We start from the raw sequence: 57671 nt of genomic DNA on the forward strand, positions 1-57671 counted from the left end.
ATGACGGGGCGGAATGTCAATCCTGGTCTAACAGAGCCTTATTTAATCCCCGTCCCAGAAAAATCATTTCCAAATTAGCTACCCCTTGCGCCATCATTCTCCAGGATTGATATTCGCGTAGAACTCAGCCCCATCATCGAGCCGCAGGATACCTACGCGGCCAAACTCCGACCCAGTGGCGGCGGCGCAGTCGATGTCGATGCGATCGGGCACGCCGGCGGTATCCTCGCCGCCCAGGCGCACGATCTGCCCGCGGCCCGACTCCTCATCGAGCCCCGCCAGGCCGCCGACCTCGCAATAACGCCCGAGCGACACCGTGGGCGTGTGGCCGCTCACCACGACCGGGCCCTTGCCCTCGACAGAAAGCAGCCCCGTCGGCGCATCCCAATAGCCATGGCGAATCCACAGCAGGTCATCGGACGACTGCACCGCAAGCATCTGCTGCAGCAACTCGGCATCGGCATCGACCGCTCCCCTGCCGTTGCCACAATCGACACCGTGCTCAAGCAAAAACGCGCGAGCAGCCTCGGTCTGGATGCCGGCATGCACCAGCAAATACGGGCGCTCGGCAGTCTGGGCCACTGCATAGAGCGGCAGGGCGGCAGCCCAGCGGATCAGCTCCTCGTACGCCTCAAATTCCATGTCGTTGAGCTGCTGACGGGTAGTCCAACCGCCGTTGATATCCCAGGTCTCGGCATCGAGCGGATCCTGGCCAATGATGGCGTCGAGCATGATCTGCTCGTGATTGCCCTTGAGCACGCGAGCGTTGGGCAGCGAGCGCACAAGCTTAATAACGCCGACCGGATCGGGCCCGCGATCGATCATGTCGCCCAGCACATACAGCGTATCGTCGGACGCCAGCGAAATCTTGGACAGGGCCTCGTCAAGCGCACGCACGTGCCCGTGAGCATCGGATGTCACATAGATCGCCATGGAACGCCTTTCCCTGCATTGCGGCCGAAGCCCGATGCCACGACTAAAACTTCAAGTTGAACTTAAACGTTATCCATTGTACTCCGTTGCAATAAAGCTGGAAAGGGTTTCCGAGCAGAGGCAAAGACGGCAGCCGTCTATGACGATATCGCGCACGCCCGCAATCCAGTCCCATAAACCCACCATCTTTGGGTGCAAATACCGCAGACAATTGACCGTGCCACGCCAACCACCCAGGAGCGGACACCGTCCATGAACCAGATCCTTCTCTTTATCTCCTCGTCATCATTTTGTGCCTGACCATCAAACCCGTCGGCAAAAAGCTCCCCTTCCCCACCCTGCTCATCTTTATCGCGCTGGGTATGCTGCTGGGCGTCAACGGGCCGGCGCACATCGACTTTAGCGACTACGCGCTTACCGAGACCGTCTGCAGCACAGCGCTGCTGTTCATCATGTTCTACGGCGGTTTTAACACCAACATCGACCGCGCCAAACCCGTCGCCGCGCCTGCAGTGCTGCTGAGCACACTCGGCGTGGTCATCACCGCCGGCATCACCGGCGTGTTTGCGCACCTGGTTCTGGGCTTCGACTGGATCGGCGGCCTGTTGCTGGGCTCGGTTGTGGCGTCCACCGACGCGGCCAGCGTCTTTAGCGTTCTGCGCGAGCACAACCTGTCGCTAAAGGGCGGCACCGACTCGCTGCTCGAGGTCGAATCGGGCTCCAACGACCCCGTCGCCTACATGCTCACCGCGGTGCTCGCGACCCTCGCGGCCGGCGGCAATATCGACATCCCCATGCTGCTGGCCAAGCAGATTATCCTAGGCGTGGGGCTGGGCCTTGCCATCGGCTGGGCATCCAGCCGCCTGATTGAGCGCGCGCATGCAACAGCCGAGGGCGCGCAGATCATCTTTTTGTTTGCCGTGGCCATCGTGGCCTACGCACTGCCGAGCTACCTGGGTGGCAACGGCTTTTTGGCCGTGTACCTTGCCGGCATTGTGCTGGGGGCCAGCGACATCACCGGCAAGGTCGAGATGGCGCACTTCTTTGATACCCTCACCGAGATGGCCGAGATGACGATCTTCTTCTTGCTCGGCCTGCTCGTGACGCCCGCCCGCCTGCCGCAAATGCTGCTGCCGGGCCTGGCGCTCATGGCGTTTATGCTCTTCGTGAGCCGCCCCATCGCCGTCAGCGTGCTCCTAGCGTCCTTTAAGACGAACCCCGCCAGGTCGCACTCGTAAGCTGGGCGGGCCTGCGCGGAGCAGCTTCGGTCGTCTTTAGTCTCTTTGCCGTGGTTGCCGGCGTTCCCGGTGGGCACGACCTATTTGACCTGGTCTTTGTGATTGCCGTGTCGAGCATTGTGGTACAGGGTTCGCTGCTGCCGGCGGTGGCGAAAAAGCTCAATATGATCGATGCGGCAGGCGATGTGCGCCGCACCTTTAACGATTACCGCGATGAGAACGGCATGTCGTTCGTCAAGCTCAAGGTAGGCGCGGGGCATCCGTTTGCCGGGCGCTCGCTCGCGGATATTGGCAGCGCGACGGACATGCTCGTGGTCCTGGTGCTGCGCGACGGGGCGCACCCGGTGCTGCCCAATGGCAATACCGTGATTGAGGAAGGCGACCTGCTGGTGATGGCCGCGCCGACGTTTGAAGAGCGTGCCGAGGTTACACTGCGCGAGGTCACCGTAACGCCCCACGGTCGGCTGGCCGGTCAGCGCCTGCGTGACGTGCCGCAGGGCAAGCACCCATTTATCGTGGTGATGCTCAAACGCGAAGGCCAAACGATCATCCCCGACGGCAACACCCTTATATACGCCGGCGACGAAGCCGTCATCGCTACACTGGCGTCGTAGTGGCCATGGGGTAGCTAATTTGCGACGAAGAGATCAAGCGCCTAGAGAACCCCATGCCTTCGCTCGCAGATTTGGATTTGCCTGAGAAGTAAAGCACCCCTCCCCCATGTAACCATCCTGTAAATCATAGCGGCGCAGTCGAGTTTTACCGAGATGCGGTCGCGCCTGGCGCTCCACTGTGCTAAAGTATCCCGAACGTTCAAACAACAACGAGGGGAACTAGAAGATGGCACGTGTGCACAACTTCTCAGCTGGCCCGGCCGCGCTGCCCACCAGCGTGCTCGCCGAGATCGCCGACGAGATGATGGACTACCGCGGTTGCGGCATGTCCGTGCTCGAGATGAGCCATCGATCTAGCATGTACCAGCAGATTATCGACGACGCCGAGGCAACCCTGCGCCGCCTGCTGAGCATCCCCAACAACTACCGCGTCCTGTTTTTGCAGGGCGGCGCCACGCTGCAGTTTGCGGGCATCCCCATGAACCTCATGCGCCGCGGCCGCGCCGGCTACGTCGTGACCGGCAACTTTGCCAACAAGGCATACAAAGAGGCCTCCAAGTACGGCGAGGCCGTGTTGCTCGCTAGCTCCGAGGACACCGATTTCGACCGCATACCCACCATGGCCAATATCAACGCGCGCATTGCCGCCGAGGCCGCGGGCGAAGGGCTCGACTACGTCTACATCTGCCAGAACAACACCATCTTTGGCACCATGTACCACGAGCTGCCCGATTGCGGCGATGTGCCGCTGGTCGCCGATGTCTCGAGCTGCTTTCTGTCGCAGCCGCTCGACGTTGAGCGCTACGGACTCATCTACGCCGGCGCGCAGAAAAACGCCGGCGCCGCGGGCGTGACCGTGGTCATCGTGCGCGACGACCTCATCGCCAAAGGCCCTGCCTTTGCGCAGACGCCGCAGTACATGGACCTTAAAACCCAGGCTGCCAAGGGCTCCATGCTCAACACGCCTAACACCTTTGGCATCTACGTATGCGGCAAGGTATTCCGCTGGGTCGAGGAGACCGGCGGACTTACCGCCATGGCCGAGCGCAACTGGGCCAAGGCCAACCTGCTCTACGACCTGCTCGAGCACAGCGAGCTGTTCCATGGCACCACGCAAGCCGACAGCCGCTCCATCGCCAACGTCACCTTCCGCACCGGCGACGCCGACCTCGACGCTGCCTTTGTCGCGGGAGCGGCCGAGTACCAGATTCAAAACGTCAAGGGCCATCGCATGGTAGGCGGCATGCGCGCCAGCGTCTACAACGCCGTAACCATGGAAGACGTGCAGGCACTGGCCACGTACATGAAGGACTTCGAAGCGCAGCATAGTTTGAGTCCGCGATCTAACTAGCCCGCAATACGCGGGCCGACCAGGCACCTCAGACCACCCTGTTTAGATCAAAACCTGCTAAGGAGTTTTCCATGCGCAAGATTAAGACCATCGACGACATCACCAAAGACGGCAAAGTCGAGTTTGGCGAGGGCTACGAGTTTGTAAGCAGCGCCGAGGAGGCCGACGCCATCCTGATGCGCTCGACCGACCTGCACGGCTACGAGCTGCCCGAGGGCATCCGCGCCATCGCCCGCTGCGGCGCCGGCGTCAACAACATCCCCGTCGAGGAGTACGCCAAAAAGGGCGTCGTCGTCTTTAACTCCCCCGGCGCCAACAGCAACGCCGTCAAAGAGCTCGTCCTGGGCATGCTGGTGCTTTCGAGCCGCGGCGTGGTGCAATCGATGAACTGGGTACGTGACAACGCCGACGACCCCGAGATTCAGGTCGATGCCGAAAAGGCCAAGAAGGCCTTTGTGGGCCGCGAGCTTAAAGGCAAGCGCATCGGCGTCATCGGTCTGGGCAACGTAGGCTCCAAGGTCGCCAACGCCTGCGTCGACCTGGGCATGGACGTCTACGGCTACGATCCGTTCATTTCCGTCGAGCACGCGTGGGTGCTGAGCCGCGAGGTGCAGCGCGTGGGCACGCTCGAAGATCTCTGCCGCGGCTGCGACTACCTCACCGTACACGTGCCCAGCAAGGCCGACACCATCGGCATGATCAGCACCGAGCAGATCGACCTGCTGGCCCCGGGCGCCGTGCTCATCAACTATGCGCGCGAGACCATCATTGACGAGGACGCCGTTGACGCCGCCCTGCGCGCGGGCAAGTTGAGCTGGTTTAGCTGCGACTTTGCCACGCCCAAGACGGTCAAGATGCCCAATACGTTTATCACCACGCACTCGGGCGCCGGCACCGGCGAGGCCGAGGCCAACTGCGCCGATATGGCCATCAGCGAGCTCAAGGACTACCTGGAGAACGGCAACATCGCGCACAGCGTCAACTACCCCGCCTGCAGCATGGGCAAGGCGCGCGCCGCAAGCCGCATCGCCTGCCTGCATGCCAACGTACCCAACATGATCGGCCAGATCACGGCAATCCTCGCCAAGGACAACGCCAACGTGCAGCGCATGACCAACGAGTCCGCCGGCGAGAACGCCTACACCATGTTCGACACCGACGAGCACCTGGACAGCAGCACCATCGAGGCGCTCAAGCAGATTCCGTCGATGCATCGCGTGCGCGTGATCAAATAGCGCCGGCGCCAAGCCTGCCAGGCAGGCCATGAAGCCCCATTCGGCCCCCGTTTTCGCGAAACGGGGGCCGATTTCGTTGCTCCGGACGACTTTAAAATGATACCCAGAACAAGTTTTTTCGGATAATCGACAGTAAGACCCAAATCACCAAGCACACCCGCTTTGATAAACAGCTTTATCAGGGACTTTAGTAGGTAAAAATCAATCTCTATATACCACATTCAAGTTGACTGTCGATTTTCCGAAACAACTGTTTATGGATAGCATTTTTAAAGCCCTTCCAAGGCAAAATTGAAGCCTTTTTGCGACCAAAACTCTAGCTCGCGCGAGCGTTTTCTGCCTGCGCGACTATATTCCCGCCCAATCGATAAAAATTTCCTCACGAAGCCGCCGTTCGAGCTCCTGCTGCCGCGACGTCTTGTCTTTCAGCGGCACATCGAGATAGGACATGATGAGTTCCATCACTACGCGGAAGGCATCGGAGTCAACCAGCTGGCCATAGGTCATCAGAACGACGGGATATCCCATCGCTTGCAAGGCCGTCGTTCGATCGGAGTCCGAGATCTTGGATTCTATGGATCCATGAATGGCTTTACCTTGACATTCAACCAGGCACTCTCGGCTGCCGTCCTTATTTGCCAGCAGGATATCGGCATAGCGCCTATCAAGCCCCGAAATCAGACGGGCACTGCGCGTCATACGAATCTCAACGTTATTGGTAAGGCGCAGCCCTTCACCGCCACGCAACCTCGAAAGACCAAACAGCATCGAAGCCTGGACCTCGAGCGGCGATGCCGCCACCCCCGTAACGCATTTTGCGGCACGTGTGAACGATTTAGCACCGCGAAGCCCCCGGATCTTATCGACGTACTCTGCAAGTTCAGAGAGCTCAATCAAGGGAGGTCGTTTCCACAAGTCCGTTGGATTCCCCGAGGCATCCTTTACGTTTTCCCAGCCCAGCCGGGCATCGCCCCACCGGTCCCCGTATGCCTGTTCAAGCGCCGACTTTACCTGAGACGCAATCTTGCACAAGGCAAAGGTGCCGCACATCTCATACATGCACATGATCAGTCGCTCGTTTGAGACCGAGGAGGCCAGTGTCAGCAAGGTAAAGAGCGGGGACGCGATATCGAGACCAAACTCTGTCGGCCGCACGGAGCCAAACGGCCTCTCCCCGTTCCAAACATGCCTGACGATGCGATCGCCCTTACGTCCGCAGCTGCCCTGTGCCAACACATGTAACGGGGTGCCCAGGAAATGCGTGACGAGCGGATGCTCGCATAGGTGCTCCCTGCGCGGATCGTCCGCAGAATCGGGCAGGTCTGGCATTATTGCCAAGACCTGTGGAGGTATCCGGTGATACCGAAAGGCAGATATGTCGCACAGCATGTCGTCCATGAAGGGTACGTACCCACTACGTCGTTTGTGAGCCCGCTCGGACGGCAAACGCGATGGCTCCGCCTGCGAACGGTAAATACCGCCACGCGCGCGCCGCGGATCTCTCAGGAGGCTCACAATCAGTTTGGAAAGCAGACTAATTGTGAGGTTGCATATGGTTGATGAGGACTTTGCCCGGCGGCTTGCGCAGGACCTTGTGAAGGTTGACAGCTCAGACCCGGGCGCATATGAGGACGAGATTGAGCGCTTCATTAAGAGGCTCATTGAGCAGCAGCTGGCACAACTTGATAGTTCTACGCTCGAGGCCGTGCAGATTGAGGAGCTCGAAGTGCTCCCCGGACGCCGCAACCTCATGGTCACCGCGCCCGGTTTGAGCGACGAGCCGCGGCTGGTCTATATCTGCCATATGGATACCCTTACGCTTGGCTATGGCTGGGACGCGGACATTCCGCCGCTCGGAGCGATCGTGCGGGACGATAAGCTCTATGGCCGCGGTGCCTGCGACATGAAGGGTGGCCTGGCCTGCGCCATTGCCGTGATTGTCCACGTACTCGAGCGCATAGCGACAAGCGGCGAGCTGCCCCGCCGTGGCTTCTCACTCATCTGCTCGGTAGACGAGGAGGACTTTATGCCGGCTCCGAGGCCGCCATCGGTTCCGGCTGGATCGGCTCGCACGAATGGGTGCTGGACACCGAGCCCACCGACGGGCAGATTCAGGTGGCGCACAAGGGGCGCACGTGGTTCGAAATTGAGATGGCCGGCGGCACGGCGCATGCGAGTCAGCCTTGGAAGGGTGCAGACGCCGTCGCCGCCATGGCCGAGGTCGTGTGTTCGCTTCGCCATGCGTTCGCGGCGCTGCCCGTGCATGATGAGCTGGGGCCTTCGACCATTACGTTTGGACAAATCGAGGGCGGCTATCGCCCCTACGTCGCGCCCGACCACGCCAAGGTCTGGGTCGACATGCGCCTGACGCCGCCGACCGATACGGCCGCCGCAATCAATATGGTCAAGCAGGCCATTATCGCTGCCGAGGCCGCGGTTCCCGGCTGCCATGGCAGCTACGCTGTGACGGGCGATCGCCCCGCCATTGAGCGCGACACGAGCTCTCCCCTTCTAGCCGCACTCAAGCGTGCCGCCGATGACGTGACGGACGTGGACACGACCGTCGGCTTCTTTGCCGGCTACACCGACACCGCCGTCATTGCCGGCAAGACAGGCAACCGCAATTGCATGAGCTACGGCCCCGGGTCGCTCGCGCACAAGCCCAACGAGTATGTGCCCCACGCCGATATCGTTCGTTGCCAGCAGGTGCTCATCGCGCTCGCCGATAACGTGCTCTGGGACGCGAGCGGCCAAGTTGGGGCATAATAAGCCGCGAACAAACCGACTCGCGCGTTAGGACCGCCCATGAAAGCACTTCCGTTTCCCTGCATCCGCCCGGCTCAGGACCGCGTGCTCGAGGCGCTGCCGCAGATGGACGCCATCTTGGGCGGCAACGATGCCCTGTGCGACGCCATTGCCGACGGGCTCATGCTCAAAGATCCGGGCTCGGCATATTACGTGTACGAATGCTCCGGAGAGCCAGGGCGCGTGACGGGCGTTGTGGCGATTTGCCCGGTCAGCGTGCTGGCGGGCGACGACGCGGCCTCCGCAGATGCGGCCACAGCCGCCCGTGCAATCACCGAGTTTAAGGTGCAGCCCCGCCCTGTAACGCTTGCTTACGAAGCCTCGCCCGTCATGGATATCATCCTCGGCGCCGCCAAAGAGGGCGCGTCGCTCTATGCCGTCACCGACCCCGCCGGCATTACGCATCGCGTGTGGGAGGTCAAACGCAATGACGCCGTTGCCGCCATCCACGCTATGCTCGACCAGGCACCGGAGCCTGCCCCCGCAGACGATCCGGCCTATGTCGCCGCGCTGGCAGGGGCGGCACAGCTCTTGGCAGACGAGGCCCGCGCTGCCGGCACCTACACGGGCAAGGAGCCGTTCAACTTTGTCATTTCCGCGCTGTTCCCTACCGCGCAGGTCGCAGGTGGCGCGCCGCAGGTTCCAACGGGTCTGCTCACTCACCAGATCGCACGATACTAGCAGGACTTAAACGCTTAGCGCAAAGACTCGGCAGTCCAACAAACGAAGGGCGGAGATGCAATGCCAGCGCATGCATCTCCGCCCCTTTTGCATCGAGCAAGTATGTCGGCGACCCGTATCGTCACGCCTGCGTTACCCGCGCTGTGGACCCGCTGCCGCCGTCAACGGCTCAAGACCCAGCTCACGCGCATAATCTTCCTGCGTAAAGACTTCAACCAGCTCAAACGTTTCGGTCGCATCGTCAAACGCAAAGTGCAGCACCGAACAGTTGCCCGGCACGCGCTCGCGCTCGTCGGCCGCCGCTCCCCTCACATGATCCAAAAACTCCTTGATGGCCGAGGCGTGGCTCACCGCGAGCACGCACGAATGGTCCGGGCGTCGCATCAGATCGGTCAACGTCGCCACCATGCGCTCACGCACCCGCATCTGCCCCTCGCCGCCAAACTGGCGATAGAAGTCACGCCACGGACGCTCGGGCATGAGCATCACGCGTTCGGCCTCAAAGTCGCCAAAGAACCACTCGCACAGGCCATCCAGGCGCTCGTAGGCAAGGCCCGGCCACAGGCTGGCGATGGTCTGCTCCGTGCGATGCAGCGTCGAGGTGTAGGCATGATCGGGCTCAATGCCGCGCGCTCGCAAGAACATGCCGGCGCGCGCCGCCTGGTCGCAGCCCAACTGCGTAAGCGGCGAATCGCTCCACCCCTGAATGATGCGCTTAAGGTTAAATATTGTCTGTCCATGACGGACCAGATACAAGTCTTTATTCATAGGGGATCCTTCCGTTCGTTACCAATCAAGGAGCGAAAACGCCCCGTCGCAATAGCCAAAATGGAGCACGGCACCGTTGTCGGGCTGCTCTCCCCCGCCAGTCACATACTCAAGAAACTCCTGGCAGGCTGAGCCGTGGGAGACTGCCAACACGCAGTTGTGCTGCGGTCGGGCCATAATGCGGGACAGCGCCGCGACCATACGCGCCCGGAATTGCGCTTCCGACTCACCGCCAAACGCGACCGGATAATCGCCCCATGGCTGAGGCGGCATCTCGCGGTTTGATGTGCCCTCCAGCGATCCCAAATGCCACTCGCGCAGGTCATCGACCAGCTCTATGGAGCGGCCCTCACCAGCAATTAGCCCAGCCGTACGCCGCGCCCGGCCCAACGGAGAAGAATACACATGGTCAAAGGTCACGCCACGGTCCGCAAACGCTGCACGCGTCGCCAGCGCCTGCTCGCGCCCGCGCGCCGTAAGCGGCGAATCATGCCAGCCCTGCAAAATGTTCTGCACATTGAGCTCGGTCTGCCCATGCCGCACCAAAAACAGATCGGCCACATGCCCTCCCCTCGCACCACCACAAAGGTGCCTGTCCCCTTTGTGGTGGTTTTGCCGCCGGATTGCACCGCAACGACGCAACTACACCAGCACGTCGGCAAGCGGACGCTTGGGCACGTGATGCACCTGCGCCTCGTCGCGCCAGTAATTAATAGAACCGTCGGGGTTGGAATCGATCGCGTCGATAACCTGGGTCTCGGCCGGCACGCCAAAAGCCATGATCAGCTTGAGCTCATACTTGTCGCCGTCGAGCCCCATGGCGTCGATCGCGCGGGGCGTAAAGGCCTTGAACATGCAGGCCGCCACCTCGGGCGTGGCGCTGCGAGCGGCGAGCATCATCGTCTGAGCCGCTATGCCCGTGTCGACCTCGGTGATAGGCGCGGCGGGCTTGCCGGGAACGGGGCGCTCGGCAAGAATCGCGATGTAGCCGGTCGGGCGCTCGCCCTCATCGGGACCCGGCCAATCCTTGAGCGCGCCGGCCCACGCGAGCTCATCAAATACGCGCGCGCAGTCCTCTGCACCGCTCACCACACGAAAACGCAGAGGCTGAGCGTTGGCGCCGCAAGGGGCCAGGTGCGCCAGCTCCGCCAGCTCGAGCAAAAACTCGCGCGGCACGCGCATGGACTCGTCAAAGCGGCGGCACGTACGGGCGCGGCGGACCAGCGCGTCAAACGTGTCCAGGCCAAGCTTTTCGCAACCTTGCTTTGCCATCGACTCCACGCTCGACGGCACCACGGGAACTGCTTCGTTCATAGGGACCCCCCAATAAAAGCCAATTGTTCTTAAGAAAATCTAACCTAAAACGTAGGCAATTACACTCAACGGCATAATGTTCTACACCTGTTGAATAGCCCACATCCAAACGGGAACAAAGGTAACAATTCGGGAAGATGAGGCTCCCAATCGCCCTTCCCACCCCACGCGACGGCGCCCTTGGGCGATACTTGATGCAGCACTTTTGGCACACGCCGCACGGAGAGCAATGAACGCGACGTGCACCACACGGAAAGGAGACCTTATGGGCATCTTTAAGAACGATGGCCAGCAGTCGAACCTGTTTGGATTTGACGAGAAAAGCATGGCAGGTAAGGCAATCAAGGCTGTGCGCTGGATCTACGCCATCACGGGTGTCATCGCGCTCATCGCCGGCATCGCGCTGCTGTTTGCGCCCGCCAAGTCCCTCATCTTCCTGACGACCGTCCTGGGTTTTTACTTTGTAATCACCGCTGCCATTAGGCTGTTCACCGCCATTTTTGAGCCGCTGCTGCCCGCCGGCTGGCGCGTGACGAGCATCATCTCCAACCTGCTCATCATTCTGGGCGGCGTCATAATCCTGCGCAATCAGGCCTTCTCGACCGCGACGCTCACCACGCTTGTAGTGGTCGTCGCCGGCTTTGGCTGGATCGTCGAGGGCGTCATGTCGATTCTGGAATCCGAACTTTCCGCCAACCGCGCCCTCGCCATCCTGAGCGGCGCACTCTCCATCATTGCGGGCATGTTCGTGTTTATCTATCCGCTGTGGTCGGCCAAGATGCTCGTCATCTTTAGCGGCGCCGCGCTGCTGGTGTTTGGCGTGACACTGATTGTTCGCGCTATTCAATTTGGCAAACTGGTGCGCTAGATGCCAAAGACGCTTTTTATTGATGCCGACGCCTGCCCGGTCACGCGCGAGTCGATCGACTGCGCGCGGAGGGCGGGCGTTGCCGTCGTTATCGTCGGCAACAGCACGCAAAACCTGGAACGCCACATTCGCCGCGACGATCCGCGCGACGCCGAGCATGCGCGTCGGGGCTTTTGGGTCACGACGCTCGATGTGAGTGTGGGAGCCGATAGCGCCGACTTTGCCATTATTGAGCGCCTGCAGACTGGCGACGTGGTCGTGACGCAGGACATAGGTCTGGCGAGCATGGTGCTCGGACGCGATGCCGCCGCCATCGGCGTGCGCGGGCGCGTCTACGACAAAGCGACCATCGATATGCAGCTGTTTATTCGTCACGAAGAAAAGAAGGTGCGCCGCGCTGGCGGTCGCACCCGCGGGCCGGCAGCCTTCACCAGCGAAGATCGCGCCCGCTTTAAGCGCAACCTCACCGAGCTGCTACGCTGACCAAGGTAGAATTTTGAGCTTAGAGACCAAAGGCGGAGAGAACGAGTCCCCAGCCGGCACCGATAACGTACATCATGATCAGGAACAGGACGTTTTCGCGGGCGCTGCGATTGGTGCGGAACAGCACCAGGTAGCCCACGCCGGCAGAGATGAGCGTGCCGGCGAGCATCGGGGCCAGCTGCAGCGCGCCTTCCAGGTACAGTTGCGTGATGACCACACTCGCAGAACAGTTGGGGATCAGGCCGACAAGCGCCGAACCCAGGACGGCGAGCGTCTCGTTGCCGCGCAGGAACTGCTCGATTGCGGACTCGCCGAAGGTCTCGAGCACGGCGACCAGAATCAGCGTCACCAGGAAAATGAATACCGATACCTGCACGGTATGCGAGATGGCGCTGCGGATAATCGACACGGCGGGCGCACCTTCGTGTGAGTGGGAGCGACCGTGGCCATCATGATGTTCATGCTCGCCCTCATGACCGTGATCGTGGCCATGTCCGTGTTCGTGCTCGTCCTCGTCTTCATCACAGCCGCAATGGTCGCGCTCGCACAACTCGTGGATGTGGTCGGCGCTCACGCCCGCCTCGGCCACCTCGTCGATGATGTCACCGCCAGTGTGGTCATCGTGCGCGCAGTTCACGTGGGCCGGGTTGGCCGCGGTTCCCAGCACGGTACGGCGAATCGCCGCATGCGCGCGAGCGTTACGACGCAGGCCGCGAATGGCGGCATCCACGATAAAGCCCGTGACCAGCGCGATCAGCGCCTTCGAAGCCAAAAGCATCGCCATGGTCTGCACGGGAACTTGCTCGGCTAGCAACAGCGGCAGCATCTCGTCTGAGGTCGAGAGGAACACCGCAACCAGCGTGCCCAGCGTCACGACGCGACCGGCGTACAGCGTGGCCGCCATGGCCGAAAAGCCGCACTGCGGCACCATGCCCAACAACGAGCCAACCACGGGGCCCGCAGCGCCAGCGCGCTTGATGGCGCCGTTAACGCGGTCGCCCGCAACATGCTCGAGCGTCTCGAGCGCAAGGTACGTCACCAACAAAAACGGCACCAGCGAGAGCGTGTCTTTGCCGGCATCGAGCAGAATATCTATCAGTAAATCCATGACGGATGGAACCTTTCGTGTCTTTCGGCAGCATTGTAAAAGTCCTAGCGGTCAACTAGGGTATTGTAGTAGTCCCGGGCGCGGTGCCAATAGTTGCCCATGGTAAACTATCATCTCGCCACAACTCAGTAACCCCGAGCCGCGCGACGCGGCCCGTCCAAGGAGCAGCCTATGAACGTTTCGCAAGCACTCGAATACGAGCGCCAGCCGTTTATTCCCATGTTTATCTATGGCGATCACGGCGCCATGGAGTCCGAGCGCCAGAAGGGCGAGGGGGCCCTTAAGGCGCTCGAAACCGAGTACTTTACCGCCGAGGGCGACCCCGGTTTCGACTTTGCCACCGTGCGCGACCTGGCCGACCGCAACCGCGACCTGTGCGATCAGATCGGCGAGGCGCGCCTGCGCAACGTGACGCCCGCGACGCTTTCGCGCGGCCTGTCCGATGCCGACACCTGCGCCGCCATCGGCAAGATGCAAAAGCGCACCGCCGCGTCCGTTATGCGCGAGATCCGCGGCGACCGCGACGCGCTCGGCGTGGCCTACGCCCGTAAGCCCATCCAGGGCACCGTGCTCGGTATCGACATCGAGACCACCGGCCGTGCACCCGAACGCGGTTATATCATCAACGTCGGCTGGGAGATCATGGAACTCACTAGCGACGCCGTCCCGCATGACGCCGAGGCGCACTACTGTGGCCTGCCCGACATCTACCGCGGCGAAGATGTGCCGCTGTCGAATATCCACCACATCACCTGGGACGACATCGACGGCAAAAAGCCGTTCCGCGAGAACAAGGAACTGCAGAAGCAGCTGCTCAAGCTTATGAAGAAGTACCCGTACATGGCGCATAACGCCGCGTTCGAGGACAGCTGGTTCAAAATTCACCTGGACGGTTACGCCGAGGCGCGCCGTGCCGGCAAGATTATCGTCATCGATTCGCGCCAGATCTGCCGCAGCCTGGATGCCGACGTCCGCTCGCTCCCCCGCGAGTCCGCCCCCGCCGCGCTCGAGAACTGGGCACGCCGTCGCGGCACCCTCGCGCCCGACGCCAACGAGCAGCACCTGGGCCTCGACGACACCGACCTCATGCTCCGCACGGTGCAGGCCGAGTTCAACCTCAAGAACCTGTTTGCCAAGTAGATTGCCAAGCAGAGGCGCCATTCGCGAGCAATACTTGCCGGACCATAGCGCCCCGCGCAAAAGCGACACGCCGAGGCGCTCCTCTCAAGCGACGCAATACGGGCCGATGTCCAAGCGGATATCGGCCTGTTTTTCGCGCCGTACAACGCGGCCCTCCAGCCTCCGATGTCTAGCCGCCGCATAACCAAGAACTTCATCTGCGCATGTTCAAGCCAAATTGCACATTTTTGTTGACGCCGTCTTTGCATCAAAACGATGCTGACCAGCATCAGTTGTGGAGGTCTGCGTAGTCAGCGAGCTGCGACAATGCTCCAAATAGCATCTTTCTCCATCATTGACGTCAAGTGCTTGGACAGCTTTTGTTATGCCGCGACATTTTACCTTGGCGTTCATTGCGAAACCCGCTGCCTGGTCTGCCATGCTATCTGTATGAGTATCGTGCTTTCACATAACACGGCAAAAGCGGTCTACCAAGCCGCATACTCGGTATCCGCAATTGGCACCGAGCCCTGCAGCCCTGCCAAGATCTACGGGGCGCGCCCCAGCAAGGAGCTGCTCGACTCTGCCGCCGACTGGCTCGCCAGGCACAACGTCGCTCTGGATAACGATGCCCCGCTCGATACAACGGTGTTCGAGCGCGCAAACGTGCGCAGCATGACGGGCTGCAAGTGCCACGTATCATCCAAGCGATTCGCGGGCTCGCGCTTTATCAAGCTTGCCGACGACATCTATATTGTCGGCGTCGAACTCTGTGCGCTTCAGGCCGCAACCTATCTTCCCTTTCGCGAACTTGTGGAGTACTACTTCGAACTGTGTGGCGCCTATTCCCTTGGGCACGATGCCTCGACATCCTATACCGAGCGCTTCGCGCTCACCTCGACTTCGAGCCTTAAACATTTCTTTAACTCCCTCATCGACTGCAAGGGCCTCGAACTTGCCCGAAAAGCCATCCAATGCGTGCGGGACGGATGCCGATCGCCGATGGAAACGGCGTTTGTCATGATGCTCACGCTACCCAGGCGCGAGGGCGGTCTTGGCATTAGCGAGATCGAGACCGACTACGAAGTAAAGGTCACAGCTGCCGCAAAGAATCTCACGCGGCGCGAAAAGTTCTATATGGATGCATATCTCAAGCGGTCCCGAACCGACATCGAATACAACGGATTTCAGCACGATGCCGAAGAAGACCGCGCCATTGACGAAGAGCGCAAGAACGCGCTGGCGTCCATGGGCTACGGAATCATTACCGTCAGTCGCTATTCCTTTATGCACGCCAGCGCCTTCGCCAGGGTTATGGAGGCAATCCAGCGAAAGGAGGGCATTCGCCCATCGCGCCTGCCCAAAGATTTCGCAATCAAGCAAGAAGAGCTGCGACAATTTGTGCTCAGGAGATTTATCGAGGAAAAGAAGCGTATTGAGGAGCTCCTCCGTCAAGACGCAGCGCAGGGTAATGCACTTGAGCTCGAGCGCGCAGTGCTCGAGGGCATCTCGCTGGACGACCCGACGATCAACAATGTCCCGGCCATCGACGACATGCAAGTCATCGAGCTGGATTGCCCGGAGTTCGCCCAAACAAGCACCTCCACACCCGAAGGCAGGGTGTACGGGGCCAGAACAGAGGCGGACTGACAGGGTGGGTACCCCGGCGACGTGCAAAAACGGGAGTTTTCAGCAGAGCCGAGTATCCGAGGGCGGCCGAATTGCCCCATTTTGCACCGAAGCCGCTGTATTCGATGTAATTTAGGCAACAGCTGGGGAATATCTGTTGCCATTTGCACTCCAGTAAAGCCCTGTGGCGGCAAACGACGCCGTATCATGCAATAAATAACCCCTCGTCGATGCTGAAAACTCCCGATTTTGCACGTCGCCGGGATACCCACGTTGGCATCGGCGGCCTTAACCACGTCCACAATGCCCTTAGCCGCCTCTGGGGCCAATCGACAGCAAAAAATTTCGCAAATTATATTGACATATGAACATGCGCTCATATACTCGGAAGTAAGTTATATGAGCACATGTTCATATGAAAGGATATTGTAATGAGCGAACACGCCGATGAAATAAGGACCGACATCGACACCACCATCGTGCCCGACATCCCCACCACTTGCTCGCCCGAGGACCTTCCCGACGAGGAGCTGCTGTACGACCTTGCCGACTTGTTCAAGGTTTTCAGCGACACCACGCGTATCAAGATCCTCTACGCTCTCATGGGCCGCGAACTCTGCGTGGCCGACATCGCCGAGGCGACTGCGACCTCGCAGTCCGCGGTGTCGCACCAGCTGCGCACGCTCAAACAGTCGCACCTGGTTAAATTCCGGCGCGACGGGCGCAACATCCTCTACTCGCTCGCCGACGATCATGTCTACACCATGCTCAACCAAGGCATGAGCCACATCTGCGAATAACGACCAACCACGGTACCAGCGCGGTCTGCACCCAAGCCGCAAATACAGGGAAAGGAACCCATCATGAAAAAGCAGTTCAAGCTCGACGAGATCGACTGCGCCAACTGCGCGCGCGAGCTTCAGGACGAGCTGGCCAAGCTCGAGGGTGTCAAATCCGTGTCCGTCAACTTTATGACCCAGAAGCTGACGCTCGAGGCCGACGACGCTGAGTTCGACGAGGTGCTCGACCGTGTCGTGGAGTTCACCGCCGACGCCGAGCCTGACTGCGAGATCATTCTCTAGTCCGCGTATACGCTGATTGGCAAGGCCGCGGTCGCCGCGGCCTTTGCCCGCGATGTAATATGAGCGAGTGTTCATACATTCAAATGGGAGGTTTGAATCATGGCAACCGCCGACTCCAAGAAGAAAAAGAAGAAACGTAAGAAGAAAGAGTCGCTTGAACACAAGCGCAATCGCATCTTGATAGCACTGGGTATTTTTGTCGTAGTCTATGCCCTCGACGAGCTCGGCGCCCTCACGGCCACATTTGGCGAACCCGCCGACGTCTATGCCAGCTTCGTGCTGTTCCTCGTGCCGTTTTTGATCGCCGGCCATGACGTGCTGCAAAAGGCATTCAACAACATCCGCCGCGGCAAGGCGTTTGACGAGAGCTTTCTCATGGCCGTCGCGACCATCGGCGCGTTTGCCATGGTGCTCTTCCCCGACACCGATCCGCACATGGCTGAAGGCGCCGCCGTCATGCTGTTCTACCAGGTTGGCGAACTGTTCCAGGCATACGCCGTGGGCAAGAGCCGCAAGTCGATCAGCGCCATGATGGACATCGCCCCCGACTACGCCAACGTTGAGCAGGCTAACGGCATGCTCGAGCAGGTCTTCCCCGATGACATCGCCGTCGGCACCGTGATCGTCGTCAAGCCCGGCGAACGCGTGCCTATCGACGGCGTCCTCGTCGAGGGCGAAACCCAGCTCGACACCGCCGCGCTCACGGGCGAGTCAGTCCCCCGCCCCGCCAAGTCCGGAGACGATATCATCAGTGGCTGCATCAACATGACGGGCCTCATCCGCGTGCGCACCACCAAGCCATTTGGCGAGTCCACCGTCGCGCGCGTCCTGGAGCTCGTAGAAAACGCCAGCGAAAAGAAGGCGCGCACCGAGAACTTCATCACGCGCTTCGCCCGCGTCTACACGCCCGCCGTCACCGGCGCCGCCGCGGTACTCGCGCTCGGCGGCGGCCTGGTCACCGGCGCCTGGCCCGACTGGATTCTGCGCGGTCTGACCTTCCTCGTCGTCAGCTGCCCGTGCGCACTGGTGATTAGCGTGCCGTTGAGCTTCTTTGGCGGCATCGGCGGTGCGTCCAAGCTGGGCGTCCTCATCAAAGGCTCCAACTACCTCGAGGCGCTCGCCGATGTTGACACCGTCGTCTTCGACAAGACCGGCACGCTCACCAACGGCACGTTCTCGGTTGTCGCGGTACACCCCGAGGCAGGCTACACCGAGCAATCGCTGCTCGAGGTTGCAGCCCTTGCCGAGTCGTTCTCCGACCACCCCATCGCGCAGTCGGTACGCGCTGCCTTCCAGGGCGAGCTCGATCCCAAGCGCGTCAGCGACTCCACCAACGACGCGGGCCATGGCGTGACGGCGACCGTCGACGGCAAGCCCGTCGTCGTCGGCAACGCCAAGATGCTCGCTGCGGCCGGCATCGAAGCGCCCGATTGTGAGGTCGTCGGCACAATTCTTCACGTGCTGGTCGATGGCATCTATGCCGGCCATATCGTCATCTCTGACACCGTCAAGGCCGATGCCGAGCAAACGATTTGCGACCTGCACACCGCCGGCGTCAAGCGCACCGTCATGCTCACGGGCGACCGCGAGGAAGTGGCTGCTGCGGTGGCCAAGCAGCTCTGCCTCGACGAGTTCCACGCGCAGCTGCTGCCGGGCGACAAGGTCGAGCGCGTTGAAGCGCTGATCGCGGCCGAAAGCGGCAAGTGCAAGCTCGCCTTTGTCGGCGACGGTATCAACGACGCGCCTGTGCTTACGCGAGCCGACGTCGGAATCGCCATGGGCGCCATGGGCTCCGACGCTGCGATCGAGGCGGCGGATGTCGTGCTGATGGATGACAAGCCGTCCAACATCGCCCGCGCGATCCGCGTGGCTCGCAAGACCATGTCGATTGTTTGGCAGAACATCATCTTTGCGCTGGGTATTAAGCTGCTGATCCTTGTGCTCGCGGCGCTCGGCATCGCCAACATGTGGCTCGCTGTCTTTGGCGACGTGGGCGTGGCGATCATCGCTATCCTGAACGCCATGCGCGCGATGGGTGTCAAGAACCTGTAGCATACGTGGCTGTCCGGCCGGGGCCGCCTTTCGCGATGGCTTCTAATTAGACTTTGGATACTTTTACCTGATTTACTTTACCGCAAAAGTTGCCAGTGTCTTACTAGTTGGTTAAAAAGTTAACCCTGTTTCACAAAATGCGTGGGACAAGCAGGGCGACACGGCACACCACGCGCAAGGAGTGTCCCCAGCTGCCGGCAGAAAAGGACCGTCCCCAAGTGCCGAGCCGCAGCTATAACAGTCCAAAGTGCTTCGCGGCGTTGTAGATGCCGTCGTCATCCACGGCGGTCGTCACATAGGTCGCCGCAGCCTTCACCGTGTCCTGTGCGTTGCCCATGGCCACGCTCGTGCCCACGGCGGCAAACATCGACAGGTCGTTCTCGCCGTCGCCAAAGGCAATCGCCTCGCTCGCGTCGATACCAAGCCGCTCGAGCGTCGCCGCCACGCCCAGGTCCTTGCCGCCGTTAGCGGGAATAATGTCGCAGAACAGGTCGCACCAGCGCGTGGTGAGCGAATGCGACACGGCGTCGGTCACGATATGTTCGTCGGCCGGGTCCACAAAGGCGCAGAACTGGTAGACCGGTGCGTCAAAGGCGTGCTCAAACGGCTCCTCGTGGTAGACGATTCCCGCGTTGCTGCCAGCCGTCACCACGCGCTCGGACAGGCGGTTCACAAACGAGTTCTCGCCCTGCATGCACAGCGAGTCGTAGCGCCCCTGCGCCACCTGGTCCACAATCACCGCGACGTCGTCCGGATCGATCGGGCAGCTGCGGTAAACTCCCTCGGCATCAAAGCAGTGCTGGCCCGAAAGCGTAATGTACGCATCCCAGCCCAGGTCGAACAGCCAGTCCGGCATCTGGTAGGTCGGACGGCCCGTGGCGATCACGCACGCAATCCCCTGCTCGCGAAAGCTGTCGAGCACCTGCTGCGCCGACGCCGGAATCCGGTGGGTCTTAAAGCTCAGCAGCGTACCGTCGATATCGAAAAACGCGGCTTTGATCATTCTCGCTTACTCCTCGCCCTCGAGCTTTTCGCTCGCCTCGAGCCACGCCATCTCCAGCTCGTCCATGGCGGCGTGAGCCTCGTCGATCTTTGCCTGCTGCTCGCCGAGCGCCGTGTAGTTGGTGGGATCGACCTGGGCCATCGCGGCCTCGGCCTCCTCAACGCGAGCGCGCTGCGTCTCCATCTTGCGCTCGAGCGAGCTCACCTCGCGGCGGAGCTTCTGACGTTCGGCGTTGGAAAGGCCATTGGGCTGCCCGCTCGTCTTGGGCTTTTCGGCCGCAGCTGCCGCGGCACCGGTGTCAAACGTGCAGGTCTTGGCGCTCGGCGCGCCCACGGGCTCGCCCTCGGCGGTAGCGTTGCACAGGCGCAGGTACTGGTCCACGCCACCGGGCATATGCGTCAGGTGGCCGTCGAGCAGCGCCCACTGTTGGTCGGTCACGCGCTCCATCAAAAAGCGGTCGTGCGTCACCAGGATCAACGTGCCGGGCCAGCCGTCGAGCAGGTCCTCGACAATCGCGAGCATGTCGGTATCCAGGTCGTTGCCGGGCTCGTCCAGGATGAGCACGTTGGGTTCGTCCAGGATTGTCAGCAGCAGCGACAGGCGACGGCGCTGGCCGCCCGAAAGATCGCCGATGCGGCTCCAGAGCTGCTGCGTCGTAAAGCCCAGACGCTCGCAGAGCTTCTCGGGCGAAGTCTCCTTGCCGTCGATGACGTAGTACTTCTTATAGTTGCTGAGCACCTCGCGAATCGTGTCGCCCATGAAGGGCTCGAGCTCCTCGAGCTGCTGCGACAGCACGCCAAAGCGCACTGTCTGGCCAATCTTCACGCGGCCGCGCGTGGGCGCAATTTTGCCCTGGATCACATCAAGCAGCGTCGACTTGCCAGCGCCATTCTCGCCCAAAAGACCATAGCGGTCGCCCGCACCAATGAACCAGGTCACGTCGGAGAGTACCTGCTTGGGCGCGCCATCGACATCCGCATAGCCGGCGTCCACGTCGACCACATCGATAACCTGCTTGCCTAGGCGGCTCACGGCGAGGCGCTTGAGCTCCAGCTCGTCACGCACGGGCGGCACGTCGGCGATCAGCTCGCGAGCGGCATCCACGCGAAACTTGGGCTTGGTGGAACGAGCCTGGGCACCGCGGCTCAGCCACGCGAGCTCCTTGCGCGCCATGTTGCGACGGCGCTCCTCGGTAACGGCGGCCATGCGGTCGCGCTCCACGCGCTGCAGGATATATGCCGAATAGCCGCCCTCGAAGGGATCGACCTGGCCGTCGTGGACCTCCCACATGCTGGTGCAGACCTCGTCCAAGAACCAGCGGTCGTGCGTGACCACGAGCATGGCACCCTGGCCGCGCTGCCAGCGGGCCTTTAAGTGACGCGCGAGCCAGTTGATGGTGCGCATATCCAGGTGGTTGGTGGGCTCGTCGAGCATGAGCACGTCGTAATCGCCGATCAGCAAGCGCGCGAGGTCCACGCGACGGCGCTGACCGCCCGAAAGCTCGCCCACCGTGCCCTCCCAGGGCACATCGCTGATGAGGCCGGCGAGGATCTGGCGCGTGCGGGGGCTCGACGCCCACTCGTACTCGGGGGCGTCGCCCACAACGGCATGGTGCACGGTATCAGTATCGACCAGGTTGTCCTTTTGGCCGAGCAGACCGATCGTCGTGCCGCGGCGGTGCGTCACGCGTCCGTCGTTGGGCTCCAGCGTGCCAGCGAGCACGCTCAGCAGCGTCGACTTGCCGTCGCCGTTTTTACCGACAATACCAATGCGGTCGCCCTCGCCCACGCCGAGCGTCACGCTATCGAAAATATGCTTGGTGGGAAACTCTAGGCTGACGGAATCGCATCCCAAAAGAATCGCCATATGCCCTGCTCCTTCGTAGAAATTCAACGTTGTCCATGATAGCAGCGAGCCCCACCCCAAACCACCACGAAGGTGCCTGTCCCCTTTGTGGTGGTCGATTCGGTCGCAGAGCAAAAAGGCGGGCCATCTCGCAAAAGAGATGACCCGCCTCTCCAATCAGTCCCACGGCAACCATGGCCGCCACGGGCCTCAAGCATGTCCCGGACTAGGAGAACATGCCGGTGAGGTAATCATTCAGCCGCTTATCCTTGGGCCGTTGGAAAATCTCGTCGGTCTCGTCGTACTCAACCATATCGCCCATGTAGAAGAACGCCGTGCGATTGGACACGCGCGACGCCTGCTCCATGTTGTGCGTCACGATGACGATGGCGCGGTCGGCAACGATCGAAGACATCAGGTCCTCGATCGCCAGCGTCGAGATGGGGTCGAGCGCCGAACAGGGCTCATCAAACAGAATCACGTCTGGGTTGAGCGCCAGCGTGCGCGCGATGCACAGACGCTGCTGCTGGCCGCCCGAAAGCGCGCAGGCGCTCTTGTCGAGCTTGTCCTTGACCTCGTCCCACAGCGCCGCACCGCGCAGGCTTTCCTCGACCATGCGATCAAGCTCGTCGCGGTCGGTAATGCCGTGACGCTTTGGCGCAAACGTGATGTTGTCGCGAATGGACTTGCGGAAAGGGTTGGGCTGCTGGAACACCATGCCAATGGAGCGACGCAGCTCGTACGTGTTCTCGGTCCTGGTGTTCACATTGCGTCCGCGGTAGTTAATCTCGCCCTCCACGCGGCAGCCGCGAATCTCGCGGTTCATAAGGTTGAGGCTGCGCAAAAAGGTCGACTTACCGCAGCCCGAAGGCCCGATGAGCGCCGTAATCTCGCCCTTGTGGAAGTCGAGCGACGTGTCGTACAGCGCATGGTGGTCGCCATAGTACACGTTGACGTCCTTGGTAGAGAGCACGACCTCGTCGCTCGCGGCCTTGCCGCTCACGCGCACGCGCTTCTCGCTCTCCCCCACACTCGACAGGAAGTCCCGGGTCTCGGACGATGCTGCTTCGGTTGCGGGCGTTGTGCTCATCTCGCTCATTCGGCCGTCATCCTCCTTGCCAGTTGCTTGCCCACGATACGGGCGACTACGTTAAACAGCAGCACGCAAATCATCAGCAGCGCCGCGGTGCCCCAGACGATCTGCTGGGCCTCGGGGCTGCCCTCGCCATAGATCTTGTAGATATGCACGGCGAGCGACTCGCCAGGGCGGAACACGTTCCAGGCACAGGTGGGGCTCGACAGGTTAAAGCTCAAGAAGTTCAGGCGAACCGGCGAGCTCATACCCGAGGTAAAGAGCAGTGCTGCGGCCTCGCCAAACACACGGCCGGCCGAAAGCACGATGCCGGTCACGATGGCGGGCATGGCCTCGGGAATCAGGATGTGCAGCGTGGCCTCCCAGCGGGTAAGGCCCATGGCCAGGCATGCATCGCGCTGGGCCTGTGGCACGTCCTCGAGCGCCTGCTGGATCACGCGCACCAGGATGGGGATATTGAACATGGTGAGCGCGACAGCGCCGGAGATGATGGAGTACTTCCAGCCCAGCTGCACCGAGAACACCAGAAAGCCGAACATGCCGACGACGATGGAAGGCAGCGAGGACAGCGTCTCGATGGCGGTAGAGGCGATGTCGCGGATAGGGCCGTTCGGCGCGTACTCAACCAGGAAGACCGCTCCGCCTAGGCTGATGGGCACCGAGATGATCAGAGTGATCAGCAGCAGGTAGAACGAGTCGAACAGCTGGTAGAGCACGCCGCCCTGCGTTCCGTTGGCGCGCGACGGCTCTGTGAGAAAGCCCGGCTGGAACAGCGTCGAGATGCCCTCGAACAGGATATAGGCCACCATGGAGATGACGATGAGCATGACGATGGCGACGATCGCCGTCAGCACGCCCGTGGCGATGCGATCCTGTTTTTGGACACGCCCGAGCCTCGCCTCGTCGATGTGGATGCGCGTGCTAGCCACGAGCCTTCGCCCCCTTGCGGCCAATGAGATGGATGATCAGGATGAAGATGAGGCTCATGCCCATCAGCAGCAGACCGAGTGCCCACAGGACGTCGTCCTGGGCCGAGCCCTCGGCGTAGACCGCCATGGACGTGGTGAGCGTGGTGGTGATGGTGGACGCCGGCGACAGCAGCGACGTCGGCATGGCCTCGATGCCGCCGATGACCATGCGCACGGCGAGCGTCTCGCCAAAGGCACGCGTCATGCCAAGGATGACCGCAGTCATGAGCGACGGCATGGCGGACTTGAGCACCACGTGCCAGATGGTCTGCCAGCGGGTGTAGCCCAGCGCGAGCGAGCCCTGACGGTAGCTATCGGGCACAGCGCGCAGGCCATCGACCGAAAGCGTGGTCATCGTCGGCAGGATCATGACGGCCAGCACGATGGCGCCGGGCAAGATGCCCAAGCCCGTGCTTACGTGGAAAACGCTCTTCATAAGGCCGACGACCACGTGAAAGCCGATCAGGCCAAAGACAACCGAGGGAATACCGGTCAAAAGCTCAATAAGCGGCTGAAAGACCTTGGAACCAAACTTAGGCTGGATCTCGACCGCAAAGATGGCAGAGCCGATAGCGATGGGCAGTGCGATGAGCGTGGAGAGTACCATGACCGCAAACGAGGTGACGATCAGGGGCAGGGCGCCGGTGTAAGGCAGACCGTTTTCGGCTGTGTTAGCCAGGTCCCACTTGGTACCAGTGAAGAACTCGACGACCGAAACGCCATCCTTAACAAAAGCCGAGAGGCCCTTTTGGGCGACCATGAAGATAAGCGCGGCAACAACAAGCGTCACGAGCGCTACGCACGCGCCCGTGACGCCCAGGCCCACGTTCTCAAGGTCGCGCTTTGGCAGCTGTTTTGCCATTGCAAACCTTTCCGGGGGCGATTACCTATTTAGCGGAGACCTTACCGCTGGCGTCCTTGACGACCTTCATGGCAGAGACGGGGATAAAGCCCTGCTCCTCGACAAGCTTGCCCTGGACGTCGTCGGAAAGCATAAAGTCCAGGAAGGCCTTGGTGGCCTCGTCTGCGTCCTTGGCGCAGTACATGTGCTCGGTAGCCCAGATCTTGAAGGAGTCGTCGGTGACGTTCTTGCTCTTGGGCTCGACGCCCTCGACCTTGACGGCGTTGAACTTGGAGTCGTCGAAGTGCGAGAAGTCCAGGTAGGAGATGGCGTTGTCGGTACTGGCCATCTGGGTCTGGACGTCGCCGGACTTGTCGAGCTCGGCGTCGCCCTTAAAGTCGACGGCCTCGTCGCCAAAGACGGCGGCCTCGAAGGTGGCGCGGGTACCGGAGCCGGCCTTGCGGTTGAGGACGACGATGGTGGCGTCGTCGCCGCCGACCTCCTTCCAGTTGGTGATCTGGCCAGAGAAGATGCCCTTGAGCTGCTCGAGGGACAGATCGTCGACCGTCACGTTCTTGGAGACGACGGGGCCCATGCCCACGACGGCGACCTCGTGATCGACGAGGTTCTTGACCTGGTCGGCCTCGAGCTTGGTCTCGGCGAAGACGTCGGAGTTACCGATGGTGACGGTGCCGGCGGCGACAGCGGTCAGGCCCTTGCCCGAACCGTTGCCCGAACCGGAGATGGAAACGTCGGGGTTGGCATCCATGAACTTCTCAGCAGCAGCCTCGACGAGAGCCTGGAACGAAGAGGCGCCGTCGTAGGTCACCTCGCCGGAGACGGACTCGGCGGCGACGCTGCCCTTGGCGGTGTCAGCGGCATTGGAACCGCCACAACCAACGAGACCGAGACCGACGATGCTGGCAAGACCACCAGCGAGGCCGAGGAACTGACGACGAGAATAAGCCTGATCGAGCATGATCTTCCTTTCATACATGCGACTCGCGGGCACCCTGCCCGCTTTGCTGTATGGAAAGATACGTTCCCGACCAGGCAACGCCCGCGCCAACTGCGCTTTCTTACGGGCATTTGATAGACCCTTACCGCAAGCGCGGTTCAGCTTTACAAACAAATAACAAACCCGCCGACAAGCATGGTCCACCTTTTACAAGGTAGTCATTGGGGACGTTCTTAAACGACTAGTCATCGGGGACGTTCTTGTTTGACTAGCCATTTAAGAACACCCAACGACTACCTTGGAAACCCCGCAGGTTGAGCATAAGTCAGCGAAAACGCCCCTAAGCGAGCAAGGTGACGTGAAAGAGGAGGGAAGCGTACTTTGGTACGCGACCGACGATTGAACGTCAGATTGCCGCTTAGGGGCGTTTGCAGCGTCGACCCGTTACGCGGTTTGGTAAAACCGCGTAACCTTAAAGTTCGAGTTCGTTGAGACGCAGGATCGCCACGATGTAGATCTTGAGCGCCTGCTTGAGCTGTTCTTCGTTGGCGCACTCGTTGGGGCCGTGCATCTGGCCACCCCATGCGGGCAGCTCCAGGCCGGTCTCCTCGGGGCCAAACGACACGGCGCGGGCAAAGTTGCGTGCGTACGTGCCACCGCCCATGGCAAAGGGTTCGGCATGCTTGCCGGTGAACTCGTTATAGGTATCGATAAGCGCCTTCACGGCCGGATCATCGGCAGAGACCGAGAACGGTACCTTGGCGCGGCCGACGCGATACGTCACGCCAAAGCGGCCCACGAGCGGCTCGAGCTGCCCACGGATGGTATCGGCGCTCGTGCTATCGGGGAAGCGCACGTCGATGACCTGCTCAATGTGGCCATCCGCCACGCGGATGACACCGGGGTTGCACGTGAGCGGGCCAAACGCGGGGCTCGTCGCGTCGATACCCAGGCCGCGGCCATAGGCATCCGCATGTACAAAGGCCAGAAACTTGACAAACTCATGCTCGGCAGGCGTCAGCAAGCGCTCGTCGCGTGCGGCAAACGCGTCCTCGACCTCGCGCAGGTACGTCACGATCAGGCCAACGGCGTTGATCGTCCCCTCGGGCATCGAAGCATGGCCACCGATACCGTGCGCGAAAATCCGGGCATGGCCGTTCTCGAGCGCCGTGATCTCCAGGCGGCCGGCGTTCTCAACGGGCGCCGGCAGCTCATCGGCGGCAATCGCAAGCTCGCAGATAGACTGCGACGGAATAGCGTTGCTCGCCTCGGCACCGCCCCAGGACACAATGCGCCCGCCGTCAATCTTGGAGCTCACGAACGTCGCCCCAAAATGGCCCTTCTCGGCATTGCAGACCGGGAACTCGGCATCGGGCGTAAACAAAAAGTCGGGGTTCGCGTGGTTCTCCAGATAATGGTGAACGTCGGACATGCCCACTTCCTCATCGCAGCCCAGCAGGGCGCGGAAGGTATAGCGCGGGGTAATGCCGTGCTTGAGCAGATAGGCGCCGGCGTAGAGCGACAGTACCGCCGGACCCTTGTCGTCGATCACGCCGCGGCCGAGCAGCCAGCCCTCGCGACGCTCCATCGCAAACGGGTCGGTGTTCCAGCCCGGGCCGGCGGGCACCACGTCCACGTGGCAGATGGTCGCGAGCTGCTTGTCGCCGCGACCGGGGATATCGGCAATGCCCACATAGCCCTCGTCGTCGCTCGTCTGGTAGCCGAGGTTCTGTGCGATGCCGAGCGCGCAATCGAGCGCGTCACGGACCGGGCGGCCAAACGGCGCACCGGGCTCCGCATCGGCAGCAACGGCAACAGACGGGTAGCTCACCAGCTGCTCGATATCGGCGACGACGTCCTCCCAGACCTCGTCGACGTACTCGGCAACACTCTGCTCCACCTGATTCATGGACGACCTCCTTACCAATGAGCGGCGAGCACGCCCGCCCCTCACATTAAGTCCCTAGATAGCGAAAAGTTTAGCAAGCTCGGCCACCGAGTGCACCACTGCGTCGGCACCCGCCGCCTCGTGCTCGCCCGGCGCCGCCGCGCCCGAATAGATGCCGATGCACGGCACGCCCATTGCGTGCGCGCCCTCGACGTCGTTAAAGCGGTCGCCAACCATCACGGCATCGTCGGCGCGCGCGCCTAACGCCGCCAGGGCGTCGCGGATCGAATCGGCCTTGGTCTCGCGCCCCTGCGGAGGATTCATGCCGACCACGGCTTCGAACTGGCAAAGCCCCAGCTCATGCACCATGTCGATGCACTTCGCCTCCATACGAGAGGTCGCCACGGCCAAGCGATGTCCCTGAGCGGCAAGACCATCGAGCAGCGCGGGGATCCCATCGAACACGGGATACTCCTCCGGACCCAGCTCGTCAAAAAAGGCACGGTACTCGTCGGCCACCACGAGCGACTCCTCACGCGTAAAGCCGTAAAAGTCGTGGAAGCTCTTCCACAGGGGCGGCCCGATCATGCGTCGCAGGTCGCCCATCTGCGCCTCCGAAAACCCGCGCACAGCAAGCGTTTTGCGCGTCGAGGTCATCACCGCCCGGCCCGTATCGGCCACCGTACCGTCAAAATCGAACAGCACGACCGAGCGCTTACCTATCTCCAGTGCCTCCACCGGCACCCCCTCTTCCCCAATTGATGATTTCCACACCAACATTAAGAACTGTTGACTATTCAACAATTAAACCTAGCAATGTGGAATGACTCCACTATACTTGTCGCACTTTGCTCTCAGAAGGCGGCGCACAAGCGCCCCGACGAAAGGTGCAATTATGTCTTTTGCCATCATAACCGACTCCACGTCGGACATCTCCCCCGCCTGCGCCCAAGAACTCGGCATTTACGTGATTCCGCTGCATGTGATTATCGAAGGCGAGGACCTGCTCGACCAGGTGCAGATTACCGCCGAGGAGTACGTCGCCCGCATGGCCGGCTCCAAGCAGCTGCCGCACACCTCGCAGCCGAGCGCTGGCGAGTTCAAGGCGCTCTTTGACCGCGTGCTCGCCGACGGCCACGACAGTGCCATCTTCATTTCGCTGTGCAGCGAGTGGTCCGCCTGCTACGCCAACGCATGTCTGGTGGCTGACACCCATGAGCTCGACGTGCGCTGCGTCGACTCGCGCACCGGCTCGGGCGCTGCGTCGACTCGCGCACCGGCTCGGGCGCTGAGGGCTTGCTGGTGGAATACGCGCTCGCCATGCGCGATGACGGCCGCAGCTTGGACGAGACCGAGGCGCAGATCCGCGCGACGCTGCCCGACGCCCACCTGCTAGTGATTCCCCGCACACTCGAGAACCTCGTCAAGAACGGCCGCGCGCCCAAGCTTGCCGGCCACCTCACGCAGATGCTCAACATTCGCCTGGCCGTTTCGCCGGAGTGGAAATCGGGCGAGATCAAAGTCATCAAAAAGGGCCGCGGCGCCAAGCGCATCGTTGCCAACACCATGGCCGATTGCCTCGACTTTTTGGCCGAGCATCCGGGCGCGAGCGTACGCGTGCTCACAACCGGCGCCGTCGAAGAGCAAGAGCTCGTCAACCAGGCGCTCGCGGGCCAGGACTGCGTCGATGCGGGCACCGGTCCCATCGGCTGCACCATCGCCACCCACGTAGGCGTCGATGCCATCGCCATCAGCTACTGCCCCCGCTACCAACCTGCCAATTAGGGACAGGTTTATTTTGGCAGGTTTTATCTGGGCAAACGTTAAACGCTAAGAAAGGTCTGCCTAGCTAGACAGGACAAGCTGGGACAGTCGAACAGCCGAGGTACACCCAGCCACAGCAAAGCCATCACGCCGGCACGCCCCAACTTAAGGCGCGCCGGCATCTCTTTAGGAATGGCGGCGGTAAAGGGACCGTTTTAGTCGAAAGGCTGCGAATAGCTTCCCATTACGCCGCAACTCAATTGCCGCACAACTGCCCAATTGAGCCATTGCAGGCGATCGATGCTTTATCCAACCCCCTTGCGATACCCCTTGGTCAAAAAATGGCAAATATGAGTACTGCTACAAATTTAGTAGCACCGAAATCTGGCTGAATTTGCATCTCACCGCCAATTTCGAGCGCCATAATGCCCCAAATCGTCATGTTTAGAGGGTTGGTTATATTCGATTTCACTCGATTGGTCTTAAATACTTTACAGATGATATGATACTGTCGCAACAACAGTACTCATATTTGCCATTTTTTGCCCACCGGTCCTATTCGAAGGCAGTTCCCAGGATCTCCAGCTCGCCCCGCAGCCGCTAAAACCCACTCAATAACAGCTGCCACATATTTTAGCACCAGCCAAACACCACTCACGGAGCCGCACTCCACTATCACCGAACCAAAATCAGAATCGGATGCCCAAAAAACCAAAATAACGTACTCTCATTTTAATGAACCCCAACAAGAACGGCATTTACATGAGCACCGTCACGCATCAATACGCCCTCATCGGGGACACGGTATTCCAATTCAAGGAAGCAGTCGTTCATGTATCTGAGCCGCACGGCCAAATCGTCATCTGCAGCAATGGCCCAGACATCCGTTACGCAACGCTCGAAGAATGGGAGAAAGCTGGCACATCTTTCGATAGACGGACGCAGGTCGAGGGTATCGTCACCAGTGCGAGTCCAGCGCGCGACAAACTCGAGCTCTTTCGCAATCTCTTTACTGGCCGCAAAGATGTTTACGCCCATGGGTACCGCAGAAAAGACGGGGGAATCGGCTATACGCCCGCTTGCGCAAACGAGTGGAAGTCAGGCATTTGTCCCAAAGCAAATCGTCAGAAAACCAAATGCGCTGAATGTGGCAACCGCGTCTTCCCCGAGTTGAGCGATACCGCGATCATCTCCCATTTCAAGGGCAGTGACGACAGACTCCGAGACGTCATAGGTCAATATGTTCTCGATAATGACAGCAATACAAAAGTCCTGGTCATCGACTTTGACGGAGCCGATTGGAAAGAAGCGACAAACGCCATTCGGCGTGTCGCAAAAAACCATGGAATCGATGCTGCGGTCGAGCGATCGAGATCAGGTAACGGCACACATGTCTGGTTTTTCTTCCTAGAGCTCACCAGCGCAAAGATCGCACGAGAATTTGGAAGCAGCCTTATCACCGAAGCAGCGGCGCTCAACAAGACAATCACCTTTGAAGCTTTTGACCGGATGCTGCCCGCGCAGTCCACCATTCCTGAGGGCGGCTTTGGAAATCTCATAGCACTGCCTTTTCAAGGAAAAGCGCAGCGAAAAGGGAACAGTGTATTTGTTGACGAGCAATTTGAGCCCTTTCCCGATCAATGGCTTTACCTTTCGCAAATTCAGCTGATTCCACATGCAACGGTGCAAAATCTGATTGAGAGCATCGACAATAAACCGCATGGAATATCTGCTGCAGTGGTGGGAAACACCGCCGCGCCACATTCTCAGAGGCCGCGAAAGCGGCTTCCGCTCACGCCGCAGGACTTCCCGTCATCGCTGTCCGTCACGCAGGCCGATATGCTCTATATCCCCGAAAAATCTCTGAGTCCCGCAGCTCAAATGGAAGTTCGCAGGCTTGCAACATTTGCCAACCCAGAATTCTTCCGCGCGCAATCTATGCATCAATCGGTATTCGGCAAACCGCGGTACATAGACCTCAGCGAACTTAGAGACAGCTGCGTCGCGATTCCCAGAGGCTGCAAGGCTCAGCTTGAGTGGCTGTTTCAAGAAGCCGGCGTTGCTGCCCACTATTCTGACAAGCGCAAGTCTGGCAATCCAATTGTGATGGCATTTAAAGGGACTCTTCGCCCTGAACAGCAAATTGCCGCCGAACAGATGCTCGGCTATGAAGACGGAATCATGTCTGCACCGACGGGTTTCGGCAAAACCGTCATCGGAGCCTATCTTATTGCTACCATCGGTCTTCCAACGCTCGTCATCGTTCCCAAGACTGCGCTCATTGCCCAATGGAAATCCCAGCTCGAACGGTTTATCGACATTACTGATAACAGAAAGCCAGTCCGAACCCCAAAAGGACGAATCAGTAAAAGGCAGCCGCCGCTCATTGGCCAAATCGGAGGAGGTAAAACCACCATAAGCCATCTCATCGACATTGCTTCATTCCAGTCTCTGTCCAGCAAGGACCCCCAGACCGGAGAACCAATAGCCAAGGAGTTCGTTCGTGATTACGGCCTCGTCATCTGTGATGAATGTCACCATGCAGCCGCACCACAGCTTGAGCTTGTCCTCAAGTCCGCTCCAGCCAAATATGTATACGGCCTTTCTGCGACGCCCGAACGCTCGGACGGACTCACGCGAGCACTCTCAATGCTCTGCGGCCCGCTTCGCCATGTCATTGATCCAAAAACGCAAGCAATCCAACAGGGAATTCAGCGCGTTGTTAGGCCGCGTTTTACCGGAGTTCGACTACCCGCCTACAAACCAGGGGCGTCCTTTAATCAAGTTCTCGATCTCCTGTGTGCGCACACAGCGAGAAACGAAGCAATTGTCGACGATGCCCTCGATACCGCGTCAAACGGTCGACATTCGCTTGTGCTATCCAAAAGGAAAAAACATGCCGAAGAGCTATGTAGGCTGCTTCAAAGCCGCGGACACGAACCCATACTCTTAACCGGAGAAATCGACGCCAAAGAAAGAAAGGCAATACTGAACAGCCTTCCCGGCTTCGAGCATGAGCATCGAATTATCATCGCAACCGAAGGCCTTCTGGGCGAGAGCTTCGACCTGTCTTACCTTGACACTCTGCTCATTGCCACACCGATATCTTGGGACGGCAGCATAACGCAGCAGGCAGGCAGACTACATAGAAGTCACGAGGGCAAGCAGCGGGTTGAGATATTCGACTATGTTGATTTGTCGATACCCATGCTCGCGCGTATGTACCAGAAGAGACTCAAGACCTATGCCAAGCTGGGGTATGAAGTCTTTGCAGCAAATGACAACAAACAGGCCGATCGAAACATCCTCGTTAGGTCGGCAACAGCCGTGGAGGCTTTAGCGGACGACATCGCAAGCGCAACGAAAAGCATTTTTATTGCCGCGCCCTACGCATCCGCCGCATGCCTCGCGAAGCTCGCCGCCGCGCTCACGAGCGCTATTGTCCGTGGGATTGCCCTTGAGATTTCAATTGCCTCGACTCCGCGCGATGACGTAAAAGCGATTTTTGCCGAGATGAACGTCGACTATTCCATCAAAGCCGAAGGGCGCCTGTGCGCGTCAGTAATTGACGAGGAAACCGTCTGGTACGGAGCTATTCCATTACTGGCTTTTCCTAAGAAAGAAGACTGCAGCATCCGTTTCAAAAGCAGCGAAGTTGCAGCCGAGCTTTTAAGCGAAATCCAGCGAAGAGGAGAACCGGAGGTCGCAGCCACGAACGGGACGTCCCCAGCTGTTGCGGTGGAATAGGAGCTGCCTTGCTCAATCGCTCGTGAATCAATTACTATTCCCTCGCGAATCATAAGCGAGCAATCAGCCGTGCGAACCCTGAAACAGTTCGTCATGCGAGCCCATTCTGACCAACCGGATCACAGGATTAGTCTTATGCGGCAAATAGAGAACGACCACGTCGACCAAGCCATCGGATAGATGGAAATCGATGTGACCGTTGTAGTTGCCGCCCGGGTTTGAAAGCTCGTGGGCACCATATTCCGCGGGAAGCGAGCCGTGAGCCGCAAGCTCTGCAACTGCCGCCTTAAACTCGGTTTTTAGCTGCGGATGGATGCGCATCGTCCGTTTGTAATCCGCCTTAAACTGAGCCTCGATTTCAATCTCAAACATCGCTAGCCCTCATCGAGGAACGATATAAGCTCATCAGCGTTATTGAATGACGGGCTGTCGTCTGGCAGAATCCCCAATTCATGAGCCTCGGCGATCACCATGGCACGCCTCGTCGCCTCGTTGGGCGCCTCCGCCCTTCCTACAATCTCAAAAGGAATCTTTCGCTGATTTACAAGCTGCCGAACGGCAAGATTGAGATAGGAATTGAGGCTGAGGCCGACCGAATCCAAGAACTCGGTCGCCTGCTCCTTGAGCCCCTCTTCGATGCGAACCGTCGTAGGCTTAACCGTTGCAGTAGACATACGCGACCTCCTCGCCCTCGTTTTTTGCATCAGTATACCCAATATAAATGGCAACCTGACGTTAGAAAGCATCAGATTGCCATGCATATTCATGTCGCGGTGGGCACGCTCGCCCTATATCAACCCGCTGAGCGCAATGTCGACGGCTTCGTTGAGGTCGTCGGTAATGTGTACTAGATCCGGATCGAGCGGGCTGATCATACCGGCGTCCATCACCGGGCCGTTGAGCCAGTCGAACAGGCCCTGCCAGTACTCGCTGCCCACCAGCACGAGCGGCATGCGCTTGACCTTGTGCGTCTGCACCAGCGTAAGGACCTCGAACATCTCGTCGAGCGTACCAAAACCGCCGGGGAACACGATGGCGCCCGAGCTGTATTTGACGAACATGGTCTTGCGCACAAAGAAGTAACGGAAGTCCATGCCCAAGTTCACGTATTTGTTGAGCCCGTGCTCGTGCGGGAGCTCGATCCCCAAGCCGACCGATTTGCCGTTGGCGCTCGCCGCTCCCCTGTTGGCTGCCTCCATGATGCCGGGGCCGCCACCTGTGATGACCGCCACGCCACGTTGCGCGATCTTGCGCCCGACGGTACGTGCCGCTTTGTAGAGCGGATCGGTCTTGGGCGTGCGGGCGCTACCGAAGATGGTCACCGCAGGTCCGAGCTCGGCAAGCGCGCCAAAGCCGTCGACAAACTCGGCCTGAATGCGCAGTACACGCCACGGATCGGCATGCAGCCAGTCGGTCGACTCCTCGGGTGCCAGCAGGTTGGCGTAGGTGTTGTCCTTAGGAATCATGGGGCCGCGCATGACCACGGGACCGCGTCGGTACGTCTCGTCGTAGGCAGGCTCGCCCTCGACGTTCTCATTTTTAATCATGGGTACTCCTATCGAGAAAAAGAAAACGGGCGGGGTCGACGCCATGCGCCAAACACCCGCCCGAACATCAACCATTCGGTATGGTACCCACGATGCATCAAGTGCTTGCAAGCCATCGGTCAGCGGTCGCGCAGCCGATGCCAGCGAATGCAATGCCCGCCGCCGGCCGCGAACAGCTCGTAAGCGAGCCCGGAGCTCTTAGTAATCCACCGCCGCAGGGCTGTTCATCCAGTCGCTCACAAACGCACCGTAACGGCCCTCGATAATGGCCTGACGAGCCTGCTGCATAAGGTTGAGCAAGTAGTAGATGTTGTGCATCGAGAGCAAAATGCCGCCGAGCATCTCCTTTTGCGTGACCATGTGGCGGATGAGCGCACGGCTGTAGCCGCCCGTGCATACCGGGCAGGTGCAGGTGGGATCGATGGGGCCGTCGTCGTGCGCAAAGCGGGCATTGCGGAAGTTGAGGCGACCCTCGCTCGAAAACGCCGTGCCCATGCGGCCGGTACGCGTCGGCAGCACGCAGTCGAACATGTCGATGCCCACGCCCACGCCGCGCACGAGGGTGGTGGGGTTGCCGACGCCCATCAGATAGCGCGGCTTGTGCTTGGGCATATACTCGCTCGCGAGCGGTGCCAGCGTCTCAAACATGGTCTCGTGGTCCTCGCCCACCGAGTAGCCGCCAATGCCGTAACCGGGGAAGTCACCGCACTCCTCCAGATGGCGCAGCGAGCGAAGGCGCAGGTCCAGGTGCATACCGCCCTGAACGATGCCAAAGAGCGCCTGGTCATCGCGGGTGTGAGCCTTATAGCAGCGCTCGGCCCACATGCTCGACAGCTCAACGGCGCGCTCAACGTAGGCGCGCGTGGCGGGATAGCCCGGGCACTGGTCGAGCTGCATGCAGATGTCGGAGCCAAGCTTCATGGCGATTTCCATGTTGTCCTCGGGCGTCCAGAACACGTGGCGGCCGTCGTAATCGTTGACGATAAAGCGCACGCCCTCGTCGGTGAGCTTGACGGCGTCGTTGTGGCTGAACACCTGGAAGCCGCCCGAATCGGTGAGAATGGGACCATACCAGTTCATAAACTTGTGCAGTCCGCCCAGCTCGGCGATGGTGTCCTCGCCGGGACGCATAGACAGGTGGTAGGTGTTGGCGAGCACGATCTGCGCACCGAGCTGCTTGACGGTCTCGGTGGGGATGCCCTTGACGTTTGCCTTGGTGCCCACGGGCATAAAGATCGGTGTCTCGATGTCACCGTGCGGGGTGTGCAGCACACCGGCACGCGCGTGCGTCGTCGGATCCTCGGCGATCAGGTCGAATTTAAACAGGTTTTGATCCATAAACTGGAACTCCTTGGTTGCGGCTCATACGCAAACCATTATACGGGCAACCCGCAAGAAGCACCGACTCGACAGAAACTGATGCATTAAACGACTAGTCGTTGGGGACGTTCTTAAACGACTAGCTGTTGGGGACAGTCTTCAGGGCAGCCTGACAAAGGAGCGCCCCAATCTGCCGGCACTCAGGGACTGTCCCCAAGTGCCGACAAGAGCGTCCCTTTCGACTAGTCATTTAAGAACGTCCCCAACGACTACATCCAGCGAAAACCCGCCAAAGTGAGCAAGGTGCCTTCAAGCAAAATGGCGCCGCAGGTTGAGCATAAGTCAGCGAGCGGGCCGCATTTGAGGCAAGGTGACGTGAAACGAAAGGGCGCTGACCTTCTGGTCGCGCCCTTGAAGTTGAACGTCAGATTGTCCAAATGCGGCCCGCGCAGCGTCGAGCTGTTACGCAGTTTGGTAAAACCGCGTAACCCTACGGCCGCTGGCCCATGCCGCCCTCGAGGGTGACAGTCTCGCCGTTCATGTACTTAAAGTCGGGGCCGCAGAGCTGAACGACCACGCGGCCGATCTCCTTCTCGACGTCGCCGTAGTGGCCCGCCGGCGGCATGTGGACGTTGGCCTTGAACGCCTCGGGATAGGCATCCTGGAAGTTCTCGAGCGCAGCGGTCCAAGCAAGCGGGCACACGATGTTGACGTTGATGCCGTCGGGACCCCACTCGTTGGCGGCGACGCGGGTCAGGCCGCGGATGCCCTCCTTGGCGGCAGCATAGCTGCACTGGCCATAGTTGCCAAACAGGCCGGCGCCCGAGGCAAAGTTGACCACGGAGCCCTTGGTCTCCTTCAGGTGCGGATAGGCCTTCTGCATGTACAGGTAGGTGGCATACAGGCCAGAGTAAATGGCCAGGTTGAACTGGTCCATAGTGTGGTCGGCGATGGTCACACCCGAAGCGCTGGCCTGAGCGTTGTTGACGACGGCGTCGATGCGACCGAACTCCTCAATCGCCTTGTCAATAACGTTCTGCACGACGGCCTCGTTGTCCTGCCCAGCCGAGACATCGGCCTGAACAGGCAGCACCTTGACGCCGTACTCCGCCTCGAGGGACTCCTTGGCGGCCTCGAGCTTGGCAACGTTGCGGCCGGTAATGACGAGGTTTGCGCCCTCCTTGGCAAATGCGATATCGATGCCGTAGCCGATGGAGCCAGCGGAGCCGTCCTTAAGCGTGGCCTTGCCGCCGCCGGTGACGATTACGGTCTTACCAGTGAAAAGTCCCATATAAAGTCCTTTCAAATCGCGGCGGACACGCCCGCCGACTGCGCGCATCCAAATTCACGCGCAAAAGCTGGAATGTAACTTTAGCGTGTTCAAGCGAAAATAAAAGACCGCGGTAGGCGAACGGCACCACGTCGTTCGGCGAAGGGATTGTCAAGTAAAAACTGGATAAAGTGGCCGAGTTATTGTTATCAGATCGAGCCATCGAACACGTTTTGAAACTTTGCTGCGGCGCGTGGGATGTCGGCGCGAAACTTTATCATAGGGTGACAAATAACGATGAGGAGCACATGCCTATGACAGACGAGCTGGACCCCCAGACTCAACAGCATATTGATGATTCAGCAGACGCCGTCGACGACTGCGATACTCCTACCTGCGTCGACGCCTCCACCGATGCGCACGCCGGTGCGGATAAGGCAACAGACACAGACGATACTGTCGAGCATGACGAAAGCGAGCAGCCGGAGCTGAGCCATGCCGAACCCGACACGGAACCCGCACCACAGGCGGCGGGCCCCATCGAGGTGTCTTCGGAAGAAGAGCTCGATGCCGTCATGGACTCCATGATGGATGCTGTCAAAGCGATGAAAGACGCCGTCGCCGATGCCGAGATTGATGCCGAGGAAGAGGAGGCCGCCGAGGCGGCCTCGACCTTCGTGCCCGGCGAGACTCCGGTCGCCGACCAGGGCAGCACCATGCCCTCGTTCCTGCAGCTCGAGCACCCCACGATTGGCGCCGACGCGGTCGATCCGCACGCAGCAGGCTTTTCTGTGGTCGAGGGCGGCACCGGCAGCATCGCCACGCCGCAGACGCCCGATGCGGGCACGGCGAACGCCGCTCACCCGACCGCCCCGCACGCCCCCGCGGCCAGCCGCGATCTGGGGACCGCTGTCTCGAACACTGCGAACGCCGTGGGCACCTTTATCGCCCAGGGCGCCTCGGCCATGCGTGAGATGAACGCCGCGAAAAAGGCCCTTTCCGACGCCCGCGCCCACTTGGCCGAACTTGAGCAGCGCATTGCCGATCAGGCCGAGGAACTCGAGACGCGCCAGGATATCGCAGGCCGCTACGACCAGATCGTCGCCGACCAGCGCCAGGCGATTGCCACGGCCCAAAAGACTGCAGCGGCCGCTGAGATTGACCGTGATGCCCACGCCGCCAAGGCGACAGAGCTCAAGGGCCAGCTCGAACAAATGAAGACAGAGGATGACGCGACTGAACTCCGCTTGAAGGCCGCGCTCGACGCCGTGGAGGCCCGCGAGGCGAGCTCGCGCGAGACCGGCAACCGCCTCGTTCGACGTCTTGAGGATTCCAAGCGCATCCGCGACAAGGTGAAGACCGAGCGAGACGCCGGCATTGCGGCCGCACAACAAACCGTCGACGCCACGCGCGCCCAGCTCGAGACGCTGCGTCATGAGTATGCCGAGCTGCAACGCAATCCCTCGGCAAATCCCGCCAACTATACGGTACGCACCAGCGAGCTCTCGATGCAGATCTCCGACACGGCAGATGCCCTGCGTAAAGCCGAAGAAGATGTCCCGCGCATCACCGCCGACCTTGAGCACTCGCTTGCCGCAGCCGAGCAGGCCGTCGAGCAGGCTCAAGCCCCTATCGCCGACGCAAAGCGCGCGCACCAAGCCGTGACGACCGAAGCCGATGCCGCGCGCGACGAGCTGCAGACGGCGAAAACGGCCGCCGCGACTCGTCAGCGCGAGCTGCGCGAGAAGATCACTGCCGAGGACAAGGCACGCCGTGACCAGGAGCAGACCATCGCCAATGCCCAAGCAGATGCCGCACATGCGCAGTCGATCATCGAACAGGCGACCGAGGTGCACGACCACCCAGAGATCACTGAGTCGCTTGCAGGATCCTTGGCCCGAGACAAAGCCGAGCACGCCGAGACCGAGCGAGAAGTCGCCCAGCTCGAGGCCGCCGAGGACGCGGTGCGCGAGCGTACCCGCGACTCCCGCATCAAATTCACCGGCGCCATCGTCTGCATCGTTGCCGTAGTTCTCGTGATCATCCTAGTCTGGCTGTTCGCGAGCAAGTAGTCTTTGGGGACGTTCTTAAACGACCAGTCAAACAAGAACGTCCCCAACGACTAATCAATGATGAGAGTGGATAATCTCCCACTTTGAGCCCGCAGACGGGCCAAAAACGGGAGATTATCCACTCTCATTCCGCAGGTACTCATTTAAGTACGTCCCCAATGAGTGCCACATTGATAGCCAAGGCAAGGCCGATGCTTTGGCAGCGTCAGGTGGTTACGCGGTTCGTAGAACCGCGTAACTAACAAATGAGCATCGCGTCGCCAAAGCTGAAGAAGCGGTAACGCTCCTCGATGGCGGCGGCGTAGGCATCCATGATCTGGTCGCGGGAGGCAAGCGCGCTCACGAGCATCATGAGCGTAGAGCGCGGCACGTGAAAGTTCGTGATCAGCGCGTCGACCACGTGATAGGTCGAGCCGGGCATGAGGTAGAGCTGTGTCGTCGCATTCTCGCGCACCACGATGTCACCGCGGCCGAGCGTGTCGGCGCCGTCCTCGCGGCCTTCAAAATAGCGCGCCGTCACAGCCGGATCGAACACCGGGGCATCCGCATCAAAGGCGCTTTCGAGCGAACGCACTGCGGTGGTGCCGACGGCAATCACACGATGACCCTCGGCCTTGGCCTTGTGCACGGCGTCGACAACCTCCTGCGACACGTGGTAGCGCTCGGTGTGCATGACGTGCTGCGTGGGGTCGTCCTCCTCCACCAGACGGAAGGTATCGATGCCCACCTCGAGCTCGACAGCGGCGAACTTCGCACCCTTGGCCTCGATAGCAGCCATGAGCTCGGGGGTAAAGTGCAGGCCCGCCGTGGGGGCGGCAGCCGAGTGCTCCTCCTTCATGGCATAGACGGTCTGGTACTTCTCGGGATCGCCCTCGTAATCGGTAATGTAGGGCGGCAGCGGCACGTGGCCGGCAGCATGGATGGCCTCGTCGAGCGTGCGCGGGTCGCCGGCGGCATTGCAACCGGCCGGCTCAAATCGCACCAGGCGTCCGCCGCGGCTATCGGTAACAAAGTCGACGACCTCGGCCGTCAGCACCACGGGAGCCCCCTCGGGCGCATGGGCGCCACCGGCACGATACTCAATCTGAGCGCCGGGCTTCAGACGCTTGCCAGGCTTAACCAGGCACTCCCACACGTGACCCAGTGGATCCACGTCCTCGCGGCGCTTAAGCAGCAGCGTCTCGACCACGCCGCCCGAGCCCGCCTTGCGACCGATCAGACGGGCCGGCATCACGCGCGTCTGATTGATGACGAGTACGTCGCCCGGCTCGATATAGTCGATGATGTCACGGAAGATACGGTGCTCAACGGTACCGCCGTGCTCCAGCGGCGTTCCCGCCTCAGATCCCTTGCGATTCACCACCAGCAGGCGGCAGGAGTCACGCGGCTCGGCAGGAGCCTGGGCGATGAGCTCTTCGGGCAGGTTATAGTCAAAATCATCAGTACGCATAGACACGTCGGATTCTCCTTATATAGCTAAAGTCCGCTCTACATCCTAGCAGGCTGCCAGCTCAAAAGAACTACTATTTGGAAGCTTTGCGCTCGTCACGGATGCGGGCGCGGTCCATGGCCGCCTCGACGGCCGAAAAGCGGCAGCCACAGTAGTTCTGCCGATACATGCCCAGCTCGCGCGAACGACGCGTGGCCTCGGGATAATACGGGCGAAAATCGCGAATCACCGGCGTGAGCCCGCGGGCGGCAGCCAGGCGCTCGAGCACATCATTGCACGTTTCGAACAGCTGATAGGGCGAGACAGCGAGCGTCGTGCCTACATATTCAAACCCGCGCTCCTGAGCCACACGGCATGCCTCGGCCAGGCGCAGGGCATAGCACGTGCGACAGCGACGGGGTCGATCGGCACCCAGCGGTGCCACGCCGGCCTCCCAGCGCTCACGGTCCTCCCCGGCCTCGATAAGCTCGATGTCGCCGTCGGCACACCACCGGCGCAGCTCGTCCAGACGCCGCCGCCATTCATCGTGCGGCTGAATATTGGGGTTAGTCCAGCAGATCGTGGGCTCAAACCCCTCCTCGCGCAGCAGGCGAACCGGCTCAAGCGAGCACGGCGCGCAGCAAGCATGCAGCAACAACGGCTTCATGGACATCTCCTCCCAATCTTTGCCCAGGGTAGTCTTTTTGGGACGGGGCTATTTTGACTACTTTTGATGTAAAGCAGTTCCAAATACCTGCATCAACAGGAAAGTAGTCAAAATAGCCCCGTCCCAAAAAGACTACTTTGCGAAAAAGCGCACGCCAAAGGACGTGTCCTCGCAGGCGACAATACGGCGGTCGCGCAAAATGGTCCACACGTAATACCAATCGCCCACACAGCCCGACAAATGCAGGCCAGCCGCCAGGTAGCACAGCAGCGGATAGCCCGAAAATGCAAACCCCAAGGCAAACGCCGCCGTCAGGATCACCGTGGGCGCCAGGCAAATGGCAATGTAGCGCCGGCGCGAATACACAACGCCCTCGGCACAGGCGTAGATCATCGCCGTCTCGCGATTCGCCCCAAAGGTCACATGCGCGCCCGCAGGCGCCAACAGCTTAAAAAACGCGGCGTGTAACAGCTCGTGCACGGCAAATGCCGCCGCCGAAACCGCGATCACACCGACCATCCAGCCCACAACCGCCATCCAGCCGCCCGCTTCGGCCGCATCCAAGTCCGCAGGCCCGCCCAGCAGCATAAACACCGGCACCAGGCACACGGCAAATACGCCAAGCACGGCCATCCCCCACACGAAGCAGGCGTGCAGAAAATCCTCGTCCTCAAACGCATGTATGTTGGAAATCTCATTCATAGCATCTTAGGATAGCGCCCCTGCCACGCACCCACCCGCATGTGCGATAATGTCGAACGATATGCACGAATTGACCACCGCGCCGCCAGGCCTTGCGCCGGCCGCGCTTTCACCTATGCGAAGGAGTCCCATGGCATCTAAATACTCCATGAACGACCGTCCCAGCTGGCCGCGCCGCGCCATCGTTACCGCTGGCGAGCCCTACGGCAACAAGGGCCTGCACTTTGGCCACGTCGGCGGCGTCTTTGTCCCGGCCGACTTCTTCGCCCGCTTCCTGCGCGACCGCCTGGGCCGCGAGAACGTCATCTTCACCTCGGGCACCGACTGCTACGGCTCGCCCATCATGGAGAGCTACCGCAAGCTCAAGGAGAACGAGGGCTTCGACAAGTCCATCGGCGAGTATGTCGAGTCCAATCACTCCCGCCAGGCCGCGACCCTCAACAACTACAACATCAGCTGCGATATCTACGGCGGTTCGGGTCTTGAGCCGGCCGTGCAGATTCACAACGAGGTGACCGCCGAGATTATCGAGCGCCTGCACGAGCAGGGCACCATCTCCAAGCGCTCCACGCTGCAGTTCTACGACGCCAAGGCCGGCACGTTCCTCAACGGCCGCCAGGTGATCGGCCGCTGCCCCATTCAGGGCTGCAAGTCCGAGAAGGCCTATGCCGACGAGTGCGACCTGGGCCACCAGTTTGAGCCCGAGGAACTCATCGCGCCCAAGAGCCAGCTCACCGGCGAGGTGCCCGAGCTGCGCCCGGTCGACAACCTCTACTTTGACCTGCCGGCCTACCTCGACTTTATGAAGACCTATACCGCCAAGCTCGCCCAGAACCCGCAGGTTCGCTCCGTGGTCTCCAAAACCATGGAAGAGTGGCTGCTGCCGGCTCAGCTCTACATTCAGAATAAGTTCCGCGAGGCCTTCGATGCCGTCGAGGATCAGCTTCCCGAGCACACCGTGCTGGAGCCCGAGGGCAACAAGAGCAGCTTTACCGTCACCTTCCCCAGCTGGAAGGAGCGCGACGATGCCCACGCAGTGCTCGCCAACGGTGGCGTGCGCTTCCGCAGCGGCAAGGCGCTCGTGCCCTTCCGCATCACCGGCAACATCGACTGGGGCGTTCCGGTGCCCGAGGTCGACGGCGTGACCGACGTCACCTGCTGGTGCTGGCCCGAGAGCCTGTGGGCGCCCATCAGCTATACGCGTACCGTGCTCGCGCGCGATGCCAAAGCCGCCGGCGTGACCGAGGGCGTTGCCGCCCAGGATGCCGCCCTCATGGGCGAGCCAGCCGCCGATTCCACGCAGGTCCCCGTGCCCACCTACCAGCACAGCTCGCTCGACTGGCGCGACTGGTGGTGCTCTGACGACGCTCAGATCTACCAGTTCATCGGTCAGGACAACATCTACTTCTACTGCATCGCGCAGACCGCCATGTGGGAGGCCCTGAGTTGGGACCTCACGCAGAGCACCGTCAGTGCCTGCTACCACCTGCTCTACATGGGCAAAAAGGCCAGCTCGTCCTCGCAGACGCCTCCCCCGCCGGCAGACGATCTGCTCAACCACTACACCTGCGAGCAGATGCGCGCGCATTGGCTGTCGCTCGGCCTGTCCGAGAAGCCGGTGAGCTTTAGCCCCAAGGCATACGACACGCGCGTGACCGGCAAGGACAAGGACGGCAACGAGGTGCGCGCCTGCGACGATAAGCGCGTTATCGACCCGGCCCTTAAGGAGAGCGCGCTGCTGACCGGCGTGTTCAACCGCCTGGCCCGCAGCTGCTTCTACGGCGTTGCCGTCAAGGAAGGCGACGAGAGCCCCTATCGCAACGGCTGCATTCCTGCCGGCGCGGCCTCTGCCGCCGTGGTCGAGGCTGCCGAGCAGGCCGCCCTTGCCTTTGAGCAGGCCATGTACAAGTTCGAGACGCACCGCGCGCTCGCCGTGTGCGACGACTACCTGCGTGCCGCCAACAAGCGCTGGAGCGACGCCTCCAAGGCCGCCAACAAGCTCGAGGGCGCCGAGGCCAACGCCGCCATGACGCAGGCCCTCATCGACGCCTTTGCCGAGCTACGCGTGGCGACCGTCCTCATGCACGGCATTGTGCCGGCCGGCTGCGAGCTCATCTGCGAGTACTTCGACGTCGACCCGGTCGCCTTCTTTAGCTGGGATAACATCTTTGCCTCCACGGACGAGTTTGTGGAGAGCCTGGGCGAGAAGCCCGGCGAGCACCGCGTGAAGCCGCTGCCCCCGCGCTTCGACTTCTTTAGCAAGCACGAGAGCCAGTACTAGACAACCAGTAGGGCACTGTAGTCAATTTGGGACGGGGCTTTTAGCTACCCGTCCCATCCTTGGCTGCAGCGCTTGCCAAAACAGACGGGGTAGCTAAAAAAGCCCCGTCCCAAATTGACTACTTGAGTGGAGCAGGAAGGAAAGACGGATGTCTAAGCCGCGTCGTCGTAAGCAGAAAAAGCAGGTTAAGCCTGAGCTCAAGCTTAGGCAGTTTGCTGCCACCGAGCTTTCCGACCAGCTTGCCACCCAACCCTCCGCCGTCGACCTGCCGCGCTTTATGGTCGACACGGTCGCCGGCGCCTATGCGCCCACCGATGCCGAGCTTATGATCGAAGGCTTTGGCGCCGCAGCCGCACGCCCGGTCACGCTGCGCGCCAACACGCTCAAGGCAACAGCCGAGGACATCGCTGCGGCGCTCGACGCAGCCGGCATCGCCCACAACCCCGTCGCCTGGTACCCAGACGCCTTTATCCTGCCCGAGGCTCAGGTATCCGATCTGTGGGACCTCGACATCTACCGCGACGGCAAAATCTATCTGCAGAGCCTGTCGTCCATGATGCCGCCGTTGGTCCTGGGCGCCCAGGCAGGCGAGGACATCCTGGACATGTGCGCAGCCCCTGGCGGCAAGACGACGCAGATCGCCGCCCTCACCCAGGGACAGGCACACCTCACGGCCTGCGAGATGAGCATTCCCCGCGCCGAAAAGCTTGAGGCCAACTTGGGCCGCCAAGGCGCCAAAAACGTGCCTGTCATGCGCATTGACGCGCGCGAGCTTGACGAGTTCTTCCGCTTTGACCGTATCCTGCTCGACGCCCCCTGCACCGGCACGGGCACCGTTATCAGCGACAACGAAAAGAGCCTACGCGGCCTCACCGAGCAGTTGCTCAACAAATGCGCCCGCTCGCAGCGCGCGCTTCTGGACCGCGCCTTGGGGGCCCTCAAACCGGGTGGCACGCTGGTCTATTCAACCTGTTCGATCTTGCCGCAGGAAAACGAGGATGCCCTGCAAGAGGCCCTCGACAAGCATATGGACTGCGAGCTCATCCCCCTCGACGGCACGCCAAGCGAAAGTGAGGCACGCCGCGCCCAGGAAGCTGGTAAGGAGCCACGTATCGAGTCCAACGCCCTCACCGAGGCCATCGCCGCCGGCCATGTCTCGTCCGTCGCCAACGGTATGCCCGGCACGCTCACCATTCCGCCTAGCCGCGACTTTGAGGGCTTCTACATTGCCCTGATCCGAAAACGCAGCTAGCGCGCGGATCCAAAACTCAACAAGCTATCTCCGTGCGCGTTTGCCCTGCTGGTCGCGATGCTGTTTAAGCATCGCGCGCTCCTTGCGTTCGGCCCTTTTACCCTTAATGGCCGTGACCACAAAGTAGATGACCGCGGCGGCAACGATTGCGCCCACACACAGGCCAATCGAGCCCAACATTGCCGAGAATTCCATACCGCGTCACCTTTCTTTTGCATACGGGACTTTCAAGATAGCACCTCGATTCCCGCCACCACAGCTCCTTCACGTTCGCCGGCCCTTCGGTCTAACGGATGACGCGGCGGGGAAAAATCAACTCGTCAAACGATTTAGCAAGCACAGCGCTGCCGGCACCCTGCCGGCCGTCATCACATAGAATCGAGCCTCCATGGATACCCTCAACGATCTAAACGAGCGCGTCGACGCCTTCGTCGGCACCAGCTCCTTCGACACGCCCACCGCGACAAACGACCAAGCCCCCATCGATGTTCCCGCCGAGGTTCACGAGGACATCGTCGCCTCGGTCGATTTTTCCGAGGTCGAGCTTGCGGACGAATTTACCGAGCCCCAGGTAGCCGTAACTCCCAATGGCCTTTTGCCCATGGAGCCGCTGCCCATCGACGGGCGTCTGCGCAAGGCGGCCCTCCGCATGCCCGATGAGATCGAGGAGGCCAGCGGCTTTACGCTCTTTGGCCGCCGCATCAAGTCACTCATTTACACCACCGATGTCGCGGTTATCCGCAACTCCAATGCCGATGCTGTCTTTGCGGTCTACCCTTTCACGCCGCAGCCCGCCATTACGCAGGCGCTGCTGACCGTCGCCGAGTGCCCGGTCTTTGTAGGCGTGGGCGGTGGCACCACCACCGGCAAGCGCTCCGTGCAGATGGCAGCCGTCTCCGAGATGCAGGGCGCGGCGGGCTGCGTGGTCAACTCCCCCGCCACCGCCGAGATGGTCGAGCACATCACTAACATCGCCGACATCCCCGTCATCGCCACGGTCGTTCGTTGCGACGACGATGCTCACGCCAAAGTGCGCGCCGGCGCCAAGATCCTCAACATCGCAGCCGGTAAGAACACGCCGCAGGTCCTGCGCGAGCTGCGCGAGCACTATCCCAACCTGCCGCTCATCGCGCCGGGCGGCAAGACGCCCGAAAGCATTCGCGAGACCATCGCCGCCGGCGCCAACGCCATCATCTGGACGCCGCCTTCGGCACAACAGCTACAGACCGACATGATGCAGCGTTATCGCAAGATGAAGGAAGACGCCACGCCCGTTATTTCGCGCGAAAATGTACCCATTATTGATCAGGTCGCCGCCGCCGAGGTCAGTCAGGTCGAGAATATGAATCCCGACGTGCCAATTCCCGACGAGGTCATCGAGCGCGTCGCCTCGATCCACGAGCGCGTTGAGGAACGTCGCGCCAACCGCGGCCTCAAGCCGTCACTACACGGCTTTTTCTTCCGCGGAAAGAAACGCTAGCAAAACAACTTGGCCCGCCCCACAAACGTGAGGCGGGCCGTTTTCGTTTGAGCAATCATGCGGCGACGTGATGGGGCAAATTAATCCACGCGCTTGTCGCCCATAAAGAAGAGCGCCACCGTACCAGGCCCGGTGTGCGAACCAATCAGAGCACCGATACTGTTGATCTCAATCTTGCCTTTGAGCTGCGGAACCTGTTCCTCAATCAGAGCCGCAACTGCCTCGGCATCCTCTCGGCACGCCGAGTGCGACATGATGCACTTACCCGAATAATCCGCACCGTCCTGCACGTGTGCCAACATGGTCTTAGCCATCTCGGAAATCGCGCGCTTCTTAGTGCGTATCTTTTCACGTGGCGACAGCCTACCTTCGCAATCGACCGTCATAAGTGGGCAAATCTTAAGCGCCGTGCCGATGATCGCGCTCGCAGCCGAAATGCGACCGCCGCGCAGGTAGCTCGACAGATCGGTCGAGAAGAACCAGTGGTGCAGGTTGAGCTTGTGCTCCTCGATCCAGGCAGCCGTCTCATCGAGTGAAGCCCCGCTATCGCGCACGTCGGCGGCATATTCCAGCAACAGGCCAAAGCCCGAAGACGCCGCCAGCGAATCGATGACGCGCACCTTGCCGCCCTGAGGATAGCGATCCGCGAGCATCTGTGCCGCAACGCAGGCCGATCCATACGTGCCCGAAATACCCGACGACAACGTCAGGTGCAGCACGTCTTTACCCTCGGCAACAATCGGCTCCCAAAACTCCTCATACTCACCCACGCTCACCTGAGACGTCTTGGGCATGGCACCCGCGGCAATCTGGGCAAAAAACTCGTCCGGCGTAATTGACTGATACAGATCGTCCGTATAGACAACATCGTCGATCTCGTAATGAAAACACACGACAGGGATATTGCGCGACGCAAAGAACTCCCGAGTTCGGTCGGCGGCAGATTCACAGGTCAGGACAAAATCACTCATATGAGGCTCCTTACTCATTGCTGCGCAAATTATCGCACAGTGAGCCTACATACGGTACATATGTTCACTATTTACCAAATAGAGCCAAAGATAGCGAACATCTTTACCACCATCGTCTCCACCGACCCCACGCATAAATATCTGAGAAAACACCCTCTTTCGTCTCCATCCAACCGCCATATCTACCTCAACTAAATCGATTTATCAAACCGTTCGGCCAACAATTCGGCCGCCTATCCCCAATCGAAACAAAAGCGGCGCATACTGATAAACATTTGACGCTGTTTATCAGTTTTACCAACCACATCGGAAGGTGTTTCATGGTCGCATTCGATCGCAACCCGCAAGACTTTAAGTATCTGCGCCTGCTGTCGAGACAGTTCCCCACTGAGCAATCCGCGTTCACCGAGATCATCAACCTCTCGGCCATCCTCAACCTACCCAAGGGCACCGAACATTTTATGAGCGATGTGCATGGCGAGTACGAAGCCTTTATGCACATCCTCAACAACTGCTCGGGCGTCGTGCGCGAGCATGTCGACGAGATCTTTGGCGACACGCTCTCCTTTGACGAAAAGGGCGAGCTGTGCACGCTCATCTACTATCCGCGCGAGAAGATCGATCTTGTCCGCGGCCGGCGCGAGGACTCGCCCACCTGGTACAAGACCATACTCGACCAACTCATTGTGGTTGCCCGCTCGCTTTCGAGCCGCTATACCCGCTCCAAGGTGCGTAAGGCCATCCCACGCGATTACGCCTACATCATCGACGAGTTGCTGCACACGCATCCGGATGAGAACAACTACCGCGTGCGTTATCACGAGCGCATTATCGAATCCATCTTGGAGACCGCCAGCGCCGACGACTTTATCGAGTCGCTCGCCTCACTCATCAAGCGCCTCGCCGTCGACCATCTGCACTTGGTGGGCGACATTTTCGACCGCGGTGGCGGCGCGGCCAAGATTATGGATCGCCTGCTCACCTATCATTCGCTCGACATTCAGTGGGGCAACCACGACCTGCTGTGGATGGGCGCCGCCGCCGGCGAGCCCGCCTGCATCGCCACGGTGCTGCGCAACAACCTGCGCTACGACAACTACGAGATTCTCGAGAACGACTACGGCATCTCGCTGCGTGAGCTTGTCGCCTTCGCCGACGCTACCTATACCTCCGGCGAGCCCATCAGCCCGCTGATCAAAGCCATCAACGTCCTGCTTTTTAAGCTCGAGGGCCAGATTATCCAGCGCCACCCCGAGTTCGACATGGCAGACCGTCTGCTGCTCGACAAGATCGACCACGACACCGGCACGGTCACGCTTGCCGACGGCAGCGTATGGCCGCTCACGACCAACGACTTCCCCACCGTCGATCCTGCGGACCCCTACACGCTCACGCCCGAGGAACAGCACATCATCGACAAACTCGTATCCGAGTTTGTCACCGCCGATCACCTGCATCGCCACATCGATTTCCTCTATACCCACGGCTCCCTGTATAAGGTCGCCAACGGGAATCTGCTGTTCCACGGCTGCGTACCGCTCAACGAAGACGGCACCTTTGGCAGCATGAACTGTCTGGGCACCTGGCACGCCGGCCGCGATTATTTTGATTTTTGCGACCATATCGCCCGCCGCGCCTGGCGCGTCGGCGACCGCGATGCCCTCGACTGGATGTGGTACCTGTGGATTGGCTTTAACTCGCCCGCCAGCGGACGCGTGGTGCGCACGTTCGAGCGCGCCTACATCGCCGACAAGAGCACGTGGGTCGAGCCGATGGACCCGTACTATACGCTCACCACGTCCTCGTCCGTTTGCGACGACATCATGCGCGAGTTTGGCGTCGCCCCCATGGCCTGCTCGCCGACGGGCCACATCATCAACGGCCACACCCCGGTCAAGACCACCAAGGGCGAGCAGCCCATCCGCGCCAACGGCAAGCTGCTGGTCATCGACGGCGGTTTCTGTCGCGCCTACCATCCCAAAACGGGCATCGCCGGCTATACGCTCATCTCGAGCTCGCGAGGATGCCGCCTCAAGTCGCACCAGGCCTTTACCACCGTTGCCGAGGCGCTCACCCGCAACATCGATATCGAAAGCGAGACCAACCGCTTTGACGAGGCCGACCGTCGCCGCATGGTGAGCGACACCGATACCGGCGCCAAGATCCGCAGCCAGATCCAGGACCTACGCCAACTGCTCGATGCATATAGAAACGGTGCTATCGAGAAGCGCGCCTAGCCTCGCTTGCGGGGATTGGCTAAACTTGCTGAGTTTGTCATCCCCGCGGCGCAGCGGCGCCACCCTAAGGCAGGTACCATGCAAAAGCTCCTTGCGCAGATCATGAAGTTTGGCGTCGTCGGCGTCATTGCCACCGTCATCGACTTTGGCATCATGAATCTGCTCCACTACGGTCTGGGCCTTAACATCCTGATCGCCAACACCAGCGGCTTTATCGTCTCGCTCATCTTTAACTACGTTGCGAGCATGAAGTACGTGTTTGCACACAAGGAGGGCATGAGCCGCCGCCGCGAGTTCATCATCTTTGTCGTGCTGTCCGTTATTGGCCTGGCGCTCAACGACGGCATCGTGCTGGCCCTCAACGCCGGTCTGGGCCTCGAGGCCAATATCGCCAAGATTTGCGCTACCGCACTGGTCATGGTCTACAACTTTGTAACGCGCAAGATCTTCCTGGAGGGCGAGGAGACTAAGTAGCTCGACATCCTTGCGCTACGGGGCCCACGGACAGCGCTCGTCGAGCACGGCGTTGTCCGTGGGCCTTGCTCGTTTACGGGCAAATTTGTAACGCTCGCGGATTACCTCTTGAATATTTGGCGAGTTCGTATAGTTCTTGCCAAAGACCTTACGTTTCCCTTTCAAAAGCTCTAAAGTAACTCGTTGCTCGATTCATCAACGCATTGGATGTGATTACGTGCGCAAGGCACTGGCACAACCTCATACCAAGCAGTTCCTCAAGTTCGCTGTCGTGGGCCTTATCTCCTTTGGCATCGACTGGGGCATGCTCATTGCGCTCGTCGAGCTGTTCCACCTCGACTTTTTGATGAGCACCACGGTTTCGTTTATCACGTCCGTCGTGGTCAACTACTGGCTCAGCATGAAGTACGTGTTCGACCACCGCGAGGGCATGAGCCGCAAGCGCGAGTTCACGATCTTCACCATCCTGTCGGTGATCGGTTTGGGTCTCAACGACCTGTACATGTTTGTGGGCGTCACGTTTTTGAGCATCGGCTACCAGGCCATGAAGGCCATCGCCACGTTCTTGGTCACCTGGTACAACTACTTTAGCCGCCGCTTCTTCCTCGAAGGCGCTCGCTCATAGTCGATTCACTATTTGCTTGAATGTATAACCGGTTGGAATTCCCATTCCAACCGGTTTTTTATTTGTCGAGGTCCCCGGCGACCCAGTCCAATTCGCATGAAAAACGGGCGGCCCGGATGTTAGTCCGAACCGCCCGTCCGGCGCGCTATGTCGAGGCCTCTAGCCTGCAACGTAATACCAGACCACGTTGTCGCCGTTGGAGAGAACGTAGTTGCTGCAGGCCGTCATGGGCGTTGTGCCGTTGACGGAGTACATCCAGCCGCTCGTTCCGCCGTACTGTTTCTCGGCCAAACCACCAATCGCGGAGACATACGTGCCGTACGACGAGCCATGTGCGTTGACAGAAAGGCCCAGCGCGCACAGGGCATCGTAGGCCGTAGCGCCCTCGTTAAAGGTGAAGGTGCCACCAGAAGACACAGGATTGCCCACGGCGCTCGATGTGACCGAAACCGTCACCGTTACGTAGTTGGACTCCTGCGAGCCGCCCTGGCCGCCCGAGGGAGCGCTTCCGCCATTAGAGCTGGAGGCTCCATCAGACGACTGACCGCCGCCCGAAGAAGCACCGCCAGACACATTGGAAGTATCGCCGGCTCCCGTATTCTGGACAGCGGATTTATCTCCAGACTTCTTGCCGTCCTGACCATCGGACTTCTTGCTATCCGAGCTTTTATCCGATTCCTTGTTTGAAGACTCGGAATCGTCCTTGGACTTGAACCCATCAGAGTCCTTGGACTCATCTTTTGCGTCATTCGATAACTTGGAATCCTTGGAACTGGTCTCGCCCGAAGTCGTAGTCGAGCCAGACGCCTTGGTGTCCTTGGTGACAACGCTCTCCCCCGTCACGGTCTGAACGATCCAGTCGATGGACCAGGCGCCGCTCTCGGAAGGATGGACGAAGCCCAGCGAGACGACGATCAGAATGGCGCACGCGGCAGTCAGAACGCCGAGGAGCGCCTTGCGGCGAGGGGTGGACGCCGCCGAAGCGGCGCCCTTTTGCTTTGCATCGTCGAACTGAATGAACGAGGAATCTGGTTGCTTGGGGTCAGCGTCCTTGGATTTATTGGACACAGCCCTCACCTACCGACGTTTGGTGAACACGAACACGCCGACGATGGCGAGACCGATGACGCCGGCGGCAACGCCAACAATGGCGAGCGGGTTGGTGCCAGCCTCCTGCTCGGAAGCACCAGAGGACTTCTTAGCAGTGGTCGTGGAAGCAGCACCCGTATCGGACTTGGAATCGGACTTCTTGTCGGACTTGTTGTCCTTGGTCTCGGTCTTGATCGACACCGTCGTCTTGGTCGTCGGCTTATGACCCGGGGCGATAGCGCCGCCCTTCGAGCCGGAGCCAGAACCCGCGCCAGCGCCAGCGCCGGAACCAGTACCGGTACCAGAACCGCTGCCGCCATTGGAACCAGCGCCGCCATTACCGCCAGGGTTGGTGGCATTCTTGGTCCACTTGGCATACAGCGTCAGGTCGGCCGTCACCGGCGTGCTAAAGTCATACGCCTGCATGCAAGCCTCATCGGCATACCAACCGCCGAAAGTGTAGCCGTCGCGCGTCGGATCGGCCGGCTTGACCAGCTTGCCATCGGCCGTAGCAACAAACTTAGTATCGCAAGCAGACCCGCCGTTGGAATTAAAGGCAACCGTCCAAGACTCGACAGCTCCAAGCTTAAACAACGTGCCCGAATCATTGATGTAGTACAGGTTGCCAGATGCATCGGCAATGACCGGAGAGTCGCAGTGCTGGTAATGGCCAGCCGCATCATAAATCTGCGTCGCCTCTGCATCGCCGAGCGTATAGCGATACACGCCACCACCAGCAGAGTAGTTGACGTAATCCTTGCTATCCGCGCTGTTAACAGTGAAGTACACATAGGTCTTGCCGCCCTGAACGCTCACCAGCGGAGTAGCAGCAATACCGTTGAGGCCAGCCGGCAGCGCCTTGCCGTCGGCAGCAGCGACCATCGTGGTCTTACCCGTCTTCAGGTTATAGAGAACCAGAGCAGAGCCAGTAGCCGTCTGTCCGCCGACAATCAGATTGTCACCAGACACCGCAGGGGCGCTCAGATTATTCGTAAGGCCCAGATCGACCGTATTCTGTTCACTCAACACGCCCTTCGCCGAGAGCGAAATCACATGGAGCTTTCCGTCGTGCGTCATCTGATAGAAGGTCGAACCATTGGACGGATCGGCAATGCAATCGGCATTTGCGACGGCGCTGAGCTTCATGGTCGAAACGACATCGCCCGTCGTCTTATCAATGCACTTAAGCGTACCCGCGCTCGTAGGAACGATGGCATACTTGTCCGTCAAAGCCGCACCAGTCCAGTAATAGCCCTCGGCAGGGTCGATGTTCTGCCAAGAAACTTCGCCCGTGGCAATCTTAATGCGCGCAAAGGAGCCGTTGCCGTAGGTCGCGATGTAATTCTCGTCATACGAAATATCGACCGAGCCTACATAGACGTACTCGCCGTCCGAAACGACGGTGCAGGAGCTCTGCGTCAAGTCCGTCAAACCAGGCGTCAGCCACTTGCAGATCAGCTTGTCTGCAGTAATCGCCTGGACCGCACCGCCGTTGAGCGGAACGATGATAAGGCCATTGGTATAGATCGGACGAGAGGTATAGCTCACCTTGGAGGCAAGCGGCGCAGAGGCAACCTTTTTGCCCGTGGACGAATCGATCTTAATGAGCTCGTTCTCGGTCGCGATGTACACAAAGCCGTTAGCGATGACAGGCTCGCTGCAGTTGGCATACTGCTGACCAGACTCGGCCTTCCAATCGAAGGCCCACTTAAGACCGGCGGCCTGCGCAGGCGTCTTGGCATCCGTTACGGACGTACCGTTGCCGCTGTTGCCGTAGCCGGCCCACTCGGCATCCCAATCAGGAGTCGTCGCATTCGGATCCACGACAATCTTGTCGGGATCGGGCATGGGCGAATCGTCGGTGGTATAGGCAAGCGTAACCTTATCGCCGCTCTTGAGCGTAATCTGGTTGGCGCAGAGTAAGGAGGACTCTCCATTGATATACAGGTGCCAGTATTTTTTGGTCGCAGCATCCCAGGCATACGGCTTGTGATCGAACGGCGAGTTGATGGAATTGAGGAACCAGTACTCACCACTCTGGGAGCCGTTGTACGTAACGCGCTTGGCCTTCAGAACCGCCTCAACAAGGTTCTGGGCAGTAGAGCCTTCGGGCAAAGAAACATTGCTTGCCGAGCCCCAGCGAGTATTGTTGCCGTTGACATCGGGGCCGATAACATCGACAGACCCAAGAACCTGACCGGGAAGGGCATCGGCGTCAGCACCATACATAAAGGTGACGGCGTCACCCTCTGTGAGTTCATAGTTGCCGGCACCGACCGTGGCGGACTTGCCATTTACATAAAACTGCCAATAACTGCCGGTCGCAGGATCATACTCATAGGTCTTATCGTCAAGCGGCGATTTAATTCCGCTGAGGTACCAGCCCCAAGACTCTTCTCTGGTAACAAGCTCAAGACCAGTCTGCTCAAGTAGATCCTTAGCGGTGGAGCCTGCCTTGAGGCTCGTCTGGCCCGTCGAAGCCCAAACCTGCTGCTTGCCGTCCTTGTCCTTACCGAGGACCTGAACGGAAGCATGGACAGAATCGGAGGGCAACTGGTCGCCCCAGCCACCGTAGAACCACGTAACGGTATCCCCAGCATGAATGGTGACATTGTCTGCCGGGTAGTCGCTCGACTTGCCGTTGATAAACAGCTGCCAATAGGTCGAATAATCTTGGGGCGTACCCAGCTCAACACCGTTGTACTTAAGACTCAGAATGAAGGAGCCCGCAGCAACGGCGTCAATATCATTCGCCTCGAGCGCGGCCTTCGTAAGGTCAAGCGCGCTCGAACCGGACGTCACCACATACTGCGCGTTGTCGACCCAGGTCTGAGTCTTGCCCTGTGCATCGCGACCAATGACGGTCACATTTGCGGCAACCTGGTCCTTAACGACAGGGGACGCGCTACCAGCCGTATAGGCAAACTCAATCTTCTGCCCCTGGGTGAGCTTGACGCCGCTCGCGCCAACCGAGGAAGACACGCCGTCGACGAATAGCTGCCAGAAGGCATCAGTCGTCGGATCGTAGGCAAGCGTGCGACCATCGCTGGGGGATGTGATGCTTTCGAGGTAGAAACCGTATGCCGTGTTCGGTTCGTACTTCGCCTTGAAGCCCGTCTTCTCCTGCAGCTTAACGAAGGCGTCCGCAGCCGTCGCGCCCTCGTCGAGCTTGAGCTGCGTAGGTGCCACCCAGGTCTGAGCCTTGCCGTCGGCATCGGTGCCGATAATCGAGAACGAGACCTCGACTTGCTTCTTGGCGACATCGCCGGTTTCTGTCGGGTTCTCTGTCTGGACGGCAGCCGCGGCGGCAGATCCTGCTTGGCCAGTGGGCGCCGTCGAAGACTGCTCGCTCGTGGCAGGGCTCTCCCCCGTCGCCGAGCCTTCGTCGCCAGCTGCTGCCTCTGTTGTGTCGGCACTAGCTGCAGGCGCGCTCCCGGAATCCGAAACCTCGGCCTTGCCCTGGTCGGCAGTACCGCCCGCGGCCCCCGCGCCCTCACTCGGCGTCGCAGCCTGAGCCACAGCCTCGGCAATGCCCTCGGCGCCCTCGGCCCACAGCTGAGCCGGCGTGGTGCCAAAGACCATCGCGAAGGCCAGGAATGCCACCAGGCCGCGCTTGGCTACACCGCGTGCAATCGCGCCACGGCGATGCAACGAGGCGCGCTCGCGCTCGTCCTCAAACATATCCATTTGTCCCCCATTGTCTGTACTTGGAGCGTTGCCTTGAGGCTGCCCCGCGTCATCGCGCATGTTGCGCTCGAGTACCCCCATCGGGGTCCCCCTTCCCTCCAGAGCCCTATGCACACCGACGGCATGAGCCGCGGTCGCGTGCAAGATGGGGGGCGATCCGACTTAACCTTAACGGCTCAGGCGCGCCGTCCGATCTGCGACGCGAACATCCCGAGCCAAGAGGAATTACGGTTACTGGTACAGCCGGGGACTTGCACCCCGATTCTCCCAAACGCGCAGGAAAACCGCGCATTCGTGCGTCTCCGCACCACCATCTAGGCCATCTATTATTACTGTCAATATGCTATCACGCAAAAGGGCCTCGCACGCAGGCGAAGCCCAAGGTAAAAGCTATTGTTTGCGATAGGAAAATGCGGTGACAGTCGCAGCCTCTAGTGCTTGCCGCCGTGACTGTTGAGCCAGATATTGCGGCCCAGCATAAGCGCCAGCACCAGCGCGCTCACGTAGCCCATAAAGCCAATGACCGGGATACCAAACACAACCGGCTCGATGCGTGCGTAGTACACCACCGACGAACCGATAAACAGACCGGCGATCACAATTGCCATCGACATGCGGTCGATAATTCCACCCAGCTGTCGCAGCGCCTTATCGCTGCTCATGATCTGCGTGTTCACCTTAAGCTGGCCGCGCGTGAGCATGCGCGAAGCCAAGCCCAGATACTCGGCCGCCTCGAGCGAGCCCTTCGCCGCGCGATAGCTGCTCGCGGCAAGATCGCTCCCCATATCGCGCACGCGCGCATAGGTGCTTTTCTCGTTTTTAATATGCGTCTGGATGATCTGGATCATGTTGACGTTGGGCATGTACTCGGTCAGCAAACCCTCGAGCGTCACCATGCCGCGAGCGAACATCGTCACCACGCTCGGCAGCTCAACGTCATTCTTACGCGCGAGGTTTAACAGCGAGGTCAAAAACTCGCCGATATCCAGATCCTTCAGGTCAAGGCCCGCAAAGTCAGCCACGATAAAGTCAAGATCGGACAAAAACGCTGAATGATCGAGCTCGGCTGAATCGCCGCGCGTCACGGCAAAGCGCATAAGCGAATCCTTGAGCTTGGGCACGTCGCCCTCGGCCACGGCGAAAATCATGTCCTTGACGATACCGCGGTCGTGGCTCGACAT

General features: G+C 60.3%; 50 protein-coding genes and 1 pseudogene (1 of these 51 running past the window's edge). 24 read left to right on the top strand and 27 right to left on the bottom strand.

Annotation, left to right across the window (positions count from 1 at the left end; genetic code table 11):
* Positions 1-93: 93 nt before the first annotated feature.
* A complete protein-coding gene (locus DXD49_RS06385) occupies positions 94-933 on the bottom strand; it encodes a metallophosphoesterase (RefSeq protein ID WP_117735593.1) in 840 nt (279 codons plus the stop codon).
* Between the two features lie 290 nt (positions 934-1223).
* On the opposite strand from DXD49_RS06385, the gene DXD49_RS09775 reads away from it, so the two are divergent.
* The 4 genes from DXD49_RS09775 (at position 1224) to DXD49_RS06400 (ending at position 5371) form a co-directional block, all read left to right on the top strand.
* Entirely contained in the window at positions 1224-2171 is a 948-nt protein-coding gene (locus DXD49_RS09775; RefSeq protein WP_199406660.1) for a potassium/proton antiporter, read from the top strand.
* A gap of 50 nt (positions 2172-2221) precedes the next feature.
* Positions 2222-2785: a TrkA C-terminal domain-containing protein gene (locus DXD49_RS09780; RefSeq protein WP_199406659.1), complete on the top strand. Its 564-nt coding sequence runs from the start codon at positions 2222-2224 to the stop codon at positions 2783-2785.
* A 226-nt stretch (positions 2786-3011) separates the two neighbouring features.
* Positions 3012-4136 (top strand): 3-phosphoserine/phosphohydroxythreonine transaminase, encoded by a 1125-nt coding sequence (serC, locus tag DXD49_RS06395; protein WP_117794523.1) that lies wholly within the window; start codon positions 3012-3014, stop codon positions 4134-4136.
* Between the two features lie 71 nt (positions 4137-4207).
* Positions 4208-5371 (top strand): phosphoglycerate dehydrogenase, encoded by a 1164-nt coding sequence (locus DXD49_RS06400; RefSeq protein WP_117794524.1) that lies wholly within the window; start codon positions 4208-4210, stop codon positions 5369-5371.
* Positions 5372-5719: 348 nt separating this feature from the next.
* Here DXD49_RS06400 and DXD49_RS06405 read toward each other — a convergent pair whose 3' ends face one another.
* Complete coding sequence (locus DXD49_RS06405; RefSeq protein WP_117794525.1) at positions 5720-6769, bottom strand: hypothetical protein; 1050 nt, start codon at positions 6767-6769, stop codon at positions 5720-5722.
* A 406-nt stretch (positions 6770-7175) separates the two neighbouring features.
* On the opposite strand from DXD49_RS06405, the pseudogene DXD49_RS10070 reads away from it, so the two are divergent.
* The 3 genes and pseudogenes from DXD49_RS10070 to DXD49_RS06415 all read left to right on the top strand — a co-directional run.
* Positions 7176-7331 (top strand): annotated as a pseudogene (locus DXD49_RS10070) (M20/M25/M40 family metallo-hydrolase); the annotation flags it as partial.
* Positions 7332-7450: 119 nt separating this feature from the next.
* The gene (locus DXD49_RS09785; RefSeq protein ID WP_233541759.1) at positions 7451-8137 is read left to right on the top strand and encodes a M20/M25/M40 family metallo-hydrolase; all 687 of its coding nucleotides are present in this window, start codon (positions 7451-7453) and stop codon (positions 8135-8137) included.
* A gap of 39 nt (positions 8138-8176) precedes the next feature.
* Complete coding sequence (locus tag DXD49_RS06415) at positions 8177-8857, top strand: DUF1015 family protein (RefSeq protein ID WP_117794526.1); 681 nt, start codon at positions 8177-8179, stop codon at positions 8855-8857.
* A gap of 132 nt (positions 8858-8989) precedes the next feature.
* On the opposite strand, the gene DXD49_RS06420 is transcribed toward DXD49_RS06415, so the two are convergent.
* From DXD49_RS06420 to DXD49_RS06430, 3 genes are all read right to left on the bottom strand, one after another.
* Positions 8990-9625 (bottom strand): histidine phosphatase family protein, encoded by a 636-nt coding sequence (locus DXD49_RS06420; protein ID WP_117742975.1) that lies wholly within the window; start codon positions 9623-9625, stop codon positions 8990-8992.
* Positions 9626-9643: 18 nt separating this feature from the next.
* Positions 9644-10186 carry a histidine phosphatase family protein gene (locus tag DXD49_RS06425; RefSeq protein ID WP_117794527.1) on the bottom strand — a complete coding sequence of 181 codons (543 nt, stop codon included), beginning with the start codon at positions 10184-10186 and terminating at the stop codon, positions 9644-9646.
* Between the two features lie 81 nt (positions 10187-10267).
* Positions 10268-10939 carry a nitroreductase family protein gene (locus tag DXD49_RS06430; protein WP_117794528.1) on the bottom strand — a complete coding sequence of 224 codons (672 nt, stop codon included), beginning with the start codon at positions 10937-10939 and terminating at the stop codon, positions 10268-10270.
* A gap of 265 nt (positions 10940-11204) precedes the next feature.
* On the opposite strand from DXD49_RS06430, the gene DXD49_RS06435 reads away from it, so the two are divergent.
* Complete coding sequence (locus DXD49_RS06435; RefSeq protein WP_117794529.1) at positions 11205-11807, top strand: HdeD family acid-resistance protein; 603 nt, start codon at positions 11205-11207, stop codon at positions 11805-11807.
* Positions 11808-12290, top strand: a complete 483-nt coding sequence (locus DXD49_RS06440) for a DUF188 domain-containing protein (protein ID WP_117794530.1) — start codon at positions 11808-11810, stop codon at positions 12288-12290.
* A 19-nt stretch (positions 12291-12309) separates the two neighbouring features.
* On the opposite strand, the gene DXD49_RS06445 is transcribed toward DXD49_RS06440, so the two are convergent.
* Positions 12310-13398, bottom strand: coding sequence for a putative manganese transporter (locus DXD49_RS06445; protein ID WP_117794531.1), 1089 nt, complete (start codon positions 13396-13398; stop codon positions 12310-12312).
* Between the two features lie 171 nt (positions 13399-13569).
* Here DXD49_RS06445 and DXD49_RS06450 point away from each other — a divergent pair, with 171 nt between their 5' ends.
* The 5 genes from DXD49_RS06450 (at position 13570) to DXD49_RS06470 (ending at position 19280) form a co-directional block, all read left to right on the top strand.
* Positions 13570-14538: a 3'-5' exonuclease gene (locus tag DXD49_RS06450; protein WP_117794532.1), complete on the top strand. Its 969-nt coding sequence runs from the start codon at positions 13570-13572 to the stop codon at positions 14536-14538.
* Between the two features lie 429 nt (positions 14539-14967).
* Positions 14968-16167, top strand: coding sequence for a hypothetical protein (locus tag DXD49_RS06455; protein WP_158564868.1), 1200 nt, complete (start codon positions 14968-14970; stop codon positions 16165-16167).
* A 410-nt stretch (positions 16168-16577) separates the two neighbouring features.
* Entirely contained in the window at positions 16578-16946 is a 369-nt protein-coding gene (locus DXD49_RS06460) for a helix-turn-helix transcriptional regulator (protein WP_117794534.1), read from the top strand.
* 63 nt (positions 16947-17009) lie between these two features.
* Complete coding sequence (locus DXD49_RS06465; protein WP_117583778.1) at positions 17010-17228, top strand: cation transporter; 219 nt, start codon at positions 17010-17012, stop codon at positions 17226-17228.
* 99 nt (positions 17229-17327) lie between these two features.
* Positions 17328-19280: a heavy metal translocating P-type ATPase gene (locus DXD49_RS06470; protein WP_199568980.1), complete on the top strand. Its 1953-nt coding sequence runs from the start codon at positions 17328-17330 to the stop codon at positions 19278-19280.
* Positions 19281-19512: 232 nt separating this feature from the next.
* Here DXD49_RS06470 and DXD49_RS06475 read toward each other — a convergent pair whose 3' ends face one another.
* The 8 genes from DXD49_RS06475 to DXD49_RS06510 all read right to left on the bottom strand — a co-directional run bounded on the left by DXD49_RS06475 (position 19513) and on the right by DXD49_RS06510 (position 28614).
* On the bottom strand, positions 19513-20283 hold the full coding sequence (locus DXD49_RS06475) for a Cof-type HAD-IIB family hydrolase (RefSeq protein ID WP_117735566.1): 771 nt from the start codon (positions 20281-20283) through the stop codon (positions 19513-19515).
* Between the two features lie 6 nt (positions 20284-20289).
* Positions 20290-22149, bottom strand: a complete 1860-nt coding sequence (locus DXD49_RS06480; protein ID WP_117794535.1) for an ABC-F family ATP-binding cassette domain-containing protein — start codon at positions 22147-22149, stop codon at positions 20290-20292.
* 205 nt (positions 22150-22354) lie between these two features.
* Positions 22355-23227, bottom strand: a complete 873-nt coding sequence (gene pstB / locus DXD49_RS06485; RefSeq protein ID WP_199568982.1) for a phosphate ABC transporter ATP-binding protein PstB — start codon at positions 23225-23227, stop codon at positions 22355-22357.
* Positions 23224-24150: a phosphate ABC transporter permease PstA gene (gene pstA, locus DXD49_RS06490; RefSeq protein WP_199406657.1), complete on the bottom strand. Its 927-nt coding sequence runs from the start codon at positions 24148-24150 to the stop codon at positions 23224-23226. Before pstA ends, pstB begins: the two co-directional genes overlap by 4 nt.
* Positions 24143-25051, bottom strand: coding sequence for a phosphate ABC transporter permease subunit PstC (gene pstC / locus DXD49_RS06495; protein ID WP_117735562.1), 909 nt, complete (start codon positions 25049-25051; stop codon positions 24143-24145). Before pstC ends, pstA begins: the two co-directional genes overlap by 8 nt.
* A 25-nt stretch (positions 25052-25076) precedes the next feature.
* Entirely contained in the window at positions 25077-26009 is a 933-nt protein-coding gene (locus DXD49_RS06500; protein ID WP_117794536.1) for a phosphate ABC transporter substrate-binding protein, read from the bottom strand.
* Positions 26010-26460: 451 nt separating this feature from the next.
* A complete protein-coding gene (locus tag DXD49_RS06505; protein WP_117794537.1) occupies positions 26461-27897 on the bottom strand; it encodes a M20 family metallopeptidase in 1437 nt (478 codons plus the stop codon).
* Between the two features lie 54 nt (positions 27898-27951).
* The gene (locus tag DXD49_RS06510) at positions 27952-28614 is read right to left on the bottom strand and encodes an HAD hydrolase-like protein (protein WP_233539357.1); all 663 of its coding nucleotides are present in this window, start codon (positions 28612-28614) and stop codon (positions 27952-27954) included.
* Positions 28615-28771: 157 nt separating this feature from the next.
* On the opposite strand from DXD49_RS06510, the gene DXD49_RS09985 reads away from it, so the two are divergent.
* The 3 genes from DXD49_RS09985 to DXD49_RS06525 all read left to right on the top strand — a co-directional run bounded on the left by DXD49_RS09985 (position 28772) and on the right by DXD49_RS06525 (position 33387).
* On the top strand, positions 28772-29272 hold the full coding sequence (locus DXD49_RS09985) for a DegV family protein (RefSeq protein ID WP_158564869.1): 501 nt from the start codon (positions 28772-28774) through the stop codon (positions 29270-29272).
* Positions 29179-29661 (top strand): DegV family protein, encoded by a 483-nt coding sequence (locus DXD49_RS09990; protein ID WP_147347837.1) that lies wholly within the window; start codon positions 29179-29181, stop codon positions 29659-29661. The genes DXD49_RS09985 and DXD49_RS09990 overlap by 94 nt, the downstream gene beginning before the upstream one ends.
* A 741-nt stretch (positions 29662-30402) precedes the next feature.
* Positions 30403-33387 carry a DEAD/DEAH box helicase family protein gene (locus DXD49_RS06525; RefSeq protein WP_158564871.1) on the top strand — a complete coding sequence of 995 codons (2985 nt, stop codon included), beginning with the start codon at positions 30403-30405 and terminating at the stop codon, positions 33385-33387.
* 63 nt (positions 33388-33450) lie between these two features.
* Here DXD49_RS06525 and DXD49_RS06530 read toward each other — a convergent pair whose 3' ends face one another.
* The 5 genes from DXD49_RS06530 to DXD49_RS06550 all read right to left on the bottom strand — a co-directional run bounded on the left by DXD49_RS06530 (position 33451) and on the right by DXD49_RS06550 (position 37545).
* Positions 33451-33759: a type II toxin-antitoxin system YafQ family toxin gene (locus DXD49_RS06530; protein WP_117734477.1), complete on the bottom strand. Its 309-nt coding sequence runs from the start codon at positions 33757-33759 to the stop codon at positions 33451-33453.
* Positions 33760-33761: 2 nt separating this feature from the next.
* Positions 33762-34061 carry a type II toxin-antitoxin system RelB/DinJ family antitoxin gene (locus DXD49_RS06535; protein WP_117794542.1) on the bottom strand — a complete coding sequence of 100 codons (300 nt, stop codon included), beginning with the start codon at positions 34059-34061 and terminating at the stop codon, positions 33762-33764.
* Positions 34062-34175: 114 nt separating this feature from the next.
* Positions 34176-34934, bottom strand: coding sequence for a TIGR00730 family Rossman fold protein (locus DXD49_RS06540; RefSeq protein WP_117794543.1), 759 nt, complete (start codon positions 34932-34934; stop codon positions 34176-34178).
* Positions 34935-35132: 198 nt separating this feature from the next.
* A complete protein-coding gene (gene tgt / locus DXD49_RS06545) occupies positions 35133-36272 on the bottom strand; it encodes a tRNA guanosine(34) transglycosylase Tgt (protein WP_117734474.1) in 1140 nt (379 codons plus the stop codon).
* A gap of 472 nt (positions 36273-36744) precedes the next feature.
* Positions 36745-37545 carry an SDR family NAD(P)-dependent oxidoreductase gene (locus tag DXD49_RS06550; RefSeq protein ID WP_035137314.1) on the bottom strand — a complete coding sequence of 267 codons (801 nt, stop codon included), beginning with the start codon at positions 37543-37545 and terminating at the stop codon, positions 36745-36747.
* A 293-nt stretch (positions 37546-37838) separates the two neighbouring features.
* Between DXD49_RS06550 and DXD49_RS06555 the strand changes: the two genes are divergently transcribed.
* Positions 37839-39596, top strand: a complete 1758-nt coding sequence (locus tag DXD49_RS06555) for a hypothetical protein (RefSeq protein WP_117794544.1) — start codon at positions 37839-37841, stop codon at positions 39594-39596.
* Between the two features lie 238 nt (positions 39597-39834).
* On the opposite strand, the gene queA is transcribed toward DXD49_RS06555, so the two are convergent.
* The 3 genes from queA to DXD49_RS06570 all read right to left on the bottom strand — a co-directional run bounded on the left by queA (position 39835) and on the right by DXD49_RS06570 (position 42394).
* Positions 39835-41046, bottom strand: coding sequence for a tRNA preQ1(34) S-adenosylmethionine ribosyltransferase-isomerase QueA (gene queA, locus DXD49_RS06560; RefSeq protein WP_117742995.1), 1212 nt, complete (start codon positions 41044-41046; stop codon positions 39835-39837).
* Positions 41047-41119: 73 nt separating this feature from the next.
* Positions 41120-41692: an epoxyqueuosine reductase QueH gene (locus tag DXD49_RS06565; protein ID WP_117734471.1), complete on the bottom strand. Its 573-nt coding sequence runs from the start codon at positions 41690-41692 to the stop codon at positions 41120-41122.
* A 132-nt stretch (positions 41693-41824) separates the two neighbouring features.
* Positions 41825-42394, bottom strand: coding sequence for a DUF3267 domain-containing protein (locus tag DXD49_RS06570; protein ID WP_117794545.1), 570 nt, complete (start codon positions 42392-42394; stop codon positions 41825-41827).
* Positions 42395-42524: 130 nt separating this feature from the next.
* Here DXD49_RS06570 and DXD49_RS06575 point away from each other — a divergent pair, with 130 nt between their 5' ends.
* Together DXD49_RS06575 and DXD49_RS06580 are read left to right on the top strand one after the other, a co-directional pair.
* Positions 42525-44675 (top strand): class I tRNA ligase family protein, encoded by a 2151-nt coding sequence (locus tag DXD49_RS06575; protein WP_117794546.1) that lies wholly within the window; start codon positions 42525-42527, stop codon positions 44673-44675.
* Positions 44676-44823: 148 nt separating this feature from the next.
* Positions 44824-45927: an RsmB/NOP family class I SAM-dependent RNA methyltransferase gene (locus DXD49_RS06580; protein WP_117794547.1), complete on the top strand. Its 1104-nt coding sequence runs from the start codon at positions 44824-44826 to the stop codon at positions 45925-45927.
* A 24-nt stretch (positions 45928-45951) separates the two neighbouring features.
* Here DXD49_RS06580 and DXD49_RS09655 read toward each other — a convergent pair whose 3' ends face one another.
* Entirely contained in the window at positions 45952-46122 is a 171-nt protein-coding gene (locus tag DXD49_RS09655; protein ID WP_158557554.1) for a hypothetical protein, read from the bottom strand.
* Between the two features lie 193 nt (positions 46123-46315).
* Between DXD49_RS09655 and DXD49_RS06585 the strand changes: the two genes are divergently transcribed.
* The gene (locus DXD49_RS06585) at positions 46316-47407 is read left to right on the top strand and encodes a hypothetical protein (RefSeq protein ID WP_117734467.1); all 1092 of its coding nucleotides are present in this window, start codon (positions 46316-46318) and stop codon (positions 47405-47407) included.
* Positions 47408-47487: 80 nt separating this feature from the next.
* Here the strand turns inward: DXD49_RS06585 and DXD49_RS06590 are convergent, their stop codons facing one another.
* Positions 47488-48378 carry a DegV family protein gene (locus DXD49_RS06590; RefSeq protein WP_117734466.1) on the bottom strand — a complete coding sequence of 297 codons (891 nt, stop codon included), beginning with the start codon at positions 48376-48378 and terminating at the stop codon, positions 47488-47490.
* A gap of 320 nt (positions 48379-48698) precedes the next feature.
* Here DXD49_RS06590 and DXD49_RS06595 point away from each other — a divergent pair, with 320 nt between their 5' ends.
* The 3 genes from DXD49_RS06595 (at position 48699) to DXD49_RS06605 (ending at position 51714) form a co-directional block, all read left to right on the top strand.
* Entirely contained in the window at positions 48699-50615 is a 1917-nt protein-coding gene (locus DXD49_RS06595; protein WP_117794548.1) for a fructose-1,6-bisphosphatase, read from the top strand.
* A gap of 78 nt (positions 50616-50693) precedes the next feature.
* Positions 50694-51089, top strand: coding sequence for a GtrA family protein (locus DXD49_RS06600; protein ID WP_117637315.1), 396 nt, complete (start codon positions 50694-50696; stop codon positions 51087-51089).
* 217 nt (positions 51090-51306) lie between these two features.
* Complete coding sequence (locus DXD49_RS06605) at positions 51307-51714, top strand: GtrA family protein (protein WP_022095123.1); 408 nt, start codon at positions 51307-51309, stop codon at positions 51712-51714.
* Positions 51715-51873: 159 nt separating this feature from the next.
* Here DXD49_RS06605 and DXD49_RS06610 read toward each other — a convergent pair whose 3' ends face one another.
* The 3 genes from DXD49_RS06610 to DXD49_RS06620 all read right to left on the bottom strand — a co-directional run.
* Positions 51874-52782, bottom strand: coding sequence for a DUF4430 domain-containing protein (locus DXD49_RS06610; protein WP_233541760.1), 909 nt, complete (start codon positions 52780-52782; stop codon positions 51874-51876).
* Between the two features lie 9 nt (positions 52783-52791).
* Positions 52792-56490: a DUF4430 domain-containing protein gene (locus DXD49_RS06615; RefSeq protein ID WP_158564872.1), complete on the bottom strand. Its 3699-nt coding sequence runs from the start codon at positions 56488-56490 to the stop codon at positions 52792-52794.
* Between the two features lie 431 nt (positions 56491-56921).
* Positions 56922-57671, bottom strand: the end of a protein-coding gene (locus DXD49_RS06620; protein WP_117794550.1) for an AarF/ABC1/UbiB kinase family protein. 1014 nt of this gene lie beyond the right edge of the window; only the last 750 of its 1764 coding nucleotides appear in the window; the start codon falls outside the window, past its right edge — the gene reads right to left on this strand; the stop codon is at positions 56922-56924.

It is taken from the genome of Collinsella sp. TM05-38 (genome assembly GCF_003466445.1).
GTDB lineage: Bacteria > Actinomycetota > Coriobacteriia > Coriobacteriales > Coriobacteriaceae > Collinsella.

Bases quoted from the DNA above. Each gene is read 5' to 3' on its own strand.
- DXD49_RS06465 (WP_117583778.1), top strand. From the start codon at position 17,010: ATGAAAAAGCAGTTCAAGCTCGACGAGATCGACTGCGCCAACTGCGCG.
- DXD49_RS06450 (WP_117794532.1), top strand. From the start codon at position 13,570: ATGAACGTTTCGCAAGCACTCGAATACGAGCGCCAGCCGTTTATTCCC.
- tgt (WP_117734474.1), bottom strand. From the start codon at position 36,272: ATGGATCAAAACCTGTTTAAATTCGACCTGATCGCCGAGGATCCGACG.
- DXD49_RS06500 (WP_117794536.1), bottom strand. From the start codon at position 26,009: ATGCTCGATCAGGCTTATTCTCGTCGTCAGTTCCTCGGCCTCGCTGGT.
- DXD49_RS06400 (WP_117794524.1), top strand. From the start codon at position 4,208: ATGCGCAAGATTAAGACCATCGACGACATCACCAAAGACGGCAAAGTC.
- DXD49_RS06615 (WP_158564872.1), bottom strand. From the start codon at position 56,490: ATGGATATGTTTGAGGACGAGCGCGAGCGCGCCTCGTTGCATCGCCGT.
- pstB (WP_199568982.1), bottom strand. From the start codon at position 23,227: ATGAGCGAGATGAGCACAACGCCCGCAACCGAAGCAGCATCGTCCGAG.
- DXD49_RS06415 (WP_117794526.1), top strand. From the start codon at position 8,177: ATGAAAGCACTTCCGTTTCCCTGCATCCGCCCGGCTCAGGACCGCGTG.
- DXD49_RS06460 (WP_117794534.1), top strand. From the start codon at position 16,578: ATGAGCGAACACGCCGATGAAATAAGGACCGACATCGACACCACCATC.
- pstC (WP_117735562.1), bottom strand. From the start codon at position 25,051: ATGGCAAAACAGCTGCCAAAGCGCGACCTTGAGAACGTGGGCCTGGGC.
- DXD49_RS06575 (WP_117794546.1), top strand. From the start codon at position 42,525: ATGGCATCTAAATACTCCATGAACGACCGTCCCAGCTGGCCGCGCCGC.
- DXD49_RS06555 (WP_117794544.1), top strand. From the start codon at position 37,839: ATGACAGACGAGCTGGACCCCCAGACTCAACAGCATATTGATGATTCA.
- DXD49_RS06475 (WP_117735566.1), bottom strand. From the start codon at position 20,283: ATGATCAAAGCCGCGTTTTTCGATATCGACGGTACGCTGCTGAGCTTT.
- DXD49_RS06470 (WP_199568980.1), top strand. From the start codon at position 17,328: ATGGCAACCGCCGACTCCAAGAAGAAAAAGAAGAAACGTAAGAAGAAA.
- serC (WP_117794523.1), top strand. From the start codon at position 3,012: ATGGCACGTGTGCACAACTTCTCAGCTGGCCCGGCCGCGCTGCCCACC.
- DXD49_RS06430 (WP_117794528.1), bottom strand. From the start codon at position 10,939: ATGAACGAAGCAGTTCCCGTGGTGCCGTCGAGCGTGGAGTCGATGGCA.
- DXD49_RS06585 (WP_117734467.1), top strand. From the start codon at position 46,316: ATGGATACCCTCAACGATCTAAACGAGCGCGTCGACGCCTTCGTCGGC.
- DXD49_RS06565 (WP_117734471.1), bottom strand. From the start codon at position 41,692: ATGAAGCCGTTGTTGCTGCATGCTTGCTGCGCGCCGTGCTCGCTTGAG.
- DXD49_RS06595 (WP_117794548.1), top strand. From the start codon at position 48,699: ATGGTCGCATTCGATCGCAACCCGCAAGACTTTAAGTATCTGCGCCTG.
- DXD49_RS09985 (WP_158564869.1), top strand. From the start codon at position 28,772: ATGTCTTTTGCCATCATAACCGACTCCACGTCGGACATCTCCCCCGCC.
- DXD49_RS06600 (WP_117637315.1), top strand. From the start codon at position 50,694: ATGCAAAAGCTCCTTGCGCAGATCATGAAGTTTGGCGTCGTCGGCGTC.
- DXD49_RS06440 (WP_117794530.1), top strand. From the start codon at position 11,808: ATGCCAAAGACGCTTTTTATTGATGCCGACGCCTGCCCGGTCACGCGC.
- DXD49_RS06525 (WP_158564871.1), top strand. From the start codon at position 30,403: ATGAGCACCGTCACGCATCAATACGCCCTCATCGGGGACACGGTATTC.
- DXD49_RS06445 (WP_117794531.1), bottom strand. From the start codon at position 13,398: ATGGATTTACTGATAGATATTCTGCTCGATGCCGGCAAAGACACGCTC.
- DXD49_RS06385 (WP_117735593.1), bottom strand. From the start codon at position 933: ATGGCGATCTATGTGACATCCGATGCTCACGGGCACGTGCGTGCGCTT.
- DXD49_RS06420 (WP_117742975.1), bottom strand. From the start codon at position 9,625: ATGAATAAAGACTTGTATCTGGTCCGTCATGGACAGACAATATTTAAC.
- DXD49_RS06530 (WP_117734477.1), bottom strand. From the start codon at position 33,759: ATGTTTGAGATTGAAATCGAGGCTCAGTTTAAGGCGGATTACAAACGG.
- DXD49_RS06405 (WP_117794525.1), bottom strand. From the start codon at position 6,769: ATGGACGACATGCTGTGCGACATATCTGCCTTTCGGTATCACCGGATA.
- DXD49_RS09655 (WP_158557554.1), bottom strand. From the start codon at position 46,122: ATGGAATTCTCGGCAATGTTGGGCTCGATTGGCCTGTGTGTGGGCGCA.
- DXD49_RS06455 (WP_158564868.1), top strand. From the start codon at position 14,968: ATGAGTATCGTGCTTTCACATAACACGGCAAAAGCGGTCTACCAAGCC.
- DXD49_RS06570 (WP_117794545.1), bottom strand. From the start codon at position 42,394: ATGAATGAGATTTCCAACATACATGCGTTTGAGGACGAGGATTTTCTG.
- queA (WP_117742995.1), bottom strand. From the start codon at position 41,046: ATGCGTACTGATGATTTTGACTATAACCTGCCCGAAGAGCTCATCGCC.
- DXD49_RS06580 (WP_117794547.1), top strand. From the start codon at position 44,824: ATGTCTAAGCCGCGTCGTCGTAAGCAGAAAAAGCAGGTTAAGCCTGAG.
- DXD49_RS06480 (WP_117794535.1), bottom strand. From the start codon at position 22,149: ATGGCGATTCTTTTGGGATGCGATTCCGTCAGCCTAGAGTTTCCCACC.
- DXD49_RS06540 (WP_117794543.1), bottom strand. From the start codon at position 34,934: ATGATTAAAAATGAGAACGTCGAGGGCGAGCCTGCCTACGACGAGACG.
- DXD49_RS06505 (WP_117794537.1), bottom strand. From the start codon at position 27,897: ATGAATCAGGTGGAGCAGAGTGTTGCCGAGTACGTCGACGAGGTCTGG.
- DXD49_RS06590 (WP_117734466.1), bottom strand. From the start codon at position 48,378: ATGAGTGATTTTGTCCTGACCTGTGAATCTGCCGCCGACCGAACTCGG.
- DXD49_RS06550 (WP_035137314.1), bottom strand. From the start codon at position 37,545: ATGGGACTTTTCACTGGTAAGACCGTAATCGTCACCGGCGGCGGCAAG.
- DXD49_RS06535 (WP_117794542.1), bottom strand. From the start codon at position 34,061: ATGTCTACTGCAACGGTTAAGCCTACGACGGTTCGCATCGAAGAGGGG.
- DXD49_RS06435 (WP_117794529.1), top strand. From the start codon at position 11,205: ATGGGCATCTTTAAGAACGATGGCCAGCAGTCGAACCTGTTTGGATTT.